The 51,920-nt window shown below is 68.2% G+C and carries 69 protein-coding genes and 1 pseudogene (1 of these 70 running past the window's edge); 16 read left to right on the top strand and 54 right to left on the bottom strand.

The features are described from left to right. Positions 1 to 121 carry the 3' portion of a TonB family protein gene (locus BrevBR_RS16020; protein ID WP_332638953.1) on the top strand. Its footprint begins 605 nt before the window's first position, so 121 of the gene's 726 nt are visible here — the last part of the coding sequence; its start codon lies off the left edge, out of view; its stop codon occupies positions 119 to 121. Here the strand turns inward: BrevBR_RS16020 and BrevBR_RS16015 are convergent. Together BrevBR_RS16015 and BrevBR_RS16010 are read right to left on the bottom strand one after the other, a co-directional pair. Beyond that, on the bottom strand, positions 118 to 1,128 hold the full coding sequence (locus BrevBR_RS16015; protein WP_332638954.1) for an NAD(P)/FAD-dependent oxidoreductase: 1,011 nt from the start codon (positions 1,126 to 1,128) through the stop codon (positions 118 to 120). The genes BrevBR_RS16020 and BrevBR_RS16015 overlap by 4 nt on opposite strands. A gap of 79 nt (positions 1,129 to 1,207) precedes the next feature. Further along, positions 1,208 to 3,058, bottom strand: coding sequence for a phosphoenolpyruvate carboxykinase (GTP) (locus tag BrevBR_RS16010; protein ID WP_340001602.1), 1,851 nt, complete (start codon positions 3,056 to 3,058; stop codon positions 1,208 to 1,210). A gap of 200 nt (positions 3,059 to 3,258) precedes the next feature. On the opposite strand from BrevBR_RS16010, the gene BrevBR_RS16005 reads away from it, so the two are divergent. The 3 genes from BrevBR_RS16005 (at position 3,259) to BrevBR_RS15995 (ending at position 5,252) form a co-directional block, all read left to right on the top strand. Beyond that, positions 3,259 to 3,891, top strand: a complete 633-nt coding sequence (locus BrevBR_RS16005) for a DUF938 domain-containing protein (RefSeq protein WP_340001601.1) — start codon at positions 3,259 to 3,261, stop codon at positions 3,889 to 3,891. 65 nt (positions 3,892 to 3,956) lie between these two features. Further along, a complete protein-coding gene (locus tag BrevBR_RS16000) occupies positions 3,957 to 4,463 on the top strand; it encodes a GlcG/HbpS family heme-binding protein (RefSeq protein WP_340001600.1) in 507 nt (168 codons plus the stop codon). Positions 4,464 to 4,496: 33 nt separating this feature from the next. Then, positions 4,497 to 5,252: a pseudouridine synthase gene (locus BrevBR_RS15995; RefSeq protein ID WP_340001599.1), complete on the top strand. Its 756-nt coding sequence runs from the start codon at positions 4,497 to 4,499 to the stop codon at positions 5,250 to 5,252. A gap of 1 nt (position 5,253) precedes the next feature. On the opposite strand, the gene BrevBR_RS15990 is transcribed toward BrevBR_RS15995, so the two are convergent. Together BrevBR_RS15990 and BrevBR_RS15985 are read right to left on the bottom strand one after the other, a co-directional pair. Next, on the bottom strand, positions 5,254 to 5,790 hold the full coding sequence (locus BrevBR_RS15990; protein WP_340001598.1) for a dihydrofolate reductase family protein: 537 nt from the start codon (positions 5,788 to 5,790) through the stop codon (positions 5,254 to 5,256). 2 nt (positions 5,791 to 5,792) lie between these two features. After that, positions 5,793 to 6,470: a glutathione S-transferase family protein gene (locus tag BrevBR_RS15985; RefSeq protein WP_332638960.1), complete on the bottom strand. Its 678-nt coding sequence runs from the start codon at positions 6,468 to 6,470 to the stop codon at positions 5,793 to 5,795. A 52-nt stretch (positions 6,471 to 6,522) separates the two neighbouring features. Between BrevBR_RS15985 and BrevBR_RS15980 the strand changes: the two genes are divergently transcribed. Continuing rightward, positions 6,523 to 6,975: a MarR family winged helix-turn-helix transcriptional regulator gene (locus tag BrevBR_RS15980; RefSeq protein ID WP_332638961.1), complete on the top strand. Its 453-nt coding sequence runs from the start codon at positions 6,523 to 6,525 to the stop codon at positions 6,973 to 6,975. 27 nt (positions 6,976 to 7,002) lie between these two features. On the opposite strand, the gene BrevBR_RS15975 is transcribed toward BrevBR_RS15980, so the two are convergent. From BrevBR_RS15975 to crcB, 6 genes are read right to left on the bottom strand one after another with little or no spacing between them, the layout of a single operon-like run. Then, entirely contained in the window at positions 7,003 to 7,422 is a 420-nt protein-coding gene (locus tag BrevBR_RS15975; protein WP_340001597.1) for a hypothetical protein, read from the bottom strand. Between the two features lie 4 nt (positions 7,423 to 7,426). Beyond that, positions 7,427 to 8,959, bottom strand: a complete 1,533-nt coding sequence (locus tag BrevBR_RS15970) for an acyl-CoA carboxylase subunit beta (RefSeq protein ID WP_340001596.1) — start codon at positions 8,957 to 8,959, stop codon at positions 7,427 to 7,429. 39 nt (positions 8,960 to 8,998) lie between these two features. Next, positions 8,999 to 9,763 carry an ATP12 family chaperone protein gene (locus BrevBR_RS15965; protein WP_340001595.1) on the bottom strand — a complete coding sequence of 255 codons (765 nt, stop codon included), beginning with the start codon at positions 9,761 to 9,763 and terminating at the stop codon, positions 8,999 to 9,001. Between the two features lie 8 nt (positions 9,764 to 9,771). Then, complete coding sequence (locus tag BrevBR_RS15960; protein ID WP_340001594.1) at positions 9,772 to 10,449, bottom strand: HAD-IA family hydrolase; 678 nt, start codon at positions 10,447 to 10,449, stop codon at positions 9,772 to 9,774. Next, positions 10,446 to 11,480 carry an RluA family pseudouridine synthase gene (locus BrevBR_RS15955; protein WP_332638967.1) on the bottom strand — a complete coding sequence of 345 codons (1,035 nt, stop codon included), beginning with the start codon at positions 11,478 to 11,480 and terminating at the stop codon, positions 10,446 to 10,448. The genes BrevBR_RS15960 and BrevBR_RS15955 overlap by 4 nt, the downstream gene beginning before the upstream one ends. Continuing rightward, on the bottom strand, positions 11,477 to 11,872 hold the full coding sequence (gene crcB / locus BrevBR_RS15950) for a fluoride efflux transporter CrcB (protein WP_332638968.1): 396 nt from the start codon (positions 11,870 to 11,872) through the stop codon (positions 11,477 to 11,479). The genes BrevBR_RS15955 and crcB overlap by 4 nt, the downstream gene beginning before the upstream one ends. Positions 11,873 to 11,919: 47 nt before the next feature. On the opposite strand from crcB, the gene BrevBR_RS15945 reads away from it, so the two are divergent. The 3 genes from BrevBR_RS15945 (at position 11,920) to BrevBR_RS15935 (ending at position 14,814) form a co-directional block, all read left to right on the top strand. Further along, complete coding sequence (locus BrevBR_RS15945) at positions 11,920 to 12,360, top strand: DUF2214 family protein (RefSeq protein WP_340001593.1); 441 nt, start codon at positions 11,920 to 11,922, stop codon at positions 12,358 to 12,360. 142 nt (positions 12,361 to 12,502) lie between these two features. Continuing rightward, positions 12,503 to 13,720, top strand: a complete 1,218-nt coding sequence (locus tag BrevBR_RS15940; RefSeq protein ID WP_340001592.1) for a hypothetical protein — start codon at positions 12,503 to 12,505, stop codon at positions 13,718 to 13,720. Between the two features lie 98 nt (positions 13,721 to 13,818). Then, complete coding sequence (locus BrevBR_RS15935) at positions 13,819 to 14,814, top strand: alpha/beta fold hydrolase (protein WP_340001591.1); 996 nt, start codon at positions 13,819 to 13,821, stop codon at positions 14,812 to 14,814. Here BrevBR_RS15935 and BrevBR_RS15930 read toward each other — a convergent pair. From BrevBR_RS15930 to BrevBR_RS15910, 5 genes are all read right to left on the bottom strand, one after another. Next, positions 14,811 to 15,317, bottom strand: coding sequence for a CC0125/CC1285 family lipoprotein (locus BrevBR_RS15930; protein ID WP_340001590.1), 507 nt, complete (start codon positions 15,315 to 15,317; stop codon positions 14,811 to 14,813). The two genes, BrevBR_RS15935 and BrevBR_RS15930, sit on opposite strands and share 4 nt — an antisense overlap. Before the next feature lie 79 nt (positions 15,318 to 15,396). Next, the gene (locus BrevBR_RS15925; RefSeq protein ID WP_340001588.1) at positions 15,397 to 16,122 is read right to left on the bottom strand and encodes an RluA family pseudouridine synthase; all 726 of its coding nucleotides are present in this window, start codon (positions 16,120 to 16,122) and stop codon (positions 15,397 to 15,399) included. A gap of 51 nt (positions 16,123 to 16,173) precedes the next feature. Beyond that, positions 16,174 to 16,623: a hypothetical protein gene (locus BrevBR_RS15920; RefSeq protein ID WP_340001587.1), complete on the bottom strand. Its 450-nt coding sequence runs from the start codon at positions 16,621 to 16,623 to the stop codon at positions 16,174 to 16,176. Next, a complete protein-coding gene (locus tag BrevBR_RS15915) occupies positions 16,620 to 17,066 on the bottom strand; it encodes a hypothetical protein (protein WP_340001586.1) in 447 nt (148 codons plus the stop codon). Before BrevBR_RS15915 ends, BrevBR_RS15920 begins: the two co-directional genes overlap by 4 nt. 63 nt (positions 17,067 to 17,129) lie before the next feature. After that, complete coding sequence (locus BrevBR_RS15910) at positions 17,130 to 18,443, bottom strand: replication-associated recombination protein A (RefSeq protein WP_340001585.1); 1,314 nt, start codon at positions 18,441 to 18,443, stop codon at positions 17,130 to 17,132. A 70-nt stretch (positions 18,444 to 18,513) separates the two neighbouring features. Between BrevBR_RS15910 and BrevBR_RS15905 the strand changes: the two genes are divergently transcribed. Next, positions 18,514 to 18,930: a VOC family protein gene (locus tag BrevBR_RS15905; RefSeq protein ID WP_340001584.1), complete on the top strand. Its 417-nt coding sequence runs from the start codon at positions 18,514 to 18,516 to the stop codon at positions 18,928 to 18,930. A 4-nt stretch (positions 18,931 to 18,934) separates the two neighbouring features. Beyond that, a complete protein-coding gene (locus tag BrevBR_RS15900; RefSeq protein WP_340001583.1) occupies positions 18,935 to 19,348 on the top strand; it encodes a VOC family protein in 414 nt (137 codons plus the stop codon). On the opposite strand, the gene BrevBR_RS15895 is transcribed toward BrevBR_RS15900, so the two are convergent. Together BrevBR_RS15895 and BrevBR_RS15890 are read right to left on the bottom strand one after the other, a co-directional pair. Continuing rightward, entirely contained in the window at positions 19,345 to 20,721 is a 1,377-nt protein-coding gene (locus BrevBR_RS15895) for a trypsin-like peptidase domain-containing protein (RefSeq protein ID WP_340001582.1), read from the bottom strand. The two genes, BrevBR_RS15900 and BrevBR_RS15895, sit on opposite strands and share 4 nt — an antisense overlap. Before the next feature lie 57 nt (positions 20,722 to 20,778). Beyond that, complete coding sequence (locus BrevBR_RS15890; protein WP_340001581.1) at positions 20,779 to 22,041, bottom strand: TCR/Tet family MFS transporter; 1,263 nt, start codon at positions 22,039 to 22,041, stop codon at positions 20,779 to 20,781. A gap of 139 nt (positions 22,042 to 22,180) precedes the next feature. On the opposite strand from BrevBR_RS15890, the gene BrevBR_RS15885 reads away from it, so the two are divergent. Then, a complete protein-coding gene (locus BrevBR_RS15885; RefSeq protein ID WP_340001580.1) occupies positions 22,181 to 23,083 on the top strand; it encodes an ABC transporter ATP-binding protein in 903 nt (300 codons plus the stop codon). Next, the gene (locus BrevBR_RS15880; RefSeq protein WP_340001579.1) at positions 23,073 to 23,945 is read left to right on the top strand and encodes a hypothetical protein; all 873 of its coding nucleotides are present in this window, start codon (positions 23,073 to 23,075) and stop codon (positions 23,943 to 23,945) included. The genes BrevBR_RS15885 and BrevBR_RS15880 overlap by 11 nt, the downstream gene beginning before the upstream one ends. Here BrevBR_RS15880 and BrevBR_RS15875 read toward each other — a convergent pair. From BrevBR_RS15875 to rpsJ, 32 genes are all read right to left on the bottom strand, one after another. After that, on the bottom strand, positions 23,866 to 24,831 hold the full coding sequence (locus tag BrevBR_RS15875; protein ID WP_340001578.1) for a LysR substrate-binding domain-containing protein: 966 nt from the start codon (positions 24,829 to 24,831) through the stop codon (positions 23,866 to 23,868). The genes BrevBR_RS15880 and BrevBR_RS15875 overlap by 80 nt on opposite strands. Positions 24,832 to 25,018: 187 nt before the next feature. Next, complete coding sequence (locus BrevBR_RS15870) at positions 25,019 to 25,483, bottom strand: GNAT family N-acetyltransferase (protein WP_340001577.1); 465 nt, start codon at positions 25,481 to 25,483, stop codon at positions 25,019 to 25,021. A 40-nt stretch (positions 25,484 to 25,523) separates the two neighbouring features. Further along, a complete protein-coding gene (locus tag BrevBR_RS15865; RefSeq protein WP_340001576.1) occupies positions 25,524 to 25,982 on the bottom strand; it encodes a nuclear transport factor 2 family protein in 459 nt (152 codons plus the stop codon). Between the two features lie 185 nt (positions 25,983 to 26,167). Then, positions 26,168 to 28,561, bottom strand: coding sequence for a TonB-dependent receptor (locus BrevBR_RS15860; RefSeq protein ID WP_340001575.1), 2,394 nt, complete (start codon positions 28,559 to 28,561; stop codon positions 26,168 to 26,170). A 290-nt stretch (positions 28,562 to 28,851) separates the two neighbouring features. Then, positions 28,852 to 29,271, bottom strand: coding sequence for a 50S ribosomal protein L17 (gene rplQ / locus BrevBR_RS15855; protein ID WP_300467175.1), 420 nt, complete (start codon positions 29,269 to 29,271; stop codon positions 28,852 to 28,854). Between the two features lie 102 nt (positions 29,272 to 29,373). Then, positions 29,374 to 30,393 (bottom strand): DNA-directed RNA polymerase subunit alpha, encoded by a 1,020-nt coding sequence (locus BrevBR_RS15850; RefSeq protein ID WP_340001574.1) that lies wholly within the window; start codon positions 30,391 to 30,393, stop codon positions 29,374 to 29,376. A 91-nt stretch (positions 30,394 to 30,484) separates the two neighbouring features. Continuing rightward, positions 30,485 to 30,874 (bottom strand): 30S ribosomal protein S11, encoded by a 390-nt coding sequence (gene rpsK, locus BrevBR_RS15845; protein ID WP_013268944.1) that lies wholly within the window; start codon positions 30,872 to 30,874, stop codon positions 30,485 to 30,487. 9 nt (positions 30,875 to 30,883) lie between these two features. Continuing rightward, positions 30,884 to 31,252 (bottom strand): 30S ribosomal protein S13, encoded by a 369-nt coding sequence (gene rpsM, locus BrevBR_RS15840; RefSeq protein ID WP_055832177.1) that lies wholly within the window; start codon positions 31,250 to 31,252, stop codon positions 30,884 to 30,886. A gap of 141 nt (positions 31,253 to 31,393) precedes the next feature. Then, complete coding sequence (locus BrevBR_RS15835) at positions 31,394 to 32,107, bottom strand: energy transducer TonB (RefSeq protein WP_340001573.1); 714 nt, start codon at positions 32,105 to 32,107, stop codon at positions 31,394 to 31,396. A gap of 59 nt (positions 32,108 to 32,166) precedes the next feature. Continuing rightward, positions 32,167 to 32,739 (bottom strand): adenylate kinase, encoded by a 573-nt coding sequence (locus BrevBR_RS15830; RefSeq protein ID WP_340001572.1) that lies wholly within the window; start codon positions 32,737 to 32,739, stop codon positions 32,167 to 32,169. Between the two features lie 21 nt (positions 32,740 to 32,760). Beyond that, entirely contained in the window at positions 32,761 to 34,149 is a 1,389-nt protein-coding gene (gene secY, locus BrevBR_RS15825) for a preprotein translocase subunit SecY (protein WP_332641469.1), read from the bottom strand. A 104-nt stretch (positions 34,150 to 34,253) separates the two neighbouring features. Continuing rightward, complete coding sequence (gene rplO / locus BrevBR_RS15820) at positions 34,254 to 34,847, bottom strand: 50S ribosomal protein L15 (RefSeq protein WP_442881352.1); 594 nt, start codon at positions 34,845 to 34,847, stop codon at positions 34,254 to 34,256. Positions 34,848 to 34,990: 143 nt separating this feature from the next. Beyond that, entirely contained in the window at positions 34,991 to 35,188 is a 198-nt protein-coding gene (gene rpmD, locus BrevBR_RS15815; RefSeq protein WP_292100103.1) for a 50S ribosomal protein L30, read from the bottom strand. 4 nt (positions 35,189 to 35,192) lie between these two features. After that, positions 35,193 to 35,813, bottom strand: a complete 621-nt coding sequence (gene rpsE / locus BrevBR_RS15810; RefSeq protein WP_332641468.1) for a 30S ribosomal protein S5 — start codon at positions 35,811 to 35,813, stop codon at positions 35,193 to 35,195. A gap of 12 nt (positions 35,814 to 35,825) precedes the next feature. Further along, on the bottom strand, positions 35,826 to 36,188 hold the full coding sequence (gene rplR, locus BrevBR_RS15805) for a 50S ribosomal protein L18 (protein ID WP_305758649.1): 363 nt from the start codon (positions 36,186 to 36,188) through the stop codon (positions 35,826 to 35,828). Between the two features lie 3 nt (positions 36,189 to 36,191). Then, positions 36,192 to 36,725, bottom strand: coding sequence for a 50S ribosomal protein L6 (rplF, locus tag BrevBR_RS15800; protein WP_056615256.1), 534 nt, complete (start codon positions 36,723 to 36,725; stop codon positions 36,192 to 36,194). Between the two features lies 1 nt (position 36,726). Continuing rightward, positions 36,727 to 37,125 (bottom strand): 30S ribosomal protein S8, encoded by a 399-nt coding sequence (gene rpsH, locus BrevBR_RS15795; RefSeq protein WP_055832159.1) that lies wholly within the window; start codon positions 37,123 to 37,125, stop codon positions 36,727 to 36,729. Between the two features lie 14 nt (positions 37,126 to 37,139). Next, positions 37,140 to 37,445, bottom strand: coding sequence for a 30S ribosomal protein S14 (gene rpsN / locus BrevBR_RS15790; RefSeq protein ID WP_056615252.1), 306 nt, complete (start codon positions 37,443 to 37,445; stop codon positions 37,140 to 37,142). Positions 37,446 to 37,464: 19 nt separating this feature from the next. Beyond that, positions 37,465 to 38,025: a 50S ribosomal protein L5 gene (rplE, locus tag BrevBR_RS15785; RefSeq protein ID WP_056615248.1), complete on the bottom strand. Its 561-nt coding sequence runs from the start codon at positions 38,023 to 38,025 to the stop codon at positions 37,465 to 37,467. Continuing rightward, positions 38,025 to 38,333, bottom strand: coding sequence for a 50S ribosomal protein L24 (gene rplX, locus BrevBR_RS15780; protein ID WP_325741959.1), 309 nt, complete (start codon positions 38,331 to 38,333; stop codon positions 38,025 to 38,027). The genes rplE and rplX overlap by 1 nt, the downstream gene beginning before the upstream one ends. Positions 38,334 to 38,335: 2 nt before the next feature. After that, positions 38,336 to 38,704: a 50S ribosomal protein L14 gene (rplN, locus tag BrevBR_RS15775; protein ID WP_055832151.1), complete on the bottom strand. Its 369-nt coding sequence runs from the start codon at positions 38,702 to 38,704 to the stop codon at positions 38,336 to 38,338. A gap of 15 nt (positions 38,705 to 38,719) precedes the next feature. Beyond that, a complete protein-coding gene (gene rpsQ / locus BrevBR_RS15770) occupies positions 38,720 to 38,968 on the bottom strand; it encodes a 30S ribosomal protein S17 (protein WP_055832150.1) in 249 nt (82 codons plus the stop codon). A 10-nt stretch (positions 38,969 to 38,978) separates the two neighbouring features. Beyond that, entirely contained in the window at positions 38,979 to 39,176 is a 198-nt protein-coding gene (rpmC, locus tag BrevBR_RS15765) for a 50S ribosomal protein L29 (protein ID WP_055832148.1), read from the bottom strand. Then, complete coding sequence (gene rplP / locus BrevBR_RS15760) at positions 39,173 to 39,616, bottom strand: 50S ribosomal protein L16 (protein ID WP_284223197.1); 444 nt, start codon at positions 39,614 to 39,616, stop codon at positions 39,173 to 39,175. Before rplP ends, rpmC begins: the two co-directional genes overlap by 4 nt. Before the next feature lie 3 nt (positions 39,617 to 39,619). Next, complete coding sequence (gene rpsC, locus BrevBR_RS15755) at positions 39,620 to 40,369, bottom strand: 30S ribosomal protein S3 (protein WP_332641467.1); 750 nt, start codon at positions 40,367 to 40,369, stop codon at positions 39,620 to 39,622. Next, entirely contained in the window at positions 40,369 to 40,749 is a 381-nt protein-coding gene (rplV, locus tag BrevBR_RS15750) for a 50S ribosomal protein L22 (protein WP_056450358.1), read from the bottom strand. The genes rpsC and rplV overlap by 1 nt, the downstream gene beginning before the upstream one ends. Positions 40,750 to 40,752: 3 nt before the next feature. Next, a complete protein-coding gene (rpsS, locus tag BrevBR_RS15745) occupies positions 40,753 to 41,031 on the bottom strand; it encodes a 30S ribosomal protein S19 (protein ID WP_055832138.1) in 279 nt (92 codons plus the stop codon). Between the two features lie 3 nt (positions 41,032 to 41,034). Then, positions 41,035 to 41,868: a 50S ribosomal protein L2 gene (gene rplB / locus BrevBR_RS15740; RefSeq protein ID WP_325741966.1), complete on the bottom strand. Its 834-nt coding sequence runs from the start codon at positions 41,866 to 41,868 to the stop codon at positions 41,035 to 41,037. A gap of 4 nt (positions 41,869 to 41,872) precedes the next feature. After that, entirely contained in the window at positions 41,873 to 42,178 is a 306-nt protein-coding gene (locus BrevBR_RS15735; protein WP_168049160.1) for a 50S ribosomal protein L23, read from the bottom strand. Further along, a complete protein-coding gene (gene rplD / locus BrevBR_RS15730; RefSeq protein WP_332641466.1) occupies positions 42,178 to 42,879 on the bottom strand; it encodes a 50S ribosomal protein L4 in 702 nt (233 codons plus the stop codon). The genes BrevBR_RS15735 and rplD overlap by 1 nt, the downstream gene beginning before the upstream one ends. Continuing rightward, on the bottom strand, positions 42,879 to 43,640 hold the full coding sequence (gene rplC, locus BrevBR_RS15725; protein ID WP_332641465.1) for a 50S ribosomal protein L3: 762 nt from the start codon (positions 43,638 to 43,640) through the stop codon (positions 42,879 to 42,881). The genes rplD and rplC overlap by 1 nt, the downstream gene beginning before the upstream one ends. 20 nt (positions 43,641 to 43,660) lie before the next feature. Beyond that, the gene (gene rpsJ, locus BrevBR_RS15720) at positions 43,661 to 43,966 is read right to left on the bottom strand and encodes a 30S ribosomal protein S10 (protein ID WP_003164367.1); all 306 of its coding nucleotides are present in this window, start codon (positions 43,964 to 43,966) and stop codon (positions 43,661 to 43,663) included. 620 nt (positions 43,967 to 44,586) lie between these two features. Between rpsJ and BrevBR_RS15715 the strand changes: the two genes are divergently transcribed. Continuing rightward, positions 44,587 to 45,354 carry an outer membrane protein gene (locus BrevBR_RS15715; RefSeq protein WP_340001571.1) on the top strand — a complete coding sequence of 256 codons (768 nt, stop codon included), beginning with the start codon at positions 44,587 to 44,589 and terminating at the stop codon, positions 45,352 to 45,354. A 142-nt stretch (positions 45,355 to 45,496) separates the two neighbouring features. Here BrevBR_RS15715 and BrevBR_RS15710 read toward each other — a convergent pair whose 3' ends face one another. From BrevBR_RS15710 to BrevBR_RS15695, 4 genes are all read right to left on the bottom strand, one after another. Next, on the bottom strand, positions 45,497 to 46,384 hold the full coding sequence (locus tag BrevBR_RS15710) for a GIN domain-containing protein (protein WP_340001570.1): 888 nt from the start codon (positions 46,382 to 46,384) through the stop codon (positions 45,497 to 45,499). A 53-nt stretch (positions 46,385 to 46,437) separates the two neighbouring features. After that, positions 46,438 to 47,295: a GIN domain-containing protein gene (locus tag BrevBR_RS15705; RefSeq protein ID WP_340001569.1), complete on the bottom strand. Its 858-nt coding sequence runs from the start codon at positions 47,293 to 47,295 to the stop codon at positions 46,438 to 46,440. A 96-nt stretch (positions 47,296 to 47,391) separates the two neighbouring features. After that, the gene (locus BrevBR_RS15700) at positions 47,392 to 48,300 is read right to left on the bottom strand and encodes a cupin-like domain-containing protein (protein ID WP_340001568.1); all 909 of its coding nucleotides are present in this window, start codon (positions 48,298 to 48,300) and stop codon (positions 47,392 to 47,394) included. A gap of 7 nt (positions 48,301 to 48,307) precedes the next feature. Further along, positions 48,308 to 49,447, bottom strand: coding sequence for a GNAT family N-acetyltransferase (locus BrevBR_RS15695; protein WP_340001567.1), 1,140 nt, complete (start codon positions 49,445 to 49,447; stop codon positions 48,308 to 48,310). Between the two features lie 168 nt (positions 49,448 to 49,615). Between BrevBR_RS15695 and BrevBR_RS15690 the strand changes: the two genes are divergently transcribed. From BrevBR_RS15690 to BrevBR_RS15680, 3 genes are all read left to right on the top strand, one after another. Next, entirely contained in the window at positions 49,616 to 49,786 is a 171-nt protein-coding gene (locus tag BrevBR_RS15690; RefSeq protein WP_332641459.1) for a hypothetical protein, read from the top strand. Further along, positions 49,783 to 50,502, top strand: a complete 720-nt coding sequence (locus tag BrevBR_RS15685; protein WP_340001566.1) for an SGNH/GDSL hydrolase family protein — start codon at positions 49,783 to 49,785, stop codon at positions 50,500 to 50,502. Before BrevBR_RS15690 ends, BrevBR_RS15685 begins: the two co-directional genes overlap by 4 nt. A 64-nt stretch (positions 50,503 to 50,566) precedes the next feature. Further along, on the top strand, positions 50,567 to 51,655 hold the full coding sequence (locus BrevBR_RS15680) for a L,D-transpeptidase family protein (RefSeq protein WP_340001564.1): 1,089 nt from the start codon (positions 50,567 to 50,569) through the stop codon (positions 51,653 to 51,655). 138 nt (positions 51,656 to 51,793) lie between these two features. Here BrevBR_RS15680 and tuf read toward each other — a convergent pair. Then, positions 51,794 to 51,920, bottom strand: a pseudogene (tuf, locus tag BrevBR_RS15675) (elongation factor Tu); the annotation flags it as partial.

Below are 51,920 nucleotides of genomic sequence, written 5' to 3'. Positions count from 1 at the left end.
TTTCGGCCGGGCGGCCCAGAGCCTGTCGCGCCAATTCCGGATCAATCCGCGGACGGTCAATGGCGCGGCGGAGGGATCGCGGGTCAGCATCAACCTGCGCTTCACCCTGCCCGAAGACTAGACGAACCTGAGCGGATCGAGGGCGGCGGCGTCCATCACGGGCGCCCTGCCCTCGATACCGTCGGCGACGACCTGGGCGACGAGCGGCCCCAGCAACCAGCCATTGCGGAACGGGGCCAAGGCCAGATGCAGGCCGGGCTCTCCGGCGAAACCGGCCAGCGGCAGGCCATCCGGCGACGCCCCGCGGACCCCGACACGAGGCGGCCCGGCCTCGCCTTCAGCGCCCAGCAGGGCGAGGCCGGCGGCGACGCGACGCGAGGCTTCCTCAAGGTCCGGCTCGATGTCGCGGCGGCCCCGCTCCATGGTGGCGCCGATGACCACGCCGCCAGCGGCGGGAACGATGTAGAGATCGGGGGTCCGCAGGGTCCGCGGCGGCGGCGGCGCCGAAACCGGCGTCAACTGGCCCCGGAACGGCTCGACGGCGGCGACGGCGGCGGCGGTGCGCGGCGGCAAACCCGGAAGCGGGGCGGCGACGCCGGTGGCGAGCACGACCGTGGGCGCGAACCAGGTCCGTCCGTCCTCGGCCTTGACCCGCCAGCGGCGCGCATCATCGGACAGACGCGCCACGGCGGAGCGAATGACCGTGACGCCCGGAGCGCGGGCGAGCGACTTGAGAGCGGCCGCGACGTCGACGCGCCAATCCTCGGGCGAGGTCAGGCCCATCGGCGTCTGGCTGGCGGAGAAGCCCATGGCGGAGAGCCGGGCGATGGCGGCGGGAATATCGGGGCCGAGCCAGTCGACGCCGTCGCGGGTCAGGGCCAGGCCGAACGTTTCGGCGAAGTCCGGCCACCGGTCGCGGGCGCGCTTCAGCAGGGCTGCGCGGTCGGGCGTGGAATCGTCCGAGAGGCATTCCAGCGCCGGAGCGATCATGCCGGCGGCCGCGGAACTGGCGTTCGGACCGCCGGGGTCGACGACGGTCACGGCGTGACCGCGCGCGCCCAGCTCCGCAGCAGTGCAGAGCCCGAGAACGCCGGCGCCGATGACGATCACATCTGGAGAGGAAGCCACGGGCGATCTGATCGGCCGCCCGGGCTCTCTTTGCAAGGGCGCCTACGCGGACGGCGCGGCCGTCCGCTGCTTGGGCGCCCTATTCCGCGGCGATGGCGGCGGCGCGGGTGGCGTCGATACGGGCCGTCAGGGCTTCATGCTGGGCCCACAGGCGCGTGGGCAGGCGATCACCGAACTGGGCGTAGAAGTCCGGAATGAGCGCCGCCTCTTCGGCCCAGACCTCGGCGTCGACGTCCAGCAGGGTCGACAGGTCGGCGTCCGACAGGGCCAGGCCCGACAGGTCCAGGGCCTCGCGGGTCGGAACGCGGCCGACCGGGGTGTCGACGGCCTCGGCCTCGCCGTCCAGACGTTCCGAAATCCACTTGAGGACGCGGGCGTTGTCACCAAAGCCCGGCCAGACGAATTTGCCGTCCTCGTTCTTGCGGAACCAGTTGACGAAGTAGAGGCGCGGCAGTTTCGCCGGCTCGGTGCGTCCGCCCATCGACAGCCAGTGCGCGAAATAGTCGCCCATGTTGTAGCCGCAGAAGGGCAGCATGGCGAAGGGATCGCGGCGCAGGGCCCCGATGGCGTTCTCGGCGGCGGCGGTGCCTTCCGAGGCGACCGTCGAGCCCATGAAGACGCCATGCTCCCAGTCGAAGGCTTCCGTCACCAGCGGCACGGCGGAGGCACGGCGGCCGCCGAACAGGATGGCGTCGATCGGCACGCCCTTGGGGTCTTCCCATTCCGGCGCGATGGTCGGGCACTGCGACGCCGGAGCGGCGAAACGGGCGTTCGGATGGGCGGCGGGCTCTCCCGAGGCCGGATCGTGCGGCTGACCCTTCCAGGTGGTCAGGCCCTCGGGCGCTTCCTTCGTCAGGCCTTCCCACCAGACGTCGCCGTCGGCGGTCAGGGCGGTGTTGGTGAAGACGGTGTTGGTGGCCAGGGTCGCGATCGCATTGCCGTTGGTGTTGCGGCTGGTGCCCGGGGCGACGCCGAAGAAGCCGGCCTCCGGATTCACGGCGTAAAGGCGGCCGTCGTCGCCGAAGCGCATCCAGGCGATATCGTCGCCGATGGTCTCGGCCTTCCAGCCGGGAATAGTCGGCTGGAGCATGGCCAGGTTGGTCTTGCCGCAGGCCGAAGGGAAGGCGGCGGCGACGTATTTGGCTCGCCCCTTGGGATCGGTCAGCTTGAGGATCAGCATATGCTCGGCCAGCCAGCCCTCGTCGCGGGCCATGACCGAGGCGATGCGCAGGGCGTAGCATTTCTTGCCCAGCAGGGCGTTGCCGCCGTAGCCCGAGCCGTAGGACCAGATTTCGCGGGTCTCGGGATAGTGAACGATCCATTTGTCGTCGTTGCAGGGCCACGGGACATCAGCCTGGCCCTCGGCCAAGGGCGCGCCGAGGGTGTGAACGGCCGGCACGAAGACGCCGTCCTCGCCCATCAGGTCCAGCACCGGCTGGCCCATCCGGGTCATGATGCCCATCGAAATGGCGACATAGCCGCTGTCGGTGATCTCGACGCCGAGGGCGCTGAGTTCGGAGCCCAGCGGGCCCATGGAGAAGGGCACGACGTACATGGTGCGACCGGCCATGCAGCCGTCGAACAGGCCATTCAGGCGCTCGCGCATCTCGACCGGATCGGCCCAGTTGTTGGTCGGGCCGGCGTCGATCCGGTTGGCCGAGCAGATGAAGGTGCGGCTCTCGACGCGGGCCACGTCCCTGGGATCCGAGGCGGCGTAGTAGCAGCCGGGGCGTTTGCCCTGATCCAGTTCCTTCAGCGTGCCCTTGCCGATCAGGTCGGCGACGATAGCCGACTTCTCGGCTTCCGAGCCGTCGCACCAGTGGACGCGGGCGGGCTTCGTCAGGGCGGCGATCTGCTCGACCCAGGCGATGAGGCCGGCATGGTTGGTGGGGGCCGGAAGCAGGCCGGGAACGGAACTGGTCACGCGCATTCTCCTGAACGTCGCCCGGCGATCTGACGCCGCCGTGGCTCCTCCGCTGCGTACTCATCACGCAATGTTTCAGCCGGAATGACACCGAAGCGGACGCGGCGTCAACCGATGCACGTTTCAACCTCTCGCGAGCGGAGAGCTCTGTGACCGGTGCATATTTCCGTTCCCTGCGGGCGTCGGGGCAGGGTATCGGAACCGTCATGCAGACCATGGACCCGATCGAAGCGACTCCCGCCGGCGGCCTGAGATCGCCCGCCGTGGCGCGGAACACCGGGCCGATCTTGGAGGTCTTGCGGGCCCATCTTCCGGCGCGGGGCGAAGTGCTGGAGATCGCGGCCGGGTCGGGCGAGCACGCGGTCGCCTTCGCCGGCGCCCTGCCCGGACTGGCCTGGACGCCCACCGATCCGTCGGCCGAGGCGCGGGCCAGCATCGCGGCCTGGGCCCGGGCCGCGCGCCTGCCGAACCTGCGGGAGCCGCTGGCGCTGGACATGATTGATCCGGCGACCTGGCCGCAGGGGCCGGTGCAGGCGGTGGTCTGCATCAACATGATCCACATCAGCCCCTGGGCGGCGACCGAGGGGCTGATGGCGTTGACGGGGCGGGTTCTGGCGCCCGGCGGCCTGCTGGCCCTCTACGGGCCGTATCGGGAGGCGGAGGTTCCGCTGGCCCCGTCCAACGCCGCGTTCGACGAGAGCCTGAAGAGCCGGGACCCGACCTGGGGCCTGCGCGACCGGGACGCGGTCGTGACGGCGGCGAGGGCGGAAGGGCTGGTCCTGACCCTGCGGACCGCCATGCCGGCCAATAATCTGATGCTGCTGTTCCGGCGGAGCTGACGGCCCGCCCTTGTGCTTCCGGGCCGGATGTGGCGGCATCAACCAACCTTCACCGGAGCGCCGCCATGAAACGTCTCGTCGCCATTCTGGTCGTTCTGGCCACCGCCGTTCCGGCATGGAGCCAGACCGCCCCTGCCCCGGCGACGCCTCCGGCGGCTCCGGCCCCGCCCTATGGCGCGCCGATCGGGCTGGCGGCGGCGCAGGCGCTGATCGACCGGGCTATCGAGGCCGGCCGGGCTCGCGGCTTCCGTCTGGCCGTCGCCGTCGTCGAGCCTTCGGGCGAACTGGTCGCCTTCGGGCGGATGGACGACGTCCAGTACGGCTCGATCAACGTCGCCCAGGCCAAGGCCCGGTCCTCGGCCCGTTTCCGCGCCGCGTCCGCCTCGGCGGAGGAGCGATTGGCGGCCGGCCGCATGGCTCTGCTGGCGATCGACGGCATTGTGCCTGTCGCCGGCGGCGTGCCCGTGGTGGTCGACGGCCGGGTCATCGGGGCCATCGGCGTGTCGAGGGCCTCGTCGGCCCAGGACGACGAGGTGGCGCGGGCCGCCATCGCCGCGGTCTTCGGCGGCTAGACCTCGCTCAGCCGTGCGGCTACGGACCCCCGCATGGCCTTCTCGCGCACCTATGACGGCCCCGAGCCGGTCCGGATCAACAAATGGCTGGGTCAGTCCGGCGTCTGCTCGCGGCGCGAGGCCGACGCCCTGATCGCCGACGGCCTGGTGTCGGTCGACGGCGAGGTGGTGACCGACGCGGGCCGCAAGCTGGAGACCGGCCAGACCCTGACCCTGAACGAGCGGGCCACTGCCGCCCTGGCGGAGGGGGTGACCATCGTGATGCACAAGCCGATGGGCTACGTCTCGGGCCAGCCCGAGCCGGACAAGATCCCGGCGGTGCGACTGATCACCGAGGCCAATCGCGTCGGCGAGGGCGCGGTCCCGGCAGAGGGCGCCTCCCTGCCTCCGATCGGCCGGCTGGACGAGGATTCGCGCGGCCTGCTGCTGCTGTCGTCGGACGGGGTGGTGGCCAAGGCGGTGATCGGGCCGCAGTCCGGTCTGGACAAGGAGTATCTGGTCCGGGTCGTCGGCGACATCACCGAGAAGAAGCTGAAGATCCTGCGCCATGGGCTGATGCTGGACGGCCGCCAGCTGAAGCCGGCGTACGTCAGCCGGATGGAGTCCTTCCGGCTGAAATTCATCCTGCGCGAGGGCCGCAACCGGCAGATCCGGCGGATGTGCGAGATGGTCGATCTGGAGGTCGTCGATCTGATCCGCATCCGGATCGGGCCGTTGAAGCTGGACAATCTGCCCGAAGGGAAGTGGCGGATGCTGACGCCCGAGGAGCGGACGGCGCTGGTCGGCTGAGTCAGTCGCTTGCGGGAACGTAGGTCAGCCGCACCGCGTCCTCGCCGATCAGTTCGTGGGTGACGAGGCGAAGCGGCGGCATGGCGCCGGCGAAGAAGGGCTTGCCGCTTCCCAGCACGACGGGGCGGAAATAGAGCCGGTATTCGTCGATGAGCCCCGCCTTGCCCAGGCTTTGCGCGAGGGCCGGGCCGCTGACGTCGATCTCGCCCTCAAGGTCGTTCTTCAGCTCGCGAACCACGCCCTCGATGTCCTCGCTGACAAGGGTGGCGTTGGGACCGACGGAGGTCAGCGAGCGCGACGCCACCCATTTGGGCTGGTTGCGCCAGGCCGCCGCGAATTCGTGCAGGTCCGGGGTCCAGTCGGGCTGGTCCTCGTCCCAGTAGCGCATGAGTTCGTAGACGCGGCGGCCGTAGACGCTGGCTGTCTGGCCGCGCACCTGCTCGATCCAGTGCCGGAACAGCTCGGGGCCCGGCTCGAACCGGTCATGGTCGACATAGCCGTCCAGCGACACGTTCATTCCGAAGACGATCCGGGCCATGCTCAGGCGCCTCCCGCCACCAGCTCCGGGTTCCTCGCCTCCGCCTCCCGGAACGGCTTCAGCTGGTCGGCCAGCGCCCGCTGGAAGGCCGGGCGGGCCTCGGCGCGGGCGACATAGTCGGCCAGTGCCGGATAGTCGGCGAGGATGTCCGTATGGCGCAGGTCGCGCAGCACATGGGTCATCAGGATGTCGGCGGCGCTGAAGCGATCGCAGGCGAACCAGCGGCGGCCGCCGAGGGCGGATTGCAGGTCGGCCAGACGCTTGCGCAGCATGGTCTCGACCTCGGGCCGCCGTTCCTTCGCCCATGCCTTGTCGGCGTTGAACAGATCGATCGTGGCCAGTTCCGCGACATACGGCTCGACGCTGTTCATGGCGGCGAACAGCCAGGTCATGACCATGGCGCGGCCCGCTTCGTCGGCAGGCATCAGCTGGTCCGAGTTCTGCGCGATATGGAGGACGATGGCGCCGCTCTCGAACATCTCGACCTTGCCGTCACTGAAGGCCGGCACCTGGCCGAAGGGCTGGCGGGCGCGATAGGCCGGCGTCGACTGGTCCTCGAAACCGATCAGATGGTCGTCATAGCCCAGCCCCGCCTCCTCCAGCGCCCAGCGGACGCGGATGTCGCGGACGGATCCCTGGGCGAACGGCGGCACCCATTTGAACGCGGTGACCTGGATCATGGGGGCTCCTTCGGGATTTGACAGTTGGGTTGATATCAACATATCTGGAGACATGTCAAACGCCGCAGCCGGGGTCCCGGCACCCTACGCCGCCACCCTGCACATCCGCGACCACTGCCTGTGCCTGCACGCCCAGCGGGCGGCGCGGACCCTGTCGCGGCGGTTCGACGAGGCGTTCAGGGACCTGGGGATCACCAGCGGCCAGTTCTCGCTGCTGAACAGTCTGAACCGGCCCGAGCCGCCGGCCATCGGGGCGGTGGCCGCCCTGCTGGCCATGGACCGGTCGACGGTGACGGCCAATCTGAAACCGCTGGAGCGGATGGGGGCGGTCGTGCTGGGCGTCGATCCGAAGGACCGGCGCAGCCGCCGCCCCGCCCTGACCGATGCGGGCCGGGCCCTGCTGGCGGCGGCGACGCCGATCTGGATCCGCGAGCACGGCGCCGTCGAGGCCGAACTGGCCGGCGGCGGCGACGCCCTGCGGGCGGGCCTCAGACAGGTCGCCTGAGGGCCCAGAAGGCGCTCACCTCGTCGATCATTTTACTTCCGGCAAGCCAACGGTCTCGGGCTTCGAGTTCTGCGCCGAGGTCGATAAGCAAATACGGTTTTCCGAACGGACCGACGCCATATGGGCCTCGACCGTAGCCCCCCACCCGTTCGGTATCGTTGCTACGAAGCAGTGCTTCGAGCCGTTGGCCAACGCTTGAATGAGTTGGAAGTGTGGGCAGTTCGCGTCCAGCCATCGAAGCCAGTCCGCTTTGCTTCGAAAAACAGCGCCCCGCAGGGTTGGCGGCGCCATCGGCTTCAGAACTTGCGTCCAGATCCATTCGTGGAGATGGAAGTTCGAGAGCACCGCGTTCATTGCGAGATCTGGATTTGCAATGTCCGCCTGAAGCGCTGCGCTGTCGCGTCGCGCCTTGTCCCGAAAATCACTCGCTGTGACGATCCCAAACATTCGACTACAGTGGAATATTATCGTGCTTCTTCCACGGATTGCTCTGCGACTTGTTCTTCAGCGTCCGTAGCGCCCGGATCAGCCGTCTCCGCGTCCCGTGCGGCATGATCACGTCGTCGATGTAGCCGAGGCCCGCCGCCACGAAGGGGTTGGCGAACTTCTCCTTGTACTCGGCCTCGCGCGCCGCCAGGGCCTCGGGGTCGCCGGCCTCCTTGCGGAAGATGATCTCGACCGCGCCCTTGGCGCCCATGACGGCGATCTCGGCCGAGGGCCAGGCGTAGTTGACGTCGCCGCGCAGGTGTTTGGAGCTCATCACGTCATAGGCGCCGCCATAGGCCTTGCGGGTGATGACGGTCAGCTTGGGCACGGTGGCCTCGGCATAGGCGAACAGCAGTTTGGCGCCGTGTTTGATCAGGCCGCCGTACTCCTGACGCGTGCCGGGCATGAAGCCGGGCACGTCGACGAAGGTGACCAGCGGGATGTCGAAGGCGTCGCAGAAGCGCACGAAGCGGGCGGCCTTGCGGCTGGAGTCGATGTCGAGGACGCCGGCCAGCACCTGGGGCTGGTTGGCGACGACGCCAACGGTCTGGCCGTCGAGGCGGCCGAAGCCGGTGACGATGTTCCTGGCGAAGTCGGGGGCGATCTCGAAGAATTCGGCCTCGTCGACCGTCTTCAGGATCAGCTCCTTGATGTCATAGGGCTGGTTCGGATTGGCCGGGACCAGGGTGTCCAGGCTGGCCTCGTCGCGCTCGGGGTCGTCGTAGCTGTCGCGGACCGGGGGCTTTTCGCGGTTCGACAGGGGCAGGAAGCCGATCAGGCGGCGGACCTCGCTGAGGGCCTCCAGATCGTTCTCGAAGGCGCCGTCGGCGACGCCCGACTTCTGCGAATGGACGCGGGCGCCGCCCAGGTCCTCGTGGGTGACGACCTCATTGGTGACCGTCTTCACCACATCGGGGCCGGTCACGTACATGTAGGAGGTGTCCTTCACCATGAAGATGAAATCGGTGATGGCCGGGGAATAGACGTCGCCGCCGGCGCAGGGGCCCATGATGACGCTGATCTGGGGGATGACGCCACTGGCCAGGGTGTTCTGGAGGAAGATGTCGGCATAGCCGGCCAGGGCCTCGACCCCCTCCTGGATGCGGGCGCCGCCGGCGTCGAACAGGCCGATGATCGGGGCGCCGTTGGTCAGGGCCATGGTCTGGATCTTGACGATCTTGGCCGCGTGGGCGCCCGAGAGCGAACCGCCGAAGACGGTGAAATCCTTGGAGAAGACATAGACCAGACGGCCGCCGATGGTGCCACGGCCGGTGACCACGCCGTCGCCGGGGATGCGCTGGTTCTCCATGCCGAACTGGGTCGAGCGGTGCTCGACGAACATGTCGGTTTCCTCGAAGGAGCCTTCGTCGAGCAGGACGTCGATGCGTTCGCGGGCGGTCAGCTTGCCCTTGCCGTGCTGGCTGGCGATGCGTTTCTCGCCGCCGCCGAGGCGGGCGCCCGCGCGGCGCTGTTCCAGCTGTTCGAGGATGGTCTTCATGCGGTGTCTCCTTGAGCGCGAGGCTTAAGGAGGGACGGCTCAGGCGGCAAGCGCCTTGAACCACCGGTCCAGCAGCACGGCCTCGGCGCGGCGGCCGGCGGTGCGTTCGGCGGCCTCTTCGTCGACGCCCCACTGGCGCTCCTGGAAAGCCTCGTCGAGGCGGCTGAGCTCGAAGGCCGCCTCGCCCGACAGGACGCCGCGCTGGACGGCGAGGCCGAGGACGGCGGAGCCCAACAGGGGCACGGCGGTCGCCAGGCCGGTCAGGGCGAAATCGTCCAGCCGCAGGGCCAGCTCCCGAACCCCGGCGACGGCGGCGGGATCCTGGGGCCGGTGGATGATCCCCTCGGCGGCTTCCAGCGTCACGCCCAGCTCCAGCGCCGCCCAGTCGCGCCACGGCGTCCATTCGCGGGCCTGTTCGACGGCCAGCGAGGTCGGATGGTCGGCGAGGTAGCAGAGCAGGTCCGAGCCGGCGAAGGCGGCGATCTCCCCGGCCACGGGTTCGCGAGCCTGGCTGACGCGGTCGATGGCGGTGGAGGCCAGACGGGTCGCCGGCATGGTCGCGGGGTCGATGAACTCGCCCTGGGCGGCCCATTCGTCGGCGACCAGGCGGGCGGCGGCCTCCGTGGGGAGGATCAACTGCGCATGGGCCGGGGTTTTCGGGGTGCGGCCGTCGAGGGTCACGGCCCAGCCCCCCTTCCCTTCCCTGACGTCGGCGGTCGTCCAGAAGCGTTTGAGCCGCTCTTCGGACTCGCGGAAGCCCTTGCGGGCGGCGACGTTGGGATCGAGGGGCGGGATGTGGCTCATTCGGAGTCTCAGGCGGCGCGGGTCAGGGCGGCGAAGCCGTCCAGCACCACGGTCAGCTCGGAGAAGGATCGGGCGACGTGGCGGGCCCCGGCGGCCTGCTGTTCCTCGACGGTGTGGAAGCCCCAGGCGACGCCCAGCGGCAGGACGCCGGCGTTGCGGGCCATCAGGATGTCGTGGGCGGTGTCGCCGATCATGACGGTGCTTTCCGGCCCGGCGTCGCAGGCCGCCATGGCGGCGTGGAGCATGGCGGGATCGGGCTTGCCGGGGCCGTCCTCGGCGCAGTGCGTCGACAGGAACATGTCGGCCCAGCCCTCGCGGGCGAGGTTTCGGGCCACGCCGCGGCGGTTCTGGCCGGTGGCCAGCGCCAGCCGCCAGCCGTCGCGGTGCAGGCGGCGCAGGGTGGCGGTCGCGTCGGGATAGAGCGGCTCCTCGTGACCCTCGTCATACATGCGCTGGAAGCTGGCGCGGAAGCCGGCGATGAAGCGGGCCAGTTCGTCGGGGGCGAGACCCGGCTCCAGCACCGCCATGGCGTGCTCCAGCGACAGACCGACGATCTGACGGACGCGGTCGTAGTCGGGCTCGGGCAGGCCGATGGCGCGCGCCGCCTCGCAGGCCGCGCGGTGGATCGAGGCGCGGCTGTCGACGAGGGTGCCGTCGATGTCGAAGACTGCGAGGGGCCGGGTCATCGCTGGCGGCGGACCCCTTCAAACGGATCGCTCTCGTTGCCCTCGTGCTCGTCGAAACCGAAGTGGGCGAAACCCGCCTTCATCTCGGGGGACAGGGGAGCCGTGACCTTCAGCATGCCGCCGCGCGGATGCTCCAGTTCGATGCTGCGGGCGTGGAGCTGCAGCTTCAGCGGGCCGGACAGCTCCTTCGACTTCTCATCCCCGTATTTGGGGTCGCCGAGGATCGGATGGCCGATGCCGGCCATGTGGGCGCGCAGCTGGTGGGTCCGGCCGGTGAAGGGGCGCAGGGCCATCCAGGCGGCGCGGTGGGCGGCGCGGCTGATGGTGGCGAAGGCGGTCTCGGCAGGCTCGGCGCGCGGGTCCTTGCGGTCGGCGGGGCGCATCATCTCGAAATCGTTGATGCCGGTCTTCTTCAGCGGCATGTCGATCTGGCCGGCGGAAGGCTTGGGGTTGCCGATGACGATGGCCCAGTAGGTTTTCTTCGCCTGACGCCGGGCGAAGGCCCCGGCCAGCCGCTTGGCGGCCTCTGGCCCCTTGCCGAGCAGCAGGACGCCCGAGGTGTCGCGGTCGAGGCGGTGGACCAGACGCGGCCGGTCCATCCCCTCCCCCCAGGCCGACAACAGACGGTCGACGTGGCGGCTGGTCTTGGTGCCGCCCTGGACGGCGAGGCCGTGGGGCTTGTTGATGGCGATGACCATGTCGTCCTCGTACAGCACGAGGGATTTGGCGAACTTTATGTCTTGCGGGCTCAGGGTGTGGACGTCGCCCGCCTGACGCGAGGTGTCGTCCGGGATCGGCGGCACGCGCACGGCGGCGCCGGCGGTCAGGCGGCCCTCGGGCTTGATCCGGGCGCCGTCGACGCGGATCTGGCCGCTGCGGGCCATCTTCTGCACCTGGATGTTGGACAGGTGCGGCCAGCGACGGCGGAACCAGCGGTCCAGACGAATGCCGTCCTCGGCCTCGGCGACGTAGATCGTCAGCACCTCGCGTTTCGGGGCGGGCTCGGCGTCCCTGATGGGTTCGTCAGTCAAAGAGGGGCTCCGAAGGCGCGGCGGGCGACCATCAGGCCGATGAACAGGGCGAGCACCGAAAGCGCCACCGAGGCGGCGACATAGCCCCCCGCCATGGCCAATTGACGGCGCTCGATCATCAGGGCCGTCTCCAGCGAGAAGGCCGAGAAGGTGGTGAAGCCGCCCAGCACGCCGACGGCGGCGAACAGGCGGATGCTTTCGCCGTGGGCCCCGCCCCGGAAGGCCAGCCAGCCGGCCAACACTCCCATGAGCAGGCCGCCGACCACATTGACGGCCAGCGTGCCCCACGGCCAGACGGCGGCCGGGAACAGGCGAATGGCCCAGGCGCCGACGCCGTAGCGGGCCACGGCGCCGAGGGCGCCCCCGGCTGCAACGATCAGAAGACGTGTCATGGTGGGGCGCTTATACTGCACCCGGCGGCAAAACGAAGGAGGCGTGCGTGCTCGATTTCGGACTGGCCATCGCGCACCACATTCTGGTTTTCGGACTGGTCGCCATGCTGATGGCGGAACGGGTGATGATGCGCATTCCGACGATCGACGTGCGCCGTCTGGGACGGCTGGACGCGGGCTTCGGGGCGACGGCGGGACTGGTCCTGATCGTCGGCGCCGGCCGGGTGTTCCTCGGCGGCAAGGGCTGGGCCTTCTATGAGACCAACCCCTTCTTCTGGGCCAAGGTCGCGACCTTCGCGATCATCGGCCTGGTGTCGATTATCCCGACGATCCGCTTCATCGCCTGGGCGCGGGCGCTGAAGACCGATCCGTCCTTCCAGCCGGACGCGGCCGACCGGCGCAGGGTCGTCGCCGCCCTCGGCGTTGAAGCCCTGCTGCTGGTTCCTCTGCTCGGTTTCGCGGCGGCCATGGCGCGATATCCGTTCTGACCGAAACTTCACTTGCCGAGGCGCAGGGTTAACGCCGATACCTGAGCCGTGGCGCAGCTTCGCGCCATGAGGGAAGACCATCGGCCCGGCGGCGGCGATCCGCCATACTGCCGGGCTCAGGGATCAGGGGCCGCCGAAGCGTATGTCGCACGACGATCATAACCACGGACACGGGCACGACGGGCATGCCCCGGCGCCGCTGGACGGCGGCCATGGCGGCCAGGGCCACGACGCCCGGCTGCACGCCGCGCCGAATCCTCCGCCGCCGGGAGCCGAGGACAGCGCCAACCGGCCCGTGCCGCCTCCGACGCCCAACCACGGCCGCGCCCCCCTGCGTGGCGGCGACGGAATCCTGCGCCCCATTTCGGAGAGCGAATATTTCGCCGCCACGCCCGAGGCCGAGGCGATCGTCTCGTCCCATATCGACGAATATTTCAACCAGCCGCTCGACATCTTTCCCTTCTGGGAGACCGACGGGAAGCCGGACCGGTTCCACGTCCTGTTCAGCCGCCAGATCGAGGAGCGGTTCCCGGTCGACCAGGACATCCGCAGCCGCATCCACAGCTATGGCCGGCGCGTCTTCCGGGCCCTGATCGTCCATGTGACGGTCAAGCGGCTGAGCCAGGCCGGGGCCCTGGCGGCCTTCGCCGCCCTGGCGATCCTGGGACCGGGTCTGTTCACGGGCTGGACGGGGTCGGAGGCCATGGGTCTGGCTTTGGCGGCCGGGGCCATGCTGGCCGTGTTCGGACTCTACTGGGGCCTGCAGGCGGTGCTGTTCATCCAGTACCGCTTCCAGCTGGAGAACGATTCCTACGAACTGTCGCGCGAGGTGGTCCAGCGGACCCGCGAGCTGCAGAACCTGTTCACCTCTGCAAGAGCGATGGCCGATCAGGCCGAGACCCAGTTCCAGCAGGATGGCAAGGGCTGGGGCCAGCGCGCCATGTATCTGACCCGGCTGACCATGTGGCTGGGCGCGCGGATGGAATATCTCGAGAAGCACGTCCAGATGGAGCTGTGGCGGGTGCGCCGCGAGCGCTACTGGATGCGCTGGGCCCAGCGGCTTATGACGCCGCTGGTGCTGATCATCGGCCTGGCCGTTCTGGCGCTGGAGCCCGCTCCGGCGATCGGCGAGGCCGGTTTCCGCGCCCTGCAGGGGCTGGCCCTCGTGCTCGGTCTGCTGGTCAGCTGGCTGTCCTATTTCCGCTGGCGCACCCCGACGGCCGCGATCCAGGACAAGCTGGGCGTCGACGGCTGGGTCCGCTACGCCTCGCTGGACGTCGACAACGCCGTCGCCGACCAGGTGCGGCGCGACAAGGAGCGGCTGGTCGAATACCGGGCGCTGACGCGCGGGGGACGGTAGCTTCGCGGAATTGACCGCGGTCAAGGACGCCTTCACGGCCGCGGGACAGAGTTCCGGCGGCACCGGAGGCGATCATGGACCTGTTCGGCGGACCATCCATGCGTCGCCCGCGGGCGACGTCCCGTCGACGCGGACGGCTTGCGGGGGTCGCAACCCTGGTGGCGGTGGCGATCGTCGCCGCCGTCGTTTCCGTCGCCTTCCATCGGGACATGCGGACGGCCCGGGCGCACACGGTGGGACGCAGCCGGGTGGTCGACAGTCCCTGGGGCCCGATCGAATACGCCGATGTCGGCTCCGGCCCGCCCGTCCTGATGATCCACGGCAGCGGCGGGGGCTTCGACCAGGGTCTGGACTTCAGCGCGCCCCTGGCGCGCGAGGGTGTGCGGATCATCGCCCCGTCGCGGTTCGGCTATCTGCGCAGCGCCATGCCGGAGGGCGCCACGGTCGAGATGCAGGCCGACGCCCTGGACTGGCTGATGAACCGGCTCGGGATTCAGCAGGCCGTCATCATCGGCGGATCGGCGGGCGCCCTGTCCGCGACCCAGCTGGCGCTCCGCCATCCCGAGCGGTGCCGGGGGCTGGTTCTGGTGGTTCCGGCCCTCCATGCCCCCGATCGCCTGCCGGGCGCCAACGCCGCGCCGGATCCGGGGACGCAGCAGGCGATCAACGCCGTTCTCGGCTCGGACCTGCTGTTCTGGGCCGGGGTGCGAGGCGCGCCGGACTTCATGACCCGCATGGTGCTGGCCACCGATCCGGCGACCGTCGGGGCTGCGGCGGAAGGCGAGCGGCGGCGGGCCGCCGACGTCATGTTTCACATCCTGCCCGTCAGCGAGCGTCGCGAGGGCCTGCTGATGGACTCCGCCACGGCGGGCGCGCCGCCGGACTGGCCGGTGGAGCGCATCGCCTGTCCCGCCCTCGTGGTCGGCGCGCGCGGCGATCTCTATGAAACCGACAAGGCAGCGGTGGAGGTCGCGGGGCGGATTCCCGGAGCAAGGCTGGTGATGTATCCCGACGGCGGCCACCTGTGGATCGGCCACGACGCCGAACTGTGGCGCGCCGTCGGCGCGTTCGTGAAGGACCTCCCGCCCGTCTAGAGGCGGGCGCGAAGGGCGTCCTGAACGCCGCAGGCGTCGTAGGCGTTCGGGCGATCGGGTTTGGCGCCGTCGCCCATGACCACCTCCAGCGTGGTCGAGGTCGGCGAGGGACCGCTGAAGTTCAGCCCCACGCCCACGCCGACCCCCGAGCTGGAATAGTTTCCGTAGCGCCCGTCGTAACGGCTGGAGCCGTAGCCCACGCCGAGGCTGGGGCGGACGCCGCCGGCGCTGTCGGGGCGGCCGTCGGTCCAGCGCTGGGTGACCTCAAACCAGTCATAGCCCTGCGAGGTGGTCAGTTCGGCGGCGCGCAGCAGGGCGTAGTCGGACACCGGGCCGGGGGCGCCGACGCCGTTGTAGGTGACGCGGAAGCGGTTGGATTCGATGCGCTGCTCGGCATAGCCCTGCCCGCCCGGCGACGCCTGAGCGCCATAGGGGGCCAGGCTGGCGCAGGCGGACAGGGCCAGGCCCGCGGCGGCGATCAGAGGCAGGGTGAAACGGATCATGACGGGGTCTCCAGGCCTTTGCTGAATTAGCGCCGGTGAATGGCGGAGGTTCCTGTGTGCGCCAGCCGATACAGGCCGGTCAGAGGCCCGCCGCCGCCTTCAGCGCCTCGAAATCGTCGGGCGGCGGCGCTTCCACGGTGCAATAGCCGCCGGCGGGGTGCGGGAACACCAGTTTGGCGGCATGCAGCATCAGGCGCGGCGCGGCGCGGCCGGCGAAGGTCAGGGCCCCGCCGTAGCGGGCGTCGCCGGCCAGAGGGCGGCCGATGGACGCCATGTGGACGCGCAGCTGGTGCATCCGGCCCGTGGCCGGATCGAGCTCGACCAGCGTCCCATCGTCCGAGGCGGACAGGGTGCGATAGCGGCTGAGCGCGGGCTGGGCGCCCGGCGTGTCGGGGGCGACGGCGCGCATATAGCTCTCCCGGCCGATCTCCTGCCGGAGCAACGGCTTGTCGATCACGCCGGACGCCGGCTCGGGCGCGGCGGAAACCAGGGCCAGATAGGTCTTTTTGAAGCGCCGCGCCTGTATGGCCTTGCCGAGAAAGCCGGCGGCCGGCTTGGTCTTCGCCGCCAGAATGACGCCCGAGGTGTCGCGGTCCAGCCGGTGGACCAGATCGGGCCGTTTCCCGTTCGACCGGGCGAAGGCCCACAGCAGGTCGTCCAGCGTATGCGCCTGGATGCGGCCGCCCTGGCTGGACAGGCCGGCGGGCTTGTTGAAGGCGATGACGGCCTCGTCCTCATGGAGAATCCACGAGCGGACGGCGGCGATGTCCTGATCGGACAGGGAAACGGGAGAGCGGTCGGTCACCGCGCGTGCATACGCGAAAGACCGGCCGCCCGTCAGCCCGTCACGGCGTCCTCAGCGCAGGACGCCCTTTTTCTGCATGGTCCAGGCGTACCAGATGAAGAAGACGCAGGCTGCGCCGATGACGATCTGCATCGGCCACATCGGACCCATGGCCTCCATCCCGTTCGACAGGCCGAAGGCGTAGACCATGCCCGCGGCCCAGCCGAGGAAGGACGCCACGAAGACCGGCGTCGCCCATTTGCGGCGCAGCAGCAGGAACAGCCCGCCCAGCAGGCCGCCCCAGACGCCGATGGCCCAGGCCGCGTGCGCCCATGCGGGGGTGGCGTGGAAATAGGCCATCTGGGCCTCGGTCATGCCCATGCTGGTCAGCCAGGCGTCGCCCTGCGTCTGCGTCATCGTGTAGTCGAAACAGCCGAAGCCGTTCCACAGGACGGCCACGACGCCGACGACCCAGATGTGCCAGGGCGTGCTGACGCGTTCGCCCATGCCCAAGCCGCTCATGACAGGACGCCCCTCTTCTGCATCGCCCGGGCGTACCAGGCCAGGAAGGCGGCGACGGCGACGATGACCCACGGCATGTAGGTCATGGCGGCCATGGCCGGCGGCAGGTCCGGCATGGGGTTCATGAGGCCGTAGATCAGGTTTCCAAGCACGCCCAGCAACGACAGGACGAAGGCGTGGACGGCGAAGCGGCTGCGCAGCAACAGCAGGATCGAGCCCGCCACCGCGCCCCAGACGCCTGCGACCCAAGGTCCGTACATCCAGGACGGCATGGCGTTGAAATAGGCGATCATGGCGTCCGTCATGCCCGAGGCGCGCCAGTAGGCCTCGCCCTGCGTCACGCTCATTACGAAGTCATAGGCGCCGTAGCCGTTCCACAGCAGCGTCAGCACGCCCACGACCCACAGATGCCACGGAACCGCGGCCTTCATCGTATCGGTCATCATCCCCTCCCAAGGTTGATCGATGGCGGGAGGCTAGACCCAAAAACATGGTTACGGCAACGCTCAGTCCGGATCGGCGTCCGAAGCCTGCGCCCGCATCGCCGCCCAGCGTTCCAGCCGTTCCCTGACCTTGGCTTCGTGCCCCTCGCCCTTCGGCGCGTAAAAGGTCCGGCGCTCCATGCCGTCGGGGAAGAAGTTGGCGCCCGAGAAACCCTCGGGGGTGCTCGGGTCGTACTGGTAGCCCTTGCCGTAGCCGAGCTGTTTCATCAGCCTGGTGGGGGCGTTGCGGATGTGGGCCGGGGGCATCAGGGAGCCGGTTTCGTGCGCCGCCTTCTTCGCCGCCTTGAAGGCTTCGTAGACGCCGACCGACTTGGGCGCGGTGGCCAGATGGACCACCGCCTGGGCCAGGGCCAGCTCGCCCTCGGGGCTGCCGAGGAAATCATACGTATCCTTGGCGGCGTTTGCGACCAGCAGGGACAGGGGGTCGGCCTCGCCGATGTCCTCGACCGCCATGCGCACGATCCGGCGGGCCAGATACAGTGGATCCTCGCCGCCGTTCAGCATCCGCGCCAGCCAGTAGAGGGCGGCGTCAGGGTCGGAGCCGCGCACTGATTTATGCAGCGCAGATATGAGGTTGTAGTGTTCTTCTCTGCCCTTGTCGTAAGCCGGAGCCCGCTTCTGCAGGATGCCGGCCAAGGCCTGGACGTCCAGCGGATCGGTCGAGGTCAGGTCGAACAGCACCTCGGACATGGTCAGCAGGTATCGGCCATCGCCGTCAGCGAGCGCCAGCAGGGCCTGCCGCGCCTCGGGCGTCAACGGCAGGGTCTTGCCCTCCTGCGCCTCGGCGCGAATCAATAGTTGATTCAGGGCGTCGTCATCGAGACGTTTCAGGACGTAGACCTGGGACCGCGACAGCAGCGCCCCGTTCAGCTCGAACGAGGGGTTCTCGGTCGTGGCCCCGACGAGGGTGACGATCCCCTCCTCCACAAAGGGCAGGAAGCCGTCCTGCTGGGCGCGGTTGAAACGGTGGATCTCGTCGACGAACAGCAGCGTCGACTGCCCGGCGGCGCGGCGCATGCGGGCGGCCTCGAAGGCCTTCTTGAGGTCGGCGACGCCCGAGAAGACGGCGCTCAACGACTGGAACTGATAGCCGGCGGCCTGGGCCAGCAGGCGGGCAATGGTCGTCTTGCCGGTGCCGGGCGGACCCCACAGGATCATCGAGCCCAGACGCCCGGCCTCGACCATGCGCCGGATCGGCCCGCCGGGGCCCAGCAGATGATCCTGGCCCACCACCTCCTCGAGCGTGCGCGGCCGCAGGCGGTCGGCCAGGGGCGCGTCGGGAGGATGGATGCCGGAGGCTTCGAACAGGTCGGTCATGCGGGTTCAGAGATAGGCGTTACCGCCGGGGTTTTCACGCGTTAGTATCGGCGAAACGCAGGAGACCGCGATGACGGACCACAACGCGCAAGGCCCGGACACGGGCGTCACTCCGCATCTGACCATTCCCTCGCGCGGCGGTCAGGCGGCGATCGAATTCTACACCCGCGCCTTCGGGGCCGAGGAGCAGCGGCGGCACATGGCCGAGGACGGCGAGCGGCTGATGCACGCCCATCTGCGGATCAACGGCGGCAGCATCATGCTCAACGACGAATTCCCCGAGTTCAACGGGGAGCAGGACATCGTCCCGAAGGGCGTCACCATCCATCTGCAGGTCGACGACGCCGACGAATGGTGGAACCGGGCGATCCTGGCCGGTGGCGTGCCCCTGTATCCGATCGCCGACCAGTTCTGGGGCGACCGCTACGGCCAGCTGAGGGACCCGTTCGGCCACACCTGGTCGATCGGATCGCCGCTCAGGGGCTGAGGCCATGACATACGTCCCGCCCGATCCGCCGGTCGTGCCCTATCTGATGGTCAAGGACGGGCACGCGGCGCTGGATTGGTACCTTCGGGCCTTCGGGGGTCGGGAGGTCGTCCGCCATGACATGGACGACGGGCGGCTGGGCCACGCCATGATCGAGCTGGGCAACGGCGGCGCGATCTATCTGTCCGGCGAGTTCGTCGAGGAGACGGTGGGCACGCGCGCCCCGGACAGCCTGGGCGGGACGACGTTCACCGTCGCCCTCGCCGTCGATGACGCGGACGCATGGATCGCCCGCGCCGAGGCCGAGGGCGCGGTGGTGATCCGGCCGGCGGCCGACGAATTCTACGGCCGCAACGGCAAGCTGCGCGATCCCTTCGGCCATGTGTGGTCGATGACCGGGCCGAAGACCGGCGGCTAGCGGACGACCAGAACGCCGCGCTGCCCGCGCCGTTCGACCAGCAACTGGGAGCCTCGCGGGAGGTTGGCCAGTTGCTGGGGCGAGGATACGGGGCGGTCGTTCACAGCCATGATGATGTCACCCGCACGGATGCCCACGCCACGGCTTGCATAGCTGTTGCCGGCGACGCGACCGACGATGACGCCGCTGGCGAACGGATCGCCCCCCAGACTATCGGCCAGCGCCGGATTCAATCCCAGCACCTGGGCGCCCGACAGGCCGCCGGACTGGATGAGAACGGCGTTATCGAGTTCGGCGTTTCCGGGCAGGGATTGCACTCGCGCCTCCAGCGTCCGGGCCTGTCCGTCGCGCAGCACCGACACCCGCACCGTGTCGTTGGGCTCGCGCGTGCCGACGCGGAAGTTCAGCCCGCCTTGGTCGTTGATCTCGGCGCCGTCGATGGCGGTGATGACGTCGCCCTCGCTGAGGCCGGCGCGGGCGCCGGGGCCGCCGGGCCAGACCTCGGTGACGACCAGCCCCTGCGGGCGGTCGAGGCCGAGACTGCGGGCCACGTCAGAACTCACCGCCTCGCCCTTCACGCCCAGCCATGGCCGGACGACGGCCGTGGCCCCGCCGACGGCGGAGTCCACGACCCGGCGCACGGCCGCCGCCGGCACGGCGAAACCGACGCCCGAGGACGAGCCCGAACGCGAGAAGATGGCAGTGTTGATGCCGATCAGGTCGCCGTCCATGTCGACCAGGGCCCCGCCCGAATTGCCCGGATTGATGGCCGCGTCGGTCTGGATGAAGGAGCCACTGTCGCTGATGCCTGTGTCGGTCCGGTTCAGGGCCGAGATGATGCCGTTGGTCACCGTCTGGCCGACCCCGAACGGGTTGCCGATCGCCAGGACCAGATCGCCGACCTGCTGTTCCTCGCGGTCGTCGATGTTGAGCGTCGGCAGGCGTTCGCGAACGCCTTCCAGCTGCAGCACGGCGATGTCGGAGCGCTCGTCGGCGAGGACGATGCGGGCGTCGAACTCGCGCCGGTCGTTGAGCACGACCTTGATCTGCTGCATGCCGTTGATGACGTGGTAGTTGGTGACCACGACGCCGTCCGGCCGCACGATGACGCCCGAGCCGACCGAGCCCGTCTGACGCTGGCCCGGAATGCCGAAGAAGGGGTCGCGGACCACCTGAACGCCGCGCGCCGCGATATTGACGACGGCGGGCGCCGCCTCGCGGACCACGGGCGCGAAACTGGCCTTCATGCCCGCCGCATCGCCGGGAACGACGCGATTTTCGGCGAAGACCCCGTCCTGGGCTTTTGTATCGTTGGACTGGCCGCAGGCGGCGAGCAGCAGGGCGGCGGCGATGGCGAGCGTCGTGGTCTTCATGGTCATCCGGTCAGAAAGCGTGAAGCGCCGCCATTCCGCACCGGCTTTTCGACCGGATCAAGGCGTCGGCGGGGCCTCAACGGGCGCGGCGTCGCGACGTTCCTGCCCCCGCCCGACCAGCCAGCCGATGACAGCGGCCAGCAGCAGCACGACGGCCGCCAGATAGAAGGACAGGCCCGGCATCTGGATGACCGCGAACTCGCCCACCGACAGGGAATAGACCCAGCCGAAGAACAGGGGCGACATGACCCCGGCGATCGAGGCGACGCTCATGTTCGCGCCCTGAAGCTGACCTTGCTCGTCCTCGCCGACGCGGCGCGTCATCAGGGCCTGCAGGGTGGGCATGGCGAGGCCCCACAGGGCGTTGGGCAGCATGGCGGCGATGAACCACAGGCCGTCCGGCGCCCAGCCCATGGCGGCGATCCCGACGGTGCCGCCGACCAGACCCAGCACCATGGTCGGCCGGTCGCCCAGCCGTTTGACCACCGGCCCGACCAGAACGCCCTGCACCACCATGTCCAGCACGCCGACGAGGGCCAGCAGCAGGCCGACCTCGCGCGGGCCCCAGCCGTAGCGCCAGGCGGCGTAGAGCACGAACACCGCCGAGAAGACGTGGTGGGCGAAGTAGAGGAGGAAGTTCACGACCGCGAGGCCGCTGAGCTCAGGGTGGCGGCGTAGCAGGATCAGGGAGCCGACCGGATTGGCGCGCTTCCAGCTGAAATCCATCCTCTTGTCGGCGGGCAGGCTCTCGGGCAGGACCAGCAGGCCGTAAAGGAAGGCCAAGGTCGACAGGCCGGCGGCGAACCAGAAGGGCACGCGCGGCCCGAACTCGCCGAGGAAGCCGCCCAGCGCCGGCCCCAGCACGAAGCCGCCCGAGAAGGCCGCGCCGATCAGACCATAGGCCCGGGCCCGTTTCTCGGGCGCGGTGATGTCGGCCATATAGGCATAGACCGTCGTGAAGCTGGACGAGGTGACGCCGGCGATGATCCGCCCCAGCGCCAGCCACCACAGGTCGGGCGCCACGGCCATCAGCATATAGTCCAGCGCCAGACCGGCGCAGCTGATCAGAATGACCGGGCGGCGTCCGTACCTGTCCGACAGCGAGCCGATGATCGGCGAGCAGACGAACTGCATCCCGGCCCACAGGGCCACGAAGACGCCGTTGATCACGCCTGCCTGGGCGTTCGAGCCGACGAAATCCTCGATCAGCCGCGGCAGCACCGGGATGATGATCCCCATGGCCACGATATCCAGCACCGCCGTCACGAAGATGAAGGCGAGCGCGGCGCGGTGGGTGCGAAGACGGCTGAGGGCGGACATGGGAGGCCTTGCTGGGGACGGGCCTTCTAGCCGACCCGGGCGCGCCCGTCAGCCCTCGCCTCCCCTTCAAACCGAGGTTGCGAAAGCTTAATCCCGCGACGCCTTGCGCGAACCGACGGCGCAAGGTCAAGCTGGTCCCATGACAACCGTGATCGAGACCCGTGGCCTGACCAAGACCTACGGAACCGTGCGCGCGCTCGACGGGCTGGACCTGTCGATCCCGAGGGGCGGCGTCTATGGCGTGCTGGGTCCCAACGGGGCCGGCAAGTCGACCCTGTTCCGCATCCTGCTGGGTCTGATCCGCGCCTCGGACGGGACGGCGACGGTGATGGGGGGCGGCGTCGGCGACGTGGCCGCCATGCGCCGCATGGGCTCGATGATCGAGACCCCGCGCTTCCCGCCCTATATGACCGCCCGCCAGGTGCTGCGCTGGCTGGCGCTGGAGCATGGCGTGGCCGCCGAGGCCGACATTCCCCGCTGGCTCGAGCGCGTCGGCCTGACCGAGGCGGCGGACCGCAAGGTGCGCGGCTTCTCGGTCGGCATGCTGCAGCGTCTCGGCGTCGCCGGCGCCCTTCTGAGCAAGCCCGAACTCGTCATTCTGGATGAACCGACCAGCGGCATGGATCCCCCCGGCATCCAGGAGATGCGGGCCCTGATCCGCAGTCTGGCCGACGACGACGGCGTGACCGTGGTCCTGGCCAGCCACCAGCTGCTGGAAGTCCAGCGCGTCTGCGACCGGGTGGCCATCATGAACCGCGGCAAGCTGGTGCGCGAAGGCGCTGTCAGCGAGCTGACGGCGTCGGGCGAACGCCTGCGCCTGTCGGTGAAGCCGGTGGAGCGGGTCGTGGAAATCCTCGGCGCGAGGGGCGTGCGGGACGGCGGCGGGGTGCTGGCCAATGTCACCCACGCCGACGCTCCCGCCCTGATCAAGGCCCTGGTCGAGGCCGGGGTGGACATCGACGAGGCGCGCTGGGTCGGCGCGGACCTGGAGAGCGTGTTCATGACCGAGACCGGCCATCAGGAGACGCCCCATGCTGGTTGACGCCATCCGCGCGGAAAGCTTCCGCCTGTCCAAGAACAGGACGGCCCTGTTCTGGAGCCTGATGTTCGTGCCCATTATCTCCCTGGTCATCGGGGCGATCACCAGTTTCGTGCTCAAGGGCAGCGAGACCAAGATCCTGGGCGACGCAAGAATGCCGCCCGAGATGAAGGAAGCGCTGGGCCGTGGCACGCTGGACCTTGGCCACGCTCTTGTCTCCAGCGCGGGCGATCTGGCCAATCCGCTGGTCCTGCTGTTCGTGCTGATCGGCGCGGCCACCCTCTATGCCGGCGACTATCGCTGGGAGACGTGGCGGCTGATCAGCGCCCGCAACAGCCGTCCCAATCTGCTGCTCGCCAAGCTGGCGGTCGTTGCGGGCCTCGCGCTGGCGGCGATGGGTCTGATGCTGGTCGCCAGTCTGATCGAGAATCTGATCCGGGCGGCGGTCTTCGACCGGCAGCTGACCTTCTCCATGACCGGCGAGATGGCGGGCCGGTTCGTGGCCTACGCCGGCCTGTCGTGGCTGCGCATTGTGCAGTTCACCATGATGGGGATGCTGGCGGCGTTCGTGACGCGGTCGCTGCTGGCGGCGCTGTTCATACCGCTGGTGGTCGGCGTGGCGCAGTTCTTCTCGCCCCAGATGCTGGTCCCGATGGGCGTCATGCCCGACGCCTGGCTGGCGGTTCTGGCCAATCCCGGCGCCGCGGTGGACACGGTCAAGGCGATGGTCGGGGGCGGCGCCAGCGCGGCGGCCCTGCCCGACGGCGTCGGCGTCAAGTCCTGGCTCAGCCTGGCGCTGTGGACGTTCGGTCCGCTGGCGGCGGCCCTCGCCTGGTTCCCGCGTCAGGACCTGTCGAAGGAGTAGGCGGCGGGCTGACGGCGCCCTCCGCCACCAGCCAGTCGCGGAAGGCGTCGACCGCCGTATCCTTGCGGCCCGTCGGCCGCAGGAAGGCGAACTGCGACGGCCGCAGGGCGAAGCCATACGGCGCGATGAGCCGGCCCGCCGCGATGTCCGGTTCGACGAAGACCCAGGGCGCGATGGCGACACCCATTCCCGAGGCCGCCGCCTCGATCATCGAGTGATTGTGGGCGAACTCGCGATCCACTTCCGCCGGGGGCAGATGCACGCCCGTCAGTTCGGACCAGACCCGCCAGCTTTCAGCGAAGGTGGCGGCGTGCAGGCGGGGCAGCCGGGCGAAGGCCTCCAGCGTCAGGCCGGGCGGAAGCAGACCCGGCGCCGCGACCGGCCCCTGGTGCTGGGGCAGGAAGGGGGTGACTTCCTGTCGGGAGGATGTCTGCCCCGGATTGACGATGCGAATGGCCCCGTCGAACCGGTCCCGCGCGAAATCGACCGGCGCATGGGACTCCGAGAAGCGGACCTTGACCTGCGGGTGTGCGGCCAGGAAGCCGGAAAGGCGCGGTATCAACCATTTCAGACCGAAGGTGCCGAGACAGGATATCTCGATCTCGCGCCGCTCCCTCGCCCTCGCCGCGGAGACCGCTTCATCGATGGTCGAAAAGGCGAGCGACAGCCGGGACGCCAGTTCCGCGCCGGCGGGGGTCAGGGTCAGCCTGTGACGCGGCCCGACGACCAGCGGCGCGCCGAGCGTCTCCTGCAGCGCCCTGACCTGGCGGCTGACGGCGCCATGGGTGACGCACAGCTCGGCGGCCGCGGCGGTCATGCCCCCGTGGCGCGCGAAGGCCTCGAAGGCGCGCAGGGCGTTCAGCGGCGGCGGGACCGGGCGGCTCATGTGACCTCAGCTCACAGACTGGGGCCGGTTTAATCGATTTTCACGGCCACGCAATTCGGCTTGAAACTGACCGATGCCGCTGTTCGACAAATCACCCCCGCCCCGCCGCGCCCTGTGGGACCGCATCCTCTACATCCTGTGCGCCGTCCTGATCTGGGCGGCGGTTTTGTATGAGGCGCTGTAGCGGTCAGAGCCGCTTTTCCATCCACACGTCGCACCGGGCGTAGGGCGTGGGCTGCGGCGGTAGGTCGACGAAGCCGAAGCGGCGATAGAGGGCGATGGCGTGGGTCTGGGCCGTGTTGGTCTCCAGATACAGGCGCGGCGCGCCGGCCGCCCGCGCCGCCGCCTCGCACGCCTCGAGCAGCCGCCAGCCCAGGTTCAGGCCGCGCGCGCCCTCGACGACCGCCATCTTGCCGACCTCATAGCCGCCGTCGGCCATGGCCATCAGAGAACAGCAGCCGACCGGCCGGCCTCCTCGCTCGGCGATGAAGATGAAGCCGCCCTTGTCGAGGATCGAGCCTTGAGGGTCGCCGAGCACCAGTTGATCCTTGGGCTCCAGCACATAGCCGCCGGCCAGAAGCCAGTCCTCGTTCAGCGACCGCCAGGCGGCGGCGTGGCGGGGCTCCCATGGCATGATCAGGACGTCGGTCATCCACACTATCTAGGGCGCGGCGGGCCGGGCGGAAGACCTTTCAGGGCGTGCACGGTCGGCCGCCGTTGTCGAACCGGCCCTCGTCCGAGGTGATCTGGCCGTCGCGAACCGTGAAGAAGTTCATGATCGGAACCGAGAACCCCAGGCTGGCGCTGCTGACCGTCAGCCGGACGGAGACCCGGTCGCCCTGAACCAGATACTCCTGGACCTCCACGACGGCGTCGGGGACGAAGCTGAAGATGCCGCGATAGGTTCGTTCGACCTCCGCCCGCCCCTGACGCGGCGCGCAGAAGTCCGAGGCGTTGACCACGGCGTCGGGCGCATAGAAGGCCACGACCTCCTCGACTGAATGACGGTTCGCCGCGGCGAATTTGGCCGCGACCACATCACGCGGGGAGACGCCGCCGCCGGGGTCCTCCATCGCCATGGCCGATCCGCTCATGGCCCCCAGAACGAGGATTGCAGCCCAAAGGACGGAATCGTGGACAGATTTTCGCATCAGCTTTCTCCGGAACTCCGCCCTCACGGGATTCCATCGGTCCAGCCGGGGATCCAATCGATCAGAAAACGAGCGCCGTGAGCAGAATGAGACGGTGCGACGAAACGCCTGGCCCCGCCGCTCGGCGACAAAAAGGGCGGCCGGTTCGCGCCGGCCGCCCTCCCTGTACCGATCCTGACGGCCGATCAGAACGCCTTGCGCACCGTCATGCCGAAGATGCGCGGTTGTCCCACGGTATAGCCGAGGCGGGCCCGGCCGCCGCGTTCGCGATCGAACGACAGCAGGGCGTTCTCGTCGAAGACGTTGTTGACGTAGATGATGAAGTCCAGACCGCTGTCCATCGACACGCCCCCGCTCAGATTGAACAGCTCATAGCTGGGCAGTTCGAGGTCCAGAACCGTCGCATTGGCCCCCGAGGCGCCGCCGAACGGCAGGCCCGAGACGAAGCTGCGCGGATTGTTCTCCTGATCGCTGGCCTGGGTGAAGCGGCTGCCGACATGCTGGAACGAGGCGGTGATGTAGCCGTCCGCATGGTCGTTGATCGGCCGGGTGTAGGTGGCGTTGAGGGAGATCTGGAACTCGGGCACCGACGGAAGGCGGTTGCCCTCGCGGATGCCGCCGATGACCGCGCCCGTGCCGTCCCGGACGGTGGAGTCGAACTCGGCCTCGACGAAGCTGCCCGAGACGCCGATTTCCAGGCCCTCCACGATCTCGCCCGAGAACTCGGCCTCCAGACCCATGGTGTGGGCCTTGGGCACGTTGAACACCACGCGCGACGAGCACGAGCCGGCGTCCAGCGTCGTCTGCAGGTTCTCGATATCGGTATAGAAGGCCGCCGCGTTCAGGGTCATGCCGCCGAAGCGCGACTTCACGCCGGCCTCGTAGTTCCACAGCTTCTCGTCCTCATAGGACTGGAATCCGCCGAAGATGGCGGCGTCCTGCGGCGTGCAGAGGGGCAGATTGAGCGGGTCGTTGACCCCGCCCAGCCGGAAACCCTGGGCGGCCTGGGCGTTGAAGGTGACGTTGTCGGAGGCCTCGTAGCTGACCAGAACCCGGGGGTTGAAGCCCTGGGACGCGGTTCGATCGGTCTGGTCGTCGCCGTTGGCGAACAGCCCGCCCGAGGTAAAGCGCCGCTCTTCCTTGAAGTCGTATAAGCGGCCGCCGCCGGTGACCGTCCACCGGCCGAAGTCATAGCTGGCCTCGCCGAAGACGGCGGCCTGGTCGATGTCGTAGGGAAGGTCGGCGTTGTAGGGCGAATCGGCCGGGAAGCCGTTGGCGACGGCCGCGGAGGTGCCGGCGCCCAGAACGGCGTCAGTGAAGGCGTCGTAACCCGGCGTCGGCAGGCGCTGGCTGTACCGGCGTTCGACCGTCGAATAGAAGGCGCCGACCAGCCACTGGAAGGCGCCGTCGCTGTCCGAGGAGAGCCGCACTTCCTGGGTGAGTTGCTTCAGGTCGGTCGTGTCGACCAGGGTGGACGGCAGGGTCACCGCCGCCGCCGGATATCCCAGATCGACCGAGACGCTGCCGGTCAGGGAACTGGCGTCGCGGTTCAGCAGGATGCTGCGGTCGATATAGGTGCTGATCGAGTCGAGGACGACGCCGCCCATGTCGAAGGACATGGTCAGATCAGCCAGCATGGTGTCGTCGGCGAAGCTTTCACTGAGCAGCAGATACTGCTCGCGCTCGCCCAAGGTGATCGCCGGCCGCGTCGTGGTGAAGGGGTTGGCGAAGAGGTTGAACGCCTCCTGCCGGTTGAAACCGTCGGCGCGGATTTCCTGATAGACGATCCGCGGCGTGATGCTGACCGCCTCGTTGGGCTGGAACAGAACCGAAAGGCGGCCGCCCACGCGGCTGCCGCTGTTGACGTTATCCACGCGGCCTCCGCCCTCGCGCAGGCTGTCGACATAGCCGCCGTACTGGGTGTCATAGGCGACCGCCCGCACGGCGAGCACGTCGTTCACCGGGATGTTGAGGGCCGCCTTCAGGTGGCCGCCGACGGTCTCGTTGTCGACGAGGTTGACGTTGCCCTCGATCAGGCCGCCGGGCTGGTTCAACTGCGGTTGGTTGGTGATGTAGCGGATGGTGCCGCCGACCGAGCCGGATCCGAACAGCGTCCCCTGAGGCCCCCGCAGCGTCTCCACGCGGTTCAGGTCGAACAGGTCGAAATCAGGCGTGAACAGCGACAGGGAGATCACCGACTCGTCGAGGTAGACGCCGACCTGTTCCTTCACGCCGGGCTGGTCGCGCACGACCTGACCGGCCGAGACGCCGCGCACGGCCACCTGGCTCTGGCCCGGCCCGAGATTCTGGATCGTCAGGCCGGCGACGTTGCGGGACAGGTCCTCCAGATTGACCGCCCCCGACCGCTGGATGTCCTCCTGCGTCTGGGCGTTGATCGAGAATGGGATGTCCTGGATGGTCGAGTCGCGCTTGGTGGCGGTGACGATCACATCGTCCACCGTTGTCGGCTCCTCCTGGGTCTGGGCCGTGGCGATCGAGGGCGCGCCTGCGAGAGCGGCGACTGAAGCGGCTGCGAGAAGCGCCGGGCGCAGGACGCTGAAACGGGTTGAGTGACGCATGCGAGTCCCCTTCCGAAAAATTCTCCTGAAAGGCGAAGCTACCACATCGGGCGGCGAACGGACCCCGACGCGCGTCCGCTGGTTGCGAAGAGGGTATAATGTGTCTCGAATATGTCACATTTGAGCAAAGCTTTGCAGTAAAGGCGGATCACTCCGGCTCCTGCGCACGGTTTGACCGGCACGTTCTGTCGGCGCCCGTGAACCTTCGAACGACGCGCCGCCGGACAAGCAAAAAGGGCGGCCGGTTCGCACCGGCCGCCCTTTTTCTCAAGCCCCTGACGGGAAGCGGCTTACGCTTCGTCGTCGCCCTCGATGGCGTAGACCGGACCCGAGTCCAGGCCCTTGGCGTCGGCGTCACGATCGACAAACTCGATCACGGCCATGGCGGCGTTGTCGCCGTGACGGTAGCCGGCCTTCATGATGCGGATGTAGCCGCCGTTGCGGTCGGCGTAGCGCGGGCCGATCGTCTCGAACAGCTTGCCGACCTGCGGCACGTCACGGACCTGGCTGATGGCCTGACGACGCGCGTGCAGGTCGCCCTTCTTGGCCAGGGTGACCAGCTTCTCGACGAAAGGACGCAGTTCCTTCGCCTTGGGAAGCGTGGTCGTGATCTGCTCGTGCTTGATCAGCGACGCGGCCATGTTGGCGAACATGGCGGTCCGGTGTGCGCTCGTACGACCGAGCTTGCGATAGGCGGCGCCGTGGCGCATCGGGGTCTCTCCTACTCAACCCTGGTATCCGGCTCGCGGACCTGGGGCTTTCTCATTCTAACCGCTCCGCGATCCGGGTGGATCAAGGGCGGAGGGTTGAAACTAGATCTGGTCGTCGAACTTCTTGGCCAGGTCTTCGATGTTTTCCGGCGGCCAGTTCGGCACATCCATGCCGAGGCTGAGCCCCATCGTCATCAGAACTTCCTTGATCTCGTTCAGCGACTTGCGGCCGAAGTTCGGGGTGCGAAGCATTTCGCCCTCGGTCTTCTGGATCAGGTCGCCGATGTAGACGATGTTGTCGTTCTTCAGGCAGTTGGCCGAACGCACCGACAGTTCCAGCTCGTCCACCTTCTTCAGCAGGGCCGGGTTGAAGGGCAGGTCGGGCTTGCCGTCCGAGGCTTCCACGGCCTTCTTCGGCTCGTCGAAGGTGATGAAGATCTGCAGCTGGTCCTGAAGGATACGCGAGGCGTAGGCCACGGCGTCGACCGGCGAAACCGCGCCGTTCGTCTCGACCTCGAGGATCAGCTTGTCATAGTCCAGCGACTGGCCCTGACGGGTCGGCTCGACGCGATAGGCGACGCGCTTGACCGGCGAATACAGGGCGTCGACGGCGATCAGGCCGATCGGAGCGTCTTCCGGACGGTTCAGCTCGGAAGCGACATAGCCCTTGCCGTTCTGGACGGTCAGTTCCATGCGCACCGAAGCGCCCTCGTCCAGCGTGCAGATCACATGGTCGGGGTTCAGGACCTCGATGTCCGACGGGACGTCGATCTGGCCGGCCGTGACCGCGCCGGGGCCCGTGGCGCGCAGGGTCATGCGCTTGGGGCCTTCGGCGTGCATGCGCAGCGCCAGTTGCTTGATGTTGAGCACGATGTCGACCACGTCCTCGCGCACGCCTTCCAGCGACGAGAATTCGTGCACGACGCCGTCGATCTGGATGGCCGTCACGGCCGCGCCTTGCAGCGACGACAGCAGCACGCGGCGCAGGGCGTTGCCGAGCGTCACGCCGAAGCCGCGTTCCAGGGGCTCGGCGACCAGGCGCGACTTGCGCTGGGGGTCGGAGCTCGCCTCGATCTGCGGCTTCTCGGGACGGATCAGCTCTTGCCAGTTACGTTCGATCATGGGTGTCCCTCGAAAACGGAGCGCCGGTCCCTCGCTCCTCGTCAGGGGCGGCAGGACCGGCGGAGATAGTTAGGTCGTCGGTAGCGGTCGCCTAGACGCGGCGGCGCTTGGGCGGACGGCAACCGTTGTGCGGCATCGGCGTGACGTCGCGGATGGTGGTGATGGTCAGGCCGACCGACTGCAGGGCGCGCAGGGCCGACTCGCGGCCGGAGCCGGGACCGGAAACGTTGACTTCCAGCGTCTTGACGCCGTGTTCCTGGGCCTTCTTGCCCGCGTCCTCGGCGGCCATCTGGGCGGCGTACGGGGTCGATTTGCGCGAACCCTTGAAGCCCATATGTCCGGCCGACGACCACGAGATCGCGTTGCCCTGGGCATCGGTGATCGTGATCATGGTGTTGTTGAAGGACGCATTCACGTGGGCGACGCCCGAGGTGATGTTCTTGCGCTCGCGCTTCTTTACGCGACCCGGTTCCTTGGCCATGTGTCTGTCTTACTTCTTCTTGCCGGCGATCGGCTTGGCGGGACCCTTGCGGGTACGGGCGTTGGTGTGGGTGCGCTGGCCGCGGACCGGCAGGCCCTTGCGGTGACGCAGGCCGCGGTAGCAGGCCAGGTCCATCAGACGCTTGATGTTCATCGACGTCTCGCGGCGCAGGTCGCCCTCGACGGTGTGATCGCGGTCGATGGTCTCGCGGATCTGCAGCACTTCAGCGTCGGTCAGCTGGTTCACGCGGCGGGCGGGCTCGATGCCGACCTTGGTCGTGATCTCCTTGGCGGCGTGGGCGCCGATGCCATGGATGTACTGCAGCGCGATCTCTACGCGCTTGTTGGTCGGGATGTTGACACCAGCGATACGGGCCACGAAGCTCTCCAGATACGCGTTGACGGACGCAACAAACGCTCCGGTCAACAGACCAGGAGCGCCGACGTCCTTCGCGGAAGCGCGCCTTATACAGGGGATTCCCGCTGCGTCAACGCCTGACGCCGCACGGGAGCCCGCCGTTCACCGCCCGAACTGGACGAAAACGGTCACCCGCTGGCCCTCGACGGGTCGGCCCGAGGCGCTCATCGGCGGACGAAAGCGGAAATAGGCCTCGGCCACGGTCACGGCGGCGGCGCCGAAACCCTGCCCCGGCGGCGTCTCGCTGACGACCCGGCAGCTGTCCAGCCGCTGGTCCAGGCGGATGACGCAGTTCACGGACCCCCGGCCCGAGCGGCGGCCGCGCGGTATGACGCTGAAAATCTCCTCCTGGGTGGCGCCGCGGACGAACCGCGGGCCGATGCCGCCCGAACCGGAGCCCTCGCCGTCGCCATCGCCCGTGCCGGTCCCGTTGCCGGTTCCGCCCTGCCCCATTCCCGGCGTCGGGCTGGTGTCGGGAGCCGCGCCGATCACCAGGGCGGGTTCAGGCGCTGGCCTGGGCGGGGCCGGCAATTCGGCCTTGGGAGGGGGTTTCGGCGTGACATGAACCCGCGAAGGCGCGGCCGGCTTGCCCCCGCCGGGGTCCGGGGTCGGCTTCAGCGGCGGCGGCGGTGGGGGCGGAGGCGGCGTCGGGCGGAACAGCACCACGCTCATGGGCGGGAACGGCGGCAGCATCGGCGGCGTGGGCTGGGTGCGGGCGATCACGGCGAACACCAGCGCATGGCCGGCCGAGACGACCGCCACGATGCCGGCCGTGCGCAGCCGCTTCTTCGTCAGCCAGGGGGGTTGGATGTTCACGCTCCTGTCATGCCACCGGGGACATGAACGCGCGGGAACGCCAAAAGGTCAGCCGCGGTTCAGCTTGAGGGACCGTCCAGCACGGCGTCGATCGCCGCGGCCACATCGGCGATGGCGCCCATGCCGTCGATCTCGGTCAACAGGCCCTTGTCAGCATAGTAGGGCAGCAGGGGCGCGGTGTTGCGATTATAGGCCTCGAGCCGGACCTTGAAGCTGTCCGGATTGTCGTCCGGACGGCCCTGGTCGGCGAAGCGGACGGCGACCCGCTCCAGCAGGGCCGCGTCGTCCACCTTGAGGCGGACCACGCGGTCGATCTTCTTGCCCAGCTTGGCCAGCATGGCGTCCAGCGCCTCGGCCTGGGCCACGGTGCGGGGGAAGCCGTCGAAGATGGCGCCCCCGGCGTCCTCGGCCTCTTTCAGGCGGGCCTCGATCAGGGCGATGACGATGGCGTCCGACACCAGGTCGCCGCGCGACATGATGGCCTGGCATTCGCGGCCCAGCTCCGAGCCCGAGGCGATGGCCTCGCGCAGCATGTCGCCGGTCGACAGCTGGACCATGCCGCGGGCGTCGACCAGCCGTTTGGCCTGCGTGCCCTTGCCCGCCGCCGGCGGTCCGAACAGGATCAGGTTCATGCCGCCCCTCCCCCGAAGGTCTTAGCGCCGGGCCGGGGCGGTGAGGCCCTTGCCCGCAGGCTTGCCGCGTCCGCGCAGCTTGGCCTTCTTGATCAGGCCTTCATACTGGTGGGCCAGCAGCTGCGACTGGATCTGCGCCACCGTGTCCATGGTCACCGAGACCACGATCAGGATGGAGGTGCCGCCGAAGGCCAGGCCCGAACCGAAGTTGGCGATGACCATTTCCGGCAGCAGGCAGACGGCGGTGATGTAGGCGGCGCCGATGACGGTCAGACGGGTCAGGACATAGTCCAGATATTCCGCCGTGCGCTTGCCCGGACGGATGCCCGGCAGGAAGCCGCCGTATTTGCGCAGGTTCTCGGCCGTGTCCTCGGGATTGAAGGTGATCGAGGTGTAGAAGAAGCAGAAGAAGACGATCAGCGCGCCGTACAGCAGCATGAAGACCGGCTGGCCGTGCTGCATCTGGGCGGTGACGACCGGCAGCCAGTCCATCCACGGCGGCAGGTTCGCATTGGCGGTCATCTGCGCCACCGTGGTCGGCAGCATCAGCAGGGACGAGGCGAAGATCGGCGGAATGACGCCGGCGGTGTTGACCTTCAGCGGCAGGAACGAACGCTCTCCCCCGGCCATGCGGTTGCCTTCCTGGCGCTTCGGATACTGGATCAGAAGGCGGCGCTGGGCGCGCTCCATGAAGACGATGAAGACCACGACCGCGATCATCATGGCGGTGATGAACAGCAGGGTGAAGGCGGACATCTGGCCTTGCTGGGCCAGGCCGAACATGCGGGCGACGGTGCCCGGCAGCACAGCCACGATGCCGGCGAAGATGATCAGCGAGATGCCGTTGCCGACGCCGCGCGCCGTCACCTGTTCACCCAGCCACATCAGGAACATGGTCCCGCCGGTCAGGGTGGTGATGGTCGAGACGATGAAGAACAGTCCGGGGCTGTCGATCAGGCCGGGCTGGGCGTTCAGGCCGATGGCGATGCCGGTCGACTGGAACAGGGCCAGCACCACGGTCAGATAGCGGGTGTACTGGTTCAGCTGCTTGCGGCCGCTCTCGCCGCCTTCTTTCCGCAGCTTCTCCCAGGGCGGATACACGGCGCCCATCAGCTGGACGATGATCGACGCCGAGATGTAGGGCATGACGTTCAGGGCGAACACGGCCATCCGCTCGACGGCGCCGCCCGAGAACATGTTGAACATGTCCAGGATGCCGCGCTGGCCGTCCGGGTTCTGGAAGAACTGCAGGAAGGCTTCCGAGTTGATCCCCGGGATCGGCACATAGGTGCCGATGCGGTAGACCAGCAGGGCCAGGAGCGTGAACAGCAGACGCTTGTGCAGCTCGGTCGCTTTCGCGAACGAGCCCATGTTCATGTTTGCTGCGAGTTGTTCGGCGGCCGAAGCCATATGTCGTCACCCCGACTGATCAGAACGCGGCGCATCGGACAGGAATCCGGCGCCTGCGTCCAGATAGGCGAAGGGCGCCCTCTTAGCGAGAGCGCCCCTCAAGCTTATTTTTTGGAAGCGGTCCGGGTTGTACGGGCCGAGATCTTGTTGGCGTCGCCGCGCGGCGCCTTGGGGGCCGGAGCCTTGCCCTTGGCGGCGTTGCGCTTCTCGACGCGCGCGGCGGCCTTGGCTTCAGCGGCGATACGCTCCTGAACGACGGTGCCGCCGGCGGCCTCGATCGCCTTGACGGCGCCGGCCGAGGCCGACCAGACCACCAGGTTCAGCTTGGACTTGATCTCGCCGGTGCCCAGGATGCGGACGCCGTCCTTGACGCGACGGATCACGCCGGCCGCGACCAGGGCGTCGCCCTTGATCTCGCCCTTGATGTCCAGCTTCTTGGCGTCCACGGCGTCCTGCAGGCGCCACAGGTTCACCTCGGCCAGCTTCAGCGCGTTCGGATTGTTGAAGCCGCGCTTGGGCATCCGCATGTACAGCGGCATCTGGCCGCCCTCGAAGCCGCCGATGGCGACGCCCGAACGGGACTTCTGGCCCTTGACGCCGCGACCGGCGGTCTTGCCCTTGCCCGAGCCCGGGCCACGGCCGACGCGCATGCGCTTCTTGTGGGCGCCTTCGTTGTCGCGGATTTCGTTCAGTTTCATGTGCCTGATCCTTTCGGGTGCTAGCGCCCGGATCGGATCCGGACTCGGCGTTGAAATAATTGAAGGGCCGCTAATAGGCGGCCCCCTTCAGCATCGCAAGACGCGAGACGCCCTCCCCCCGGTCAGGGAGAGGGCGAAACGGCTTACTTTTCGACGATCTCGGTCAGGTGGGCGACCTTGGCGATCATCCCGCGGACCGAGGGGGTGTCTTCCAGCGTGGACTCGCGGCCCATGCGGTTGAGACCCAGACCCATCAGGGTGGCGCGCTGGTCCGACTTGCGGCGGATGGGCGAGCCCGTCTGGCGGACGGTGACGGTGGTCTTGGATTCAGTCTTGGCCATGGTCTCAGGCTTCCTGGGCTTCAGGCGCCGCTTCCGGAGCCGAGGCGCCGTCGTTGCGGCGGCCCATCAGATCGGCGACCTTCTTGCCGCGCTTGGACGCGACCTGACGGGGCGACGACTGGACCTTGAGGGCCTCGAACGTGGCGCGGATCATGTTGTAGGGGTTCGACGAACCGGTCGACTTGCCGACGACGTCCTGGACGCCGAGGGTTTCGAGCACGGCGCGCATCGGACCGCCCGCGATGACGCCGGTTCCGGGAGGCGCGGCGCGCATCATGATCTTGCCGGCGCCCCAACGGCCGGCGCCGTCGTGGTGCAGGGTGCGGTTCTCGCGCAGCGGAACGCGGATCATGGTCTTCTTGGCTTCTTCCGTCGCCTTGCGGATGGCTTCCGGCACTTCGCGCGCCTTGCCGTGACCGAAGCCGACGCGGCCCTTGCCGTCGCCGACGACCATCAGGGCCGCGAACGAGAACCGGCGGCCGCCTTTGACGGTGGCTGCGACGCGGTTGATGTGAACCAGCTTCTCGACGATGTCCGAATCCGGACCGTCGACGGCGGGAGCGTTGCGGTTGTCACGACGGTTGCGATCGTTGCCGCCGCCGCCGCGTTGGGGTGTTTGCGCCATCTGTCGCGTCCCTTAGAAGTTCAGGCCGGCTTCACGCGCGGCTTCCGCCAGCGCCTTCACCCGTCCGTGATAGATGTAGCCGCCGCGATCGAAGACGACGTCCTTGACGCCCTTCTCCAGAGCGCGCTCGGCGACCAGCTTGCCGATGAGAGCAGCGGCGGCGACGTCCGAACCCTTGACCTTCTTGCCCTTCTCGCCTTCCAGCGAGGAGGCCGAAGCGACCGTGACGCCGTTCAGGTCGTCGATGATCTGGGCCGAGATGTTCTTGTCCGAACGGTGCACCGACAGGCGCAGACGGCCGTTGGCGACAGCCTTCAGGCGGCGGCGGGTGCGCTCCGTACGGCGCTGGGCTTGTTGTCGAAGAGAGAGAGCCATGACTTACTTCTTCTTGCCTTCCTTGCGCCGGACCTTTTCGCCCGTGTAGCGGACGCCCTTGCCCTTGTAGGGCTCCGGCGGACGCAGCTTGCGGATGACGGCGGCGATCTGACCGACGGCCTGCTTGTCAGCGCCGGTGATCTTGATTTCCGTCTGCTTGGGCACCGCGAAGGTGACGCCGGCAGGCGGCTGGATGTCGACGTCGTGCGAGAAGCCGAGCTGCAGCGACAGGGCGTTGCCCTTCATCGCGGCGCGGTAACCGACGCCGACCAGGTCCAGGCTCTTTTCAAAGCCCGTGGTGACGCCGACGACCATGTTGTCGACCAGGGTGCGCGACAGGCCCCACATGGCCCGCGAACGCTGGTTGTCCTCGCGGATGGCCAGGTTCAGGCCATCGTCGCCCTGGGTGACTTCGATCTCTTCAGCGACGGTCCAGGAGCGTTCGCCCTTGGGACCCTTCACCGAGACGGTCTGGCCGTCGAGCGTGACAGTCACGCCCTTCGGGATCTCGATGGTGCGTTTTCCGATACGGGACATCTTAGTAGACCCTGCAGAGGACTTCGCCGCCCACCTTGGCTTCGCGAGCCGCGGTGTCCGACATGACGCCCTTGGACGTGGAGAGGATCGAGATGCCCAGGCCGTTCTTGATCGGCTTCAGGTCGGAGATCGCGGAGTAGACGCGGCGGCCCGGCTTGGACACGCGGGCGATCTCGGCGATGACCGGCTGGCCGTCGAAGTATTTGAGCTCGATCTCGAACTGCGGGAATTCGCCGGGGTTCTGAACCAGCGAATAGCCGCGGATGTAGCCTTCGTCCTGCAGCACGTCGAGGACGCGCTGGCGCAGACGGGAAGCCGGGGTGAGCACCTTGGAACGCTTGCGCATGTGCGCGTTCCGGATGCGAGCGATCATGTCGCTCAGGGGATCGTTGATCATCATGTCTGTCGCTCCCCTTACCAGCTGGACTTGGTCAGACCCGGGATCTGACCCAGGTTGCCGAGTTCGCGCAGGGCGATACGGCTCATCTTGAGCTTGCGATAGAAGGCCCGCGGACGGCCCGTCACTTCGCAGCGGTTACGAATCCGGTTGGCGGCCGAGTTGCGCGGCAGCTTGGCCAGCTTCAGGCGCGCTTCGAAACGCTCCTCAAGCGGCAGGGATTCATCGTTGGCGGTCGCCTTCAGGGCGGCCCGCTTGTCGGCGTATTTCGCGACGAGGGCCTTGACCATCTCGTTGCGGTTTACGGCGCTTTTCTTAGCCATTGTGCTTTTCCCTTCCCGCTCAGTTCGTCACGAACGGGAACTTGAACTCGGTGAGAAGCGCGCGTGCTTCGTCATCGGTCTTGGCCGTGGTGCAGACGATGATGTCCATGCCCCACATCTGGTCGATCTGGTCGTAGTTGATCTCGGGGAACACGATGTGTTCCTTGAGGCCCATGGCGTAGTTGCCGCGACCGTCGAACGAGGTCGGCTTCAGGCCGCGGAAATCCTTCACGCGCGGCAGCGCGATGGTGATCAGGCGGTCCAGGAACTCGTACATCTGGTCGCCGCGCAGCGTGACCTTGCCGCCGATGACCATGCCTTCGCGCAGCTTGAAGCCGGCGATGGAGTTGCGGGCCTTGGTGGCGACGGGCTTCTGACCGGCGATGGCGGCCAGATCCTTGAGGGCCGCCGTGGCCTTCTTGGAGTCGGCGACGGCTTCGCCGATGCCCATGTTGAGGACGATCTTGTCCAGCTTGGGCATCTGCATCGGGTTGGTGTAGCCGAACTTCTCGGTCAGCACGCCCTTGATGCGGTCGTTGTACTCGCCCTTGAGGCGCGGTGTGTATTTGGTGTCGGCCATTAGATGACGTCTCCCGTCGTCTTGGCGAAGCGGACCTTCTTGTCGCCTTCGATCTTGAAGCCGACGCGGGTGGCCTTGCCGTTGGCGTCGGCGATCGCGACGTTCGACAGGTGAAGCGACGCTTCCTTGTTCTTGATGCCGCCCTGGGGGTCGGCCTGGGTCGGGCGGGTGTGGCGCTGAACCATGTTGATGCCTTGCACCAGCACGCGGTTCGTCGCCGGCAGGACCTTGGTCACCTTGCCGGTGCGGCCCTTGTCCTTGCCGGTCAGGACGACGACGTTGTCGCCCGTTTTGATCTTGGCGGCCATGACTACAGGACCTCCGGAGCCAGAGAGATGATCTTCATGTGGTTCTTGGCGCGCAGTTCGCGGGGAACCGGGCCGAAGATCCGCGTGCCGACCGGCTCGTTCTGCTTGTTGACGATGACGGCGGCCGACTTGTCGAAGCGAATGACAGAGCCGTCCTTGCGCATGATGTCCTTGGCGGTGCGCACGACGATGGCGCGCACGACGTCGCCCTTCTTCACGCGGCCGCGCGGAATGGCTTCCTTCACCGAAGCGACGATCGTGTCGCCCACCGAGGCGTAGCGGCGCTTGGAGCCGCCCAACACCTTGATGCACATGACCCGGCGAGCACCCGAATTATCGGCTACCTCCAGGTTAGTTTGCATCTGGATCATGAGATCCGATCCTTCTTACGAGGCCGAGGCCGAGGAGTCCGACAGGACTTCCCAGCGCTTCAGCTTGGACTTGGGGGCGCACTCGATGATGCGAGCCTGGTCACCGACCTTGAGGGCGTTCGCTTCGTCGTGAGCGTGGTACTTCTTGGACAGGCGCACGATCTTTTTCAGGACCGGGTGCAGCAGCGTGCGTTGGACGACGACGACGACAGTCTTGTCGCCCTTGTCGGAGACGACCACGCCTTCGAGAACTCGTTTGGGCATCTTCGTTTCCTTAACCCGCCGCGCGGTTCGCACGCAGAAGCGTGGAAATACGGGCGATGTCCTTGCGCACTTCCGAAACGCGATGGGTCTTTTCCATCTGGCCGGTAGCGGCCTGGAAGCGCAGGTTGAACTGTTCCTTCTTGAGCTTCAGCAGCTCGTCGGACAGCTGGTCGGGCGTCTGGGCCCGGAGGTCGGCGATCTTGGTCATGCTCCGACGTGCTCCACGTGCGAGACACCGGCGTCGAGGCGGGTGACCACCTTCGTACGGACCGGCAGCTTGGCGGCGCCAAGACGCAGGGCCTCACGGGCGATGTCGTCCGGCACGCCGTCGATTTCAAACAGGATCCGGCCCGGGTGGCAGCGCGCCGCCCAGTGATCCACGGCGCCCTTGCCCTTGCCCATGCGGACTTCGGCGGGCTTGCCCGTGACGGGCAGGTCGGGGAAGACGCGGATCCAGACGCGGCCCTGACGCTTCATCTGGCGGGTGATCGCGCGGCGGGCCGCCTCGATCTGACGCGCGGTGATGCGTTCCGGCTCGACCGTCTTCAGGCCATAGGACCCGAAGTTCAGCGAGAAGCCACCCTTGGCGGCGCCGTGAATGCGGCCCTTGAAGGCCTTGCGGTACTTGGTTTTCTTCGGTTGCAGCATGACTTAGCCCTCACGACCACGGCGGGGACCACGGTCTCCGCGCGGACCGCCACGTTCACGGCCTTCGTTCGACGACGGGCCGGAAGCTTCCTGGGCCCAGCGCTTGTCCTGCGCCATCGGGTCGTGCTCGAGGACTTCGCCTTTGAAGACCCAGACCTTCACACCGATGATGCCGTACGTCGTCCTGGCCTGGATGAAGCCGTAGTCGATGTCGGCGCGCAGGGTGTGCAGCGGCACGCGGCCTTCGCGGTACCATTCCATCCGCGCGATTTCAGCGCCGCCGAGGCGGCCCGAAACGTTGATGCGGACGCCCTTGGCGCCGAGACGCATGGCAGACTGCATCGCGCGCTTCATGGCGCGGCGGAAGGCGATCCGGCGTTCCAGCTGCTGCGCGATGTTCTCGGCGATCAGCTGGGCGTCCGTCTCGGGCTTGCGCACTTCGACGATGTTCAGGTGAACTTCACCCTCGGTGCGCGCCGAGATGTCCTTGCGGAGCTTCTCGATGTCGGCGCCCTTCTTGCCGATCACGACACCCGGACGGGCGGCGTAGATCGTCACGCGGCACTTCTTGTGCGGACGCTCGATGATGATGCGCGACACGCCGGCGGCGTTCAGGCGTTCCTTCAGCCACGTGCGCAGCTTCAGGTCCTGGTGCAGCAGGCTGGCGTATTCGGCGCCGCGGGCGAACCAGCGGCTGTCCCACGTCCGGTTGACGCCGAGGCGCAGACCGATCGGATTGATTTTCTGACCCATCAGGCGGCCTCACCAGCTTCGCGCACCACGATGGTGATCTCCGCGAAAGGTTTCAGGATGCGCGACGAGCGGCCACGAGCGCGGCTCGCGAAACGCTTCATCACCAGGTTCTTGCCCACGAAGGCCTCGGCGACGACCAGGTTGTCGATGTCGAGGTTGTGGTTGTTCTCGGCGTTCGACACGGCCGAATACAGCACCTTGCGGACGTCGGTGGCGATGCGCTTGCGGCTGAATTCCAGCTCGTTCAGCGCCTTCTGCACCGGCAGGCCGCGGATCGACTGGGCGACCAGGTTCAGCTTCTGAGGGCTGATCCGGACGTTCACCAGCTTGGCGCGCGCTTCGGTCGGGGCGACCCGACGGGGATTTTTTGTCTGGGCCATCAGTTACTTCCTTTTGGCCTTCTTGTCCGCCGCGTGCCCGGGGAACGACCGGGTCGGGGAGAACTCGCCGAACTTCATGCCGACCATTTCTTCGGAAACCGACACCGGCACATGCTTGAGGCCGTTGTGGACACCGAAGGTCAGGCCGACAAACTGCGGCAGGATGGTGGAGCGACGCGACCACGTCTTGATCACGTCCTTGCGGCCCGACGACGCTGCCGTCTCGGCCTTCTTCAGCAGATACCCGTCGACAAACGGGCCTTTCCAGGAGGAGCGGGCCATCGGTTAGCGAGCCTTCTTCACGTGGCGGGTACGGATGATGAACTTGTCCGTCGCCTTGTTCTTGCGGGTGCGGGTGCCCTTGGTGTCCTTGCCCCACGGCGTAACCGGGGTGCGACCACCAGAGGTCCGGCCTTCACCACCACCGTGCGGGTGGTCGATCGGGTTCATGGCGACGCCGCGAACGTGCGGACGCCAGCCCATGTGACGGACGCGGCCGGCCTTGCCGAGGTTCTGGTTCATGTGGTCGGGGTTCGAAACCGCGCCCACCGTGGCCATGCAGCCGTCCAGGACCATGCGAAGCTCGCCCGAACCCAGACGGATCTGGGCGTAGCCGGCGTCGCGGCCGACCAGCTGGGCGTAGGCGCCGGCCGAGCGGGCCAGCTGGGCGCCCTTGCCCGGCTTCATTTCGACGTTGTGGATGATCGTGCCGACCGGCACCGAGCGCAGCGGCATCGCATTGCCCGGCTTCACGTCGACCTTTTCACCCGCCACGACCGTGTCGCCCGCCTTCAGGCGTTGCGGCGCGATGATGTAGGCCTTTTCGCCGTCCTCATAGACGATGAGGGCGATGAAGGCGGTCCGGTTCGGATCGTATTCCAGGCGTTCGACCGTCGCCGAGGCGAACTTGCGGCGCTTGAAGTCGATCTTGCGGTACAGCGTCTTGGCGCCGCCGCCGCGGAAGCGGACGGCGATACGACCGCCGGCGCCGCGACCGCCCGACTTGGTCAGGCCTTCGGTCAGCGACTTCTCGGGGCGTCCCTTGTGGAGCTCCGAACGGTCGATCAGCACCAGGGCGCGGCGGCCCGGCGACGTCGGATTGTAGGTTTTCAAGGCCATCTGATCAGAGCCCCGTGGTGACGTCGATCGACTGGCCTTCAGCCAGCGTCACGATCGCTTTTTTGATGTCGACCCGACGGCCCATGATGCCGCGGAAGCGCTTGGTCTTGCCCTTTTGAACCAGGGTGTTGACCTTCAGGACGTTGACCTTGAACAGGCTTTCGACCGCCGCGGCGATCTCGTCCTTGGTCGACGTTCCGGAAACCCGGAACACGACCTTGTTCTGCTCCGACAGGATCGTGGCCTTCTCGGTGATCACCGGAGCCAGGATGGTGTCGTAGTGTTTTGCGGTGGGTTGAGCGCCGGCCATTACGCGGCCTCCTTCTTCGTCTTGGCAGCCGGTTTGGCGGCCTTGGCGGCCTCGGCTTCGCGACGCGACGGGGTGTAGTCGGCGTAGGCAGCCTCGATGGCCTCGACGGCCGCCTTGGTCAGCACCAGCTTGTCCGCGCGCAGGATGTCGTAAACGTTCAGGCCGGCGTTCGGCAGGACGTTGACCATCGGGATGTTGCGGGCGGCCAGACCGAAGTTCGTGTCGACCTCCGGACCGGCGATGATCAGCGTGCGGGTCCAGCCCAGCTTGCCGAGGGTTTCGCGCAGACCGGCGGTCTTGGCGTCCTTCAGCGAGATGCTGTCGACGACGACCAGATCACCGGCGACGACCTTGGAGGACAGCGCATGACGCAGGGCCAGGGCGCGGACCTTCTTGGGCAGCGAGAAGCCGTGGTCGCGAACGACCGGGCCGAAGGCGCGCGAACCACCGACGAACTGCGGGGCGCGACGCGAACCGTGACGGGCGCCGCCGGTTCCCTTCTGCTTGTACATCTTCTTGCCGGTGCGAGAATTCTCGTTCCGGGTCTGGACCTTGTGGGTGCCGGCGCGGCGCTTGGCCAGCTGCCAGTTGACGTAACGGGCCAGGATGTCGCCGCGGATGTCGGTGATGCCGAAAACGGCGTCCGACAGTTCGACGTCACCGGCGGCCTTGCCGTCGAGTTTGATGACCGAGAGTTTCATTACGCTTCACCGCCTTCGGTGGTTTCGACGGCCGGGGCTTCCTCGGCCGGCGTTTCAGCCGGTTGAGCCGCAGCAGCCGAACCGCCCCTGGACTTGACGCCGCCGGGGAACGGGGCGTCGGCCGGACGGGCCTTCTTGATGGCGTCGCGAACCTTGACCCAAGTGCCTTCGTGACCGGGCACGGCGCCCTTGATCAGCAGCAGGCCGCGCTCGACGTCGACGCGGAACACGGTGAGGTTCTGGGTGGTGACGACTTCCGTGCCGTAGTGGCCGGCCATCTTCTTGCCCTTGAACGTCTTGCCCGGATCCTGACGCTGACCGGTCGAACCGTGCGAACGGTGCGAGACCGAGACGCCGTGGGTCGCCCGCAGACCGCCGAAGTTCCAGCGCTTCATGGCGCCGGCGAAGCCCTTGCCGATGGTCTCGGCCTGGACGTCGACCTTCTGGCCGGCGACGAAGTGGTCAGCCGAGAACTCGGAGCCCACGTCCATCATGGCGTCCGCATCGATGCGGAACTCGGTGACATAGGCCTTCGGTTCCACTTCCAGCTTGGCGAAGGATTCGCGCTGAGCCTTGTTGGTGTTCTTGGCCTTCTTGGTGCCAGCGCCCAGCTGGAGAGCGACGTAGCCGTCACGCTCCTGGGTACGTTGGCCGACGACCTGGCAGCCGTCTAGCTGAAGCACAGTGACCGGAACGTGCGCGCCGTCATCGGCGAACACGCGGGTCATGCCCAGCTTCTTGGCGATCACGCCCGTGCGCATCGGATCCCGCCTCTTTCTTATTAAATCTTGATCTCGACATCCACGCCGGCGGACAGGTCGAGCTTCATGAGCGCGTCCACAGTCTGCGGGGTGGGGTCGACGATATCGAGGACACGCTTGTGCGTGCGGATTTCAAACTGCTCGCGCGACTTCTTGTCGACGTGCGGCGAGCGGTTCACGGTGAACTTTTCGATCAGGGTCGGCAGCGGGATCGGACCGCGAACGGTCGCGCCCGTGCGCTTGGCCGTGTTGACGATTTCGCGCGTCGAAAAGTCGAGGACGCGGTGATCGAAGGCCTTGAGCCTGATGCGGATGCTTTGATCCATATCGGTCGTATTTCCCAAGCAGGCGAACCTGCGTCCCTGTGAACCATTTCAAAGACCGGAGGTCTTCAGGCCGAAGCCTTCAGAGTACGCACGTCCGCAAAAACGATCGGCCCACGCAGCGAACCGCGAAGGCCGTTGAAGTCCTGGGTCACTGCAAAGAACAGGTCCGAGGTCGTTCCTGCGAACCGCGTCTGCACCCCAAAAACACGCGGGGTGCACAGCCGGTCCAACAAGAGTGGGGGCTTATGACCGCCGATTCCGATTTGGTCAAGCGGCGAAAACGTGGCGGAGGCTGGGTTTACCCCGTTCCCGCCGAATCCGGCGGCCCGAACCGCCTCACCCTCCTCTTTGCGGTTCGCAAACGGATCGCGCGCCCGGCTCTACGGCGGGCGAAGGGAGCAGAGAGCCCGCTTCACCCCTCGTTCCTGACCCCGGATTCACAGTGCGCCGTTATGCTTACGCTTGTTGGCCGCAGCGTCGCCACAATGCGTGGCCGCAGGGCTACAGACGGCCCAAGCATCTGTTTTGTGACGTCTTTGTAATGGCCACGCCAGCTTTGCCGTTGGTAGCACCGCCGCTCCGCAGCGCGACTCCCCGCGTGCGAGAATGGAAAAACAAGAATGAAGTCTCTCTTCCTCGCCACCGCCGCCGTGGCGGCCTTCGCCGCCGCTCCCGCCCTTGCCCAGGACGGCGTCGGTTCCATCGGCGTAACCTACGCCAACACCGAGGTCGATTTCGCCGGCCTGACCGCCGAAGGTGAAGGCGTGGCGGTGGACGCCGGCTTCGCGGTGCCGGTCGCCGGCGACTGGACCGTCACCCTCGACGGCGCCTTCGCCTACAACCTCGACGGCGCCGCCAATCAGGACGACACCAACGTCAACGGCCGCGTCCACGCCAGCCGCAATTTCGGCGACGTTCGCGTCGGCGCCTTCGCCGGCGGCGCGGAAGTCGGCGACGAGCAGCTGTGGTCGTTCGGCGCTGAAGCCCAGACCCGCCTGAACAAGACCACCCTGACGGGCTCCGTCGCCTATGAGACCATCGAAGGCGCGGACGCCGATATCTGGAGCGTCGGCGCCGACGCCGCCTACTTCATCACGCCGAAATTCCGCGTGAACGGCGGCCTGGGCTGGAGCACCGTCGACGCCGGCGGCCTGGACACGGACGGCTACGCGGCCAACGTCGGCGGCGAATACCAGTTCGCGGACACGGGCATCAGCCTGACGGCCGGCTATACCCACGCCGAGTTCGAGGACTTCGACCTGCAAGCCGACACCGTCATGGTCGGCCTGCGCTTCTCGTTCGGCGGCGACCTGCAGACCCGCGAACGCGCAGGCGCGGACCTGGGCCGCACCGTCGCCGGCATCGGAGCCCTGGCCGGCGCGCTGTAAGCAGCGCCTCGAGCCCCGGACAACAGAGCCCCGGCGGAGTGATCCGCCGGGGCTTTTCGTTGCGCAATGTCTTCAGACAGGAAAAAGGCCCGGAGGGTTCCACGCTCCCGGGCCTTCTCCGTCACGGCGGCTGACAGGGAGGTCAGGCGCCGATGTGAATGTCGCCAAGGCCGGCGACCGAACGGCTGACCGAGCCGGTCGCGCGGGCGATGTTGACGTCTCCGACCCCGGCGAGGGAGACATCCACGTCTCCGGCCACGCCGTCGAAGTCGACATCGCCCACGCCGGCGACATTGATGCTGAGGGTGGGCGCCGTGCCGCCCCGGACCGTCACGTCACCAGCGCCGGCGAGGCTGATCTCCGTCGGCCCGTCTACGCGGGCGACGATCACGTCGCCGGCCCCGGACACCGAGACGTCCAGACCCCGGGTGGCGCCGGCCGTGATCGACCCGGCGCCCGAGATGCTCGCTTCCAGTTCCGACGAAGTTCCGGCGCGGATGTCACCCGAACCCGCAACGGCCAGCGACATGCGGCCGTCGGAGTTGGCGACATTCCAGTCGCCGCAGCCCGAATTGCCGAGCTCGATCGAGGCTGAGCCCCGGCCGATCGATCCGAAGACGGCGCCGGCCGCGTCCACATTCACATTGCGGGGCGTGCGGATGACGATCAGCGGCGCGTCCGCCAGATTGACCCGTCCCACGTTGCGAACCTCGACCGAAGCGCCCTCGCCCGGCGTGCGGGCATTGTCCGGACCGGACCGGCAGTTGCGCAGGCCATCGCCCCGGCCGAACAGGCCGCGACGACCGCCGAGGCCGCCGTCGATGCGGACGTTGGCGCCGTCACGGGTGACCTGCACCGCCGGCAGGCCGGACGAGCCCTGTTCGACCTCCACGGCGATGTCGGCGCGGTCCTCGACGACCACGGCGACGCGGGCCACGGCGTGGCGGATCTCGACCTCGGGGCCGGATTTGGCGAAGGCGGGACCTGCCACGGCGGCGACGGCGATGGCGGATGCGATGATGAGTTTCATGGGGACCTTCCCTCAAAGAGTATGATTGTTGATGCGTCCGGCTGGCCGGCTGATCAGCGGTCGCGGCGGGGCTGGCGCACCGCCTGGCCGGCGATCACGATATTCCCGGAACCCATGACGCTTTGAGAAACGGCGCCGGTCGCGCCGCCGACGTTGATGTCGCCGGAGCCCATGATGTTGGCTTCGATGTTCGTCACCGTGCCGGGGATGTTGATGTCGCCCGACCCCATGATGTTGGCCTCGACCGGACCGTCCACCCGGGCGGCGCTGATGTCGCCGGATCCCATGACGTTGGCCTCCAGCCCGCCCGTCGCGCCGGCTTGGATGTCGCCCGAGCCCATGATGCTGGCTTCCAGCCGGCTGGACGTTCCGGCCCGCATGTCGCCCGACCCCATGATGGACAGGGACATGGTCCCTTCCGTATTGGCGACGGTCCAGTCGCCGCAACCCCCGTTGTTGAGCTCGATCGACGAGGCGTCGCGGCCGACGGCGCCGAAGACGGCTCCACTGTTCACATCGACCTCAACGGCCCGGGGCGTGCGGATAACGATCAGCGGCGCGTCGGCCAGTCTTACGGTTCCGACCCGGCGGACCTCGACCGAGGCCCCTTCGCCCGGCTGGCGGGCGCCGTCGGGGGCCGACTGGCAGTTCCGGATGGCGCTGTTGCCGAACAGGCCGCCTTTCAGACCGCCGTTGATGATGACGTCGCCGCCGCGGCGGCGAACCTGGACCGTCGGGAGGCCCGATGTCCCCTGCTCGATTTCGACGCCGATGTCGGCGCGGTCTTCCACTATGACCACGACGCGCGCGACGGCATGCTCGATCCTGGCGGACGGCCCGTCCTTGGCCGCGACGGGGCCGGCGGCGAGCGCCGCGGCGATGGCGGCGGCGGATACGATGGCGAGTTTCATGACGGCGTTCCCTCCCGGAATGTAACGGGAAGGTGCGACCGGCGAGGCGCCGAGTCAGCTTAAATCGAGGTCATGACGCCATTGTAAGAAAGGCGCTCAGGCCCGCAGCGCGCCCGCGCCGTCGGCCACGCCGATCTCCGGCTCGAAATCGCGCTCGAAATGGGCGATCCGGCTCTTCAGCCCCCCGACCCGCTTCAGCGCCAGCGAGGCGGCCCAGCGGGCGGCCAGTTCGGGGCCCGTCATCCGGTCGGTCATGCGCGGCCGCCCGCCCCGGCTGCGCAGGACGGCGTTGGTATAGAGGGCGCCGTTCCTGAACCGCGACGGCCAGGTCTGGAAGTCCATCGACAGGGAGACGCAGAACCGGTCCAGGTTCTCGACCCGGTGCGGCGCATAGATCGGCCAGGTCAGCGCCTGGCCGGGCTCCAGGTCCATCACCTGGGCGTCGGCCTCGAAGGCCAGGGAATAGGGCAGTTCCTCGGTCGTCTGGCGCGACACGACCTGTTCCATGTCCGCCTCGGCCAGATGGGCCTCGTCGCCCGGATAGACGAAGATCCGCTTGCGGCCGCGCAGGTGAAACAGCACCACCCCCGCCGCGTCGAAATGATACGGCACCCGCGCCTTGGGCGAGGACAGGATCAGCTGGCCGGCGTTGCGCACGGCCCTGAGGCCCGGATAGCCCCCTTGCACCGTGCGGAACTCGGCCATGGCCGCGGCCCACAGCTCGGGCCAGCCGGTCTCGATCTCGCGCAGATTGACCCACAGCCGGCCCTGCTGGATCGCCGCCAGCAGTTCCTCGCCGTTCAGCCGGCCCCTTGCGCCCGTGCGCAGCGAGACCTGACCCGCCTCGTCGTAGTCGTACAGATTGATGTCGAACAGGTCGGCCGGATAGCGGTCCAGCACAGCCGCCAGGGACTCGTCGGAGGCGAAGCCCTGCTCCACCAGGCTGTGCGGATGGACCTCGGCCTGTTTGATCGGACCGGAATAGCGGGTGCGGGCGGCGTTCATGGTTGTCTCAGGCCGGAACGGGTCGGGTCGACGTCTGCCGGGCCTTTGCAAGGGCCGCGCCCGCCGCCTGCATCGCGCCCTTGAGCCGGGCGCCCGGGGTGGTCTCGCAGGCCTCGATCGCCGCCCAGCGCCGCCGCACGCTGGTGCGCAGCCGCTGGCCGCGCCCGCCCAGCACGCCGACAGCCGCCTCGCTGACGGCCGCGCCCAGGCCGGGCTTCAGCACCACGGCCTCGCGCACGATGCGCGCGCCGTTGCAGAAGTATTTCTTGTAGTGCTCGCCCTCGAACCCGAAGTCGAAGGTGCGGTAGCCCAGCTCCGACGCCAGCCGCATGGTGTCCATGCTCAGCAGGATTCCTGGCGAGCAGCGCGCCAGACTGGGCTCATAGCCCGGAAACCAGAAATGATACTGGTCGCCCGCGTGCAGCGAATATTCGATCGCCGTCAGCCGGTCGCCGGCCCACAGGCCCGCCATGGAGGCGCCGAAGCCGTCGCGGTCTTCCCGGAGCAGGGCATGCAGCAGCTCGGCCGTCCAGCCGCAGGCGAAGATGTCGTGGCGCGAGGTGCGGCGGTACTGGTCCCGCTTCAGGTCGATCAGCCAGTCCAGCAGAACAGGATCACGCAGGCCGCGCTCGACCCGCAGGGGTCCCAGTTCGGCCTCCATGCTGCGGCGCGCGCGCTCCTTGTCCTTGAAGAATTTGCCCTGGTTCGCCCGGCGGTCGGCGTACCAGCCTTCATAGCCGCCCTCGCCCAGCTCGACCTGGACCGTGCGGCGGTCTTCGCCCAGACCGGTCTCGCCGACCCAGGCCGTGACGTTCAGCCGGGTTGCGCCCAGCATGGCCGCCACCTCCTCCAGTGACGGGGCCTCGCCCGGGAAGGCGATGACGCCGTGATAGTCGTTCATCGGCGCGGCCAGGGGCTGCGTAGCCCCACCCCGCTTCTGATGCGGGAAAAAGCCGACGGTCCGGCCGCCCCGCGAAAAGACGGCGATCGCGGCGTCCGGGCTGACACGGCCCGCGACCTGGGCGAACTCGGGCCGGAAATAGGGGCTGTTCAGCGCCGGATCGGCCACCAGCATGTCGCGCCACAACGCCCACCGGGTCTCGCCCAGCGCGTCGATCGCGACGATTTCCACCTCAAGCCCAGCCATTCGATCGTCCCGTGGCATTGTCCGTCCGGGACCGCCTCAGCGTGGGAAGATAGACTGCAGCCCGTTTCAGGCCGGTGAGCGTTCATGGTGAACGAATTCTGTGCGGAGCCTTCACCGTGCGGCCGGCGTTGCCAATCCAGCCGCCATCGCCTTTTTCTGGAGCCCACCATGACCGACCCCCGTCGTCCACCCAATCGGGAGACCGAAAACGAAGCCCAGCGCACGCCCGCGCGGGAAGGCCAGCCGCCTCGTCCCGCCACTGAACCAAAAGGCTCGGAAGGATCGTCCAACTCGGGCGAAACCGCCACCGACCCCGCCACCGGAAAGCCCAATCCTTGATCACGGCCGCCGCGCTTTCCCTACTTCTTCTGACCCAGGCCGCGGCGGGGGCCTGCCCGGTCTCCGCCGACCATGTCGTCGCCAACGGCGGTCTGGATGACAGCCGCGCGGCGGTCGCCTCCGGCCGGCTGGTCATACTGGCCATGGGGTCCTCGTCCATCGAGGGGGCGGGCGCCAGCCGCCCGGACCTCGCCTTCGTTCCCCTCCTCGAGGCTGGACTGGAAGGTCGCCTGCCGGGGGTCGAGGTCACTGTCATCAACCGGGGGATCGGCGGCGAGACGGCGAAGGAGACCGCCGACCGACTGGCGCGCGAAATCGCGGCCAACCAGCCCGACCTGGTGATCTGGCAGCTCGGAACCAATGACATGCTGCGCGACCGGCCCATGGACGAAGTCTTCGCCGACTTCCGGCGCGGCCAGGCCGCGCTCGACCGCGCCGGCGTCGATGTCCTGCTGATCGATCCGCAACGTCTGCCCGAAGGCACGGCCAATCCCGCCTTCCGCGGCCGCAATCCGGCGCTGGGAGAAATGGCGCGGCTGATCGATCTGGAGGGCGGCCGCATCGGCTATGCGGTCGTTCGCCGGTTCTCCGCGATGTCGGACTGGTCGGGACTCGAGCGTGGGGGCGTCGGCCCCGACGACCTGCATCTGAATGATGCGGGCTACGCCTGCTGGGCGGAAATCACCGCCGAGGGACTGGCGGCCGCCCTCCGTTGAACAGCGCACGGAACGACAAGGGCTTCCGGGGATTGGGTTCGGACACAGTCGCACCCGGATTCCCATGTCGCTTCGCCTGATCCTCGTCTCCGCCAGCCTCGCCGCCCTCGCCGCCTGCGGCGCGCCCGATCCCGACCAGGCCGATCGGGCTCCGGCATCGCGCCCCGCGCCCGCCCAGGCCGGCGCCCCCGTCCTGACCGTCGCCCAGATCGAGGCGGGCGTGCCGCAGGCTCCGGCGGCTCCCGGAACCGCTGCACCTTCGTCCGCTCCAGCACCCGCGACCGCGGAGACAGGAGCCCCTGCCCCCGCGACGCCGCCCGACGCGGGTCTGGTGCGCCTGCAGATCCTGCTCGACCGAACCCCCTTCTCCCCGGGCATGATCGACGGGCTGGCCGGCGACAACACGCGGCAGGCCATCGCCGCCTACCGCAAGGCCAACAACCTCGGCTCGGGCGACGCCGCCGACGCCGCCCTGCTCCAGCATCTCGCCGCCGCCGATACGGCCCGGGTGATGACGCAATATGTGACGACGGCGGAGGACGTCGCCGGCCCCTTCAGCCCGCCCGCAGCGGGCGAACTGGCCGACATCGCCCGGACCGGAACGAACTTTACCAGCGCGCGCGAACGGCTGGCGGAACGCTTCCATATCACCGAGGCGCTGCTGCAGGGTCTCAACCCCGGCGTCGACTTCCGCCGCGCCGGCCAGACCATCGTCGTCCCGGCCGTGACCGACACGCCGCTGGCCGGCGTCGCCCGGATCGTGGTCGACAAGACCGAGCGCTCGGCCCGCGCCTATGACGCCGCCGGGAAACTGCTGGCCTTCTATCCGGCCACGATCGGCTCCAGGGAGCGGCCGGCCCCCTCCGGCACGGTCACCGTGACCGGCGTCGCGCCCGAGCCGGACTACACCTACGATCCGGAACGGGTCAGCTACGACCGGGGCGACCGGAAGGTCGTTCTGCCCGCGGGCCCGAACAATCCGGTCGGCACGGTGTGGATCGACCTGTCGCGCGACACCTATGGCATCCATGGCTCGCCCGATCCGTCCAAGATCGGCAAGACCGCCTCGAACGGCTGCGTCCGCCTGACCAACTGGGACGCCGAACAGCTGGCCGCCGGGGTCAAACCGGGCGTGGTGGTGCGGTTTATCTAGGGTTCGCGGCTGCTCCTGCCACCCTCCCGTCATCCTCGGTCAAGCCCGGGGATGACGGGGTGAGGAGTTGTTCCGGAAAGCAAAACGGCCCCGGGTTCCCCGGGGCCGCTCGCATTCAGATCGTCAGATCAGCGAGAACTATTCGTTGATCTTGGAGACGACGCCGGCGCCGACGGTGCGGCCGCCTTCGCGGATGGCGAAGCGCAGCTTCTCTTCCATGGCGATCGGGGTGATCAGCTCGACGTTCAGCTCGGCGTTGTCGCCG

The sequence above is a fragment of the Brevundimonas sp. BR2-1 genome (assembly GCF_037626195.1).
GTDB lineage: Bacteria > Pseudomonadota > Alphaproteobacteria > Caulobacterales > Caulobacteraceae > Brevundimonas.
This window is presented reverse-complemented; position numbering and strand designations above follow the sequence as displayed.

Bases quoted from the DNA above. Each gene is read 5' to 3' on its own strand.
- BrevBR_RS16010 (WP_340001602.1), bottom strand. From the start codon at position 3,058: ATGCGCGTGACCAGTTCCGTTCCCGGCCTGCTTCCGGCCCCCACCAAC.
- BrevBR_RS16005 (WP_340001601.1), top strand. From the start codon at position 3,259: ATGCAGACCATGGACCCGATCGAAGCGACTCCCGCCGGCGGCCTGAGA.
- BrevBR_RS16000 (WP_340001600.1), top strand. From the start codon at position 3,957: ATGAAACGTCTCGTCGCCATTCTGGTCGTTCTGGCCACCGCCGTTCCG.
- BrevBR_RS15995 (WP_340001599.1), top strand. From the start codon at position 4,497: ATGGCCTTCTCGCGCACCTATGACGGCCCCGAGCCGGTCCGGATCAAC.
- BrevBR_RS15990 (WP_340001598.1), bottom strand. From the start codon at position 5,790: ATGGCCCGGATCGTCTTCGGAATGAACGTGTCGCTGGACGGCTATGTC.
- BrevBR_RS15985 (WP_332638960.1), bottom strand. From the start codon at position 6,470: ATGATCCAGGTCACCGCGTTCAAATGGGTGCCGCCGTTCGCCCAGGGA.
- BrevBR_RS15980 (WP_332638961.1), top strand. From the start codon at position 6,523: ATGTCAAACGCCGCAGCCGGGGTCCCGGCACCCTACGCCGCCACCCTG.
- BrevBR_RS15975 (WP_340001597.1), bottom strand. From the start codon at position 7,422: ATGTTTGGGATCGTCACAGCGAGTGATTTTCGGGACAAGGCGCGACGC.
- BrevBR_RS15970 (WP_340001596.1), bottom strand. From the start codon at position 8,959: ATGAAGACCATCCTCGAACAGCTGGAACAGCGCCGCGCGGGCGCCCGC.
- BrevBR_RS15965 (WP_340001595.1), bottom strand. From the start codon at position 9,763: ATGAGCCACATCCCGCCCCTCGATCCCAACGTCGCCGCCCGCAAGGGC.
- BrevBR_RS15960 (WP_340001594.1), bottom strand. From the start codon at position 10,449: ATGACCCGGCCCCTCGCAGTCTTCGACATCGACGGCACCCTCGTCGAC.
- crcB (WP_332638968.1), bottom strand. From the start codon at position 11,872: ATGACACGTCTTCTGATCGTTGCAGCCGGGGGCGCCCTCGGCGCCGTG.
- BrevBR_RS15940 (WP_340001592.1), top strand. From the start codon at position 12,503: ATGTCGCACGACGATCATAACCACGGACACGGGCACGACGGGCATGCC.
- BrevBR_RS15935 (WP_340001591.1), top strand. From the start codon at position 13,819: ATGCGTCGCCCGCGGGCGACGTCCCGTCGACGCGGACGGCTTGCGGGG.
- BrevBR_RS15930 (WP_340001590.1), bottom strand. From the start codon at position 15,317: ATGATCCGTTTCACCCTGCCTCTGATCGCCGCCGCGGGCCTGGCCCTG.
- BrevBR_RS15920 (WP_340001587.1), bottom strand. From the start codon at position 16,623: ATGAGCGGCTTGGGCATGGGCGAACGCGTCAGCACGCCCTGGCACATC.
- BrevBR_RS15915 (WP_340001586.1), bottom strand. From the start codon at position 17,066: ATGACCGATACGATGAAGGCCGCGGTTCCGTGGCATCTGTGGGTCGTG.
- BrevBR_RS15910 (WP_340001585.1), bottom strand. From the start codon at position 18,443: ATGACCGACCTGTTCGAAGCCTCCGGCATCCATCCTCCCGACGCGCCC.
- BrevBR_RS15905 (WP_340001584.1), top strand. From the start codon at position 18,514: ATGACGGACCACAACGCGCAAGGCCCGGACACGGGCGTCACTCCGCAT.
- BrevBR_RS15900 (WP_340001583.1), top strand. From the start codon at position 18,935: ATGACATACGTCCCGCCCGATCCGCCGGTCGTGCCCTATCTGATGGTC.
- BrevBR_RS15895 (WP_340001582.1), bottom strand. From the start codon at position 20,721: ATGAAGACCACGACGCTCGCCATCGCCGCCGCCCTGCTGCTCGCCGCC.
- BrevBR_RS15890 (WP_340001581.1), bottom strand. From the start codon at position 22,041: ATGTCCGCCCTCAGCCGTCTTCGCACCCACCGCGCCGCGCTCGCCTTC.
- BrevBR_RS15885 (WP_340001580.1), top strand. From the start codon at position 22,181: ATGACAACCGTGATCGAGACCCGTGGCCTGACCAAGACCTACGGAACC.
- BrevBR_RS15880 (WP_340001579.1), top strand. From the start codon at position 23,073: ATGCTGGTTGACGCCATCCGCGCGGAAAGCTTCCGCCTGTCCAAGAAC.
- BrevBR_RS15875 (WP_340001578.1), bottom strand. From the start codon at position 24,831: ATGAGCCGCCCGGTCCCGCCGCCGCTGAACGCCCTGCGCGCCTTCGAG.
- BrevBR_RS15870 (WP_340001577.1), bottom strand. From the start codon at position 25,483: ATGACCGACGTCCTGATCATGCCATGGGAGCCCCGCCACGCCGCCGCC.
- BrevBR_RS15865 (WP_340001576.1), bottom strand. From the start codon at position 25,982: ATGCGAAAATCTGTCCACGATTCCGTCCTTTGGGCTGCAATCCTCGTT.
- BrevBR_RS15860 (WP_340001575.1), bottom strand. From the start codon at position 28,561: ATGCGTCACTCAACCCGTTTCAGCGTCCTGCGCCCGGCGCTTCTCGCA.
- rplQ (WP_300467175.1), bottom strand. From the start codon at position 29,271: ATGCGCCACGGCGCCGCCTATCGCAAGCTCGGTCGTACGAGCGCACAC.
- BrevBR_RS15850 (WP_340001574.1), bottom strand. From the start codon at position 30,393: ATGATCGAACGTAACTGGCAAGAGCTGATCCGTCCCGAGAAGCCGCAG.
- rpsK (WP_013268944.1), bottom strand. From the start codon at position 30,874: ATGGCCAAGGAACCGGGTCGCGTAAAGAAGCGCGAGCGCAAGAACATC.
- BrevBR_RS15830 (WP_340001572.1), bottom strand. From the start codon at position 32,739: ATGAACCTGATCCTGTTCGGACCGCCGGCGGCGGGCAAGGGCACGCAG.
- secY (WP_332641469.1), bottom strand. From the start codon at position 34,149: ATGGCTTCGGCCGCCGAACAACTCGCAGCAAACATGAACATGGGCTCG.
- rplO (WP_442881352.1), bottom strand. From the start codon at position 34,847: ATGAAACTGAACGAAATCCGCGACAACGAAGGCGCCCACAAGAAGCGC.
- rpmD (WP_292100103.1), bottom strand. From the start codon at position 35,188: ATGGCCAAGACTGAATCCAAGACCACCGTCACCGTCCGCCAGACGGGC.
- rpsE (WP_332641468.1), bottom strand. From the start codon at position 35,813: ATGGCGCAAACACCCCAACGCGGCGGCGGCGGCAACGATCGCAACCGT.
- rplR (WP_305758649.1), bottom strand. From the start codon at position 36,188: ATGGCTCTCTCTCTTCGACAACAAGCCCAGCGCCGTACGGAGCGCACC.
- rplF (WP_056615256.1), bottom strand. From the start codon at position 36,725: ATGTCCCGTATCGGAAAACGCACCATCGAGATCCCGAAGGGCGTGACT.
- rpsH (WP_055832159.1), bottom strand. From the start codon at position 37,125: ATGATGATCAACGATCCCCTGAGCGACATGATCGCTCGCATCCGGAAC.
- rpsN (WP_056615252.1), bottom strand. From the start codon at position 37,445: ATGGCTAAGAAAAGCGCCGTAAACCGCAACGAGATGGTCAAGGCCCTC.
- rplE (WP_056615248.1), bottom strand. From the start codon at position 38,025: ATGGCCGACACCAAATACACACCGCGCCTCAAGGGCGAGTACAACGAC.
- rplX (WP_325741959.1), bottom strand. From the start codon at position 38,333: ATGGCCGCCAAGATCAAAACGGGCGACAACGTCGTCGTCCTGACCGGC.
- rplN (WP_055832151.1), bottom strand. From the start codon at position 38,704: ATGATCCAGATGCAAACTAACCTGGAGGTAGCCGATAATTCGGGTGCT.
- rpsQ (WP_055832150.1), bottom strand. From the start codon at position 38,968: ATGCCCAAACGAGTTCTCGAAGGCGTGGTCGTCTCCGACAAGGGCGAC.
- rpmC (WP_055832148.1), bottom strand. From the start codon at position 39,176: ATGACCAAGATCGCCGACCTCCGGGCCCAGACGCCCGACCAGCTGTCC.
- rplP (WP_284223197.1), bottom strand. From the start codon at position 39,616: ATGCTGCAACCGAAGAAAACCAAGTACCGCAAGGCCTTCAAGGGCCGC.
- rpsC (WP_332641467.1), bottom strand. From the start codon at position 40,369: ATGGGTCAGAAAATCAATCCGATCGGTCTGCGCCTCGGCGTCAACCGG.
- rplV (WP_056450358.1), bottom strand. From the start codon at position 40,749: ATGGCCCAGACAAAAAATCCCCGTCGGGTCGCCCCGACCGAAGCGCGC.
- rpsS (WP_055832138.1), bottom strand. From the start codon at position 41,031: ATGGCCCGCTCCTCCTGGAAAGGCCCGTTTGTCGACGGGTATCTGCTG.
- rplB (WP_325741966.1), bottom strand. From the start codon at position 41,868: ATGGCCTTGAAAACCTACAATCCGACGTCGCCGGGCCGCCGCGCCCTG.
- BrevBR_RS15735 (WP_168049160.1), bottom strand. From the start codon at position 42,178: ATGGCCGGCGCTCAACCCACCGCAAAACACTACGACACCATCCTGGCT.
- rplD (WP_332641466.1), bottom strand. From the start codon at position 42,879: ATGAAACTCTCGGTCATCAAACTCGACGGCAAGGCCGCCGGTGACGTC.
- rplC (WP_332641465.1), bottom strand. From the start codon at position 43,640: ATGCGCACGGGCGTGATCGCCAAGAAGCTGGGCATGACCCGCGTGTTC.
- rpsJ (WP_003164367.1), bottom strand. From the start codon at position 43,966: ATGGATCAAAGCATCCGCATCAGGCTCAAGGCCTTCGATCACCGCGTC.
- BrevBR_RS15715 (WP_340001571.1), top strand. From the start codon at position 44,587: ATGAAGTCTCTCTTCCTCGCCACCGCCGCCGTGGCGGCCTTCGCCGCC.
- BrevBR_RS15710 (WP_340001570.1), bottom strand. From the start codon at position 46,384: ATGAAACTCATCATCGCATCCGCCATCGCCGTCGCCGCCGTGGCAGGT.
- BrevBR_RS15705 (WP_340001569.1), bottom strand. From the start codon at position 47,295: ATGAAACTCGCCATCGTATCCGCCGCCGCCATCGCCGCGGCGCTCGCC.
- BrevBR_RS15700 (WP_340001568.1), bottom strand. From the start codon at position 48,300: ATGAACGCCGCCCGCACCCGCTATTCCGGTCCGATCAAACAGGCCGAG.
- BrevBR_RS15695 (WP_340001567.1), bottom strand. From the start codon at position 49,447: ATGGCTGGGCTTGAGGTGGAAATCGTCGCGATCGACGCGCTGGGCGAG.
- BrevBR_RS15690 (WP_332641459.1), top strand. From the start codon at position 49,616: ATGACCGACCCCCGTCGTCCACCCAATCGGGAGACCGAAAACGAAGCC.
- BrevBR_RS15680 (WP_340001564.1), top strand. From the start codon at position 50,567: ATGTCGCTTCGCCTGATCCTCGTCTCCGCCAGCCTCGCCGCCCTCGCC.